A 57,671-nucleotide genomic window follows, 5' to 3' on the forward strand; every position below is an offset into this window, starting at 1 on the left:
GTCGGGCTGCTGCAGGAGGCAGTGCCCGCCCTCGCCGGCAGGAGTCCAGAGCACGGGCCCGACGTCCGGCTTGTCACGCTGGTGGTGGACCTGCCTGAACTGGACCGCAGGCCGCGGGGTACCGGAATCCTGGTGGCACCCCAGACACCGGGCATCCAGGCAAAAGCACTCACGCATGCGACCGCGAAATGGGACTGGCTGGCAGCCGCGGCCGGGCCCGGAACCCACGTGTTGCGTCTGTCGTACGGCCGGCTGGAGGGTACTGCCGCTGACGGCTCGGCCGCCCCGGGCTCCAGGGCAGACGGCTCTACAACTGCAGCGGGCTCCGACCTCCTGGCTGCAGCCCTGCGGGACGCTTCCAGTCTGCTGGAGGTCCCGGTGCAGTCGAAGGACCTAGTGGGCTGGGACGTGGTGAGGTGGCAGGGCGCCCTGCCGTTCGCTGCGGTGGGCCACAAGGCCCGGGTGGCCGGGATCCGCAGCATCTGCGCCGCGGAGAGCGGGCTGGGCATAATAGGCGGCTGGGTGGCCGGCAACGGACTCGCCGCTGTTGTGTTCGACACACGCAAAGAAATTCACGGCCTGCTCAGCTGATCATTGCCCCTGTTCAGCGCAATATAGCCCCGGCGGCCGTCCGCGACGGGGCCAATTTCCCGGTTTCCAATCCGTCCGATCCTGTGGCTAGGGTCGATAGCTATGGTTATTTACAGGTCCGAACCTTCCCGTTCCAGGACCAGTATCCATGGGGGATTCCGGCGTGGCGCGGCTGCCGCGGCCCTCGGAACGATACTGGTACTTTCTGCAGGCGTCCCCGCCTCCCAGGCGGGGACGGGCCAAAGTGAATCCGGCAAGCCCGTCCAGGCGAAAGACCATCAGGATGACTCCCTGATCGGTGGCCTGTTGAGGGGCCTGCGGGATGAGCCAGAAGACCGCACCGAGTCGCCTGAACCTTCACCGGCCGCGTCAACCCCGGCCACCCCCGGCGCCGCCACGCAGGGTCCCACCAGGCCGGGTCCCACCAGACCGGGTGCCACCAGGCCAACCGAGCCGGCAAACCCGCCTCCCACTTCCCCTGCGACCGGCAGTCCAACGTCGCCGGCCCCGGTTCCTACGGATACAGCGGCCCCGGTTCCTACGGATACGTCGGCCCGGGGAGCCTCACCACGGTCGTCCCGCCCCGGACCTTCGGCGCCGTCGCCCGCGCCGTCATCGACGGCCCAGGACTCCGGCACCGCCGCACCGGCAACGGGAGCAACCCCGGAGAACCAGGGCCAGTCCGCCGCACCCGGAACAGGTCAGCAGGCATCCGAACCGCAGAAGTCCCAGCATCCCGGGGGCGACCAGTCCACCGGCCACGCCACGGATGAAGCCACGGCCGGCGCCACCAGCAGCGGGTCCACGGAAACTGCCGGGCTCTCCACTGCACCGTCCTCGCGGCACAAGATGTCTGCGGCAGCTGAACCCGCCGCCGAAACAGCCAAGGTGTGGCTCGGCGTCGGCCTGATAGGTTCTGCCGGAGCTGCAGGGCTCCTGTTTGCCCGGATCCGCAGGATCTGACTACTGCCGGACGAGGCTGGCAGGCCATACGGAGGTGTGAAATTGGGCACTTCTACGTCATGTAGAAGTCGCTGGTTTCGACTTGGGGGGAGGGAACGGGCAAACTGGTAACTATGAGCCACACTTCTGCCGAATCTGTCACTAAAACCGAAGAATCAGCCAAGCAGTTCTTCACCCTCTGGACCGTTTTCAAGCGCACCGAGTCCCTGGTTCGCAGCGCTGATGCTGCCGCCGATTTTGACGCCCTGCTGTCCCGGCTGTCCGACGCCGGCGTCACCCACCGCGGGAGCTACGACGTGTCCGCCATGCGTGCCGACGCCGACGTCATGGTGTGGCTCCACGGATCTAAGCCCGAAGCGCTCCAGCAGGCCATCCGCGAGATCCGCCGCAGCAAGCTCCTTGCCGGCACCGACATTGTCTGGTCAGCCATGGGTGTGCACCGCGATGCTGAATTCGCCAAGGATCACACTCCCGCCTATTCCCGCGGAGTGGAACCGGCTGAATGGCTCTGCGTCTACCCCTTCGTCCGCTCCTACGAGTGGTACCTCCTCCCCGACGCCGAGCGTGGCAAAATGCTGCGCGACCACGGCATGCTGGGCCGCGAGTTCCCCCAGGTTATTTCCAACACTGTGTCCGCCTTCGCCCTGGGCGACTGGGAATGGATCCTTGGCCTCGAGGCTCCCGAGCTCGTAGACCTCGTTGACCTCATGCGGCACCTGCGTTCCACTGAGGCCCGCAACCACGTCCGGGAGGAAATCCCGTTCTACACCGGCCGCCGCATCACCGCGGCAGAGGTCGCAGAGGTCCTCGCATGACCCCGAACGATCCTCTGGCCAGCTCCACCGTCACTGCTGTCAACCCCGTCACCGAGGCCGGCCGGATGGCTCCCGAGGACTATGACGCGGTGCTGCTCGCCTCCTTCGGCGGCCCCGAGGGACAGGACGACGTCATCCCGTTCCTGCGCAACGTCACCCGCGGCCGCGGTATCCCGGACGAGCGGCTCGAAGAGGTTTCCCACCACTACCGGGCCAACGGCGGCATCAGCCCCATCAACCAGCAGAACCGTCAGCTCAAAGCCGCCCTCGAGGCCGAGCTCGCCGCCCGTGGCATCAGCCTTCCGGTGCTGTGGGGCAACCGCAACTGGGCCCCCTACCTTCCGCAGACCCTGCAGGACGCTTACGACGCCGGCCACCGCAAACTGCTGATGGTCACCACCAGTGCCTACTCCTGTTACTCCAGCTGCCGCCAATACCGCGAGGACATCGGCATCGCCCTGACGGAGACCGGGCTGGACGGCCGGCTCGAGGTGGACAAGGTCCGCCAGTACTTCGACCACCCCGGCTTTGTGGAGCCGTTCATTGAGGGCACCACAGCCGGGCTCGCGGACGTCCGCGCCCAGCTCGCCGCCGCGGGCACCCCGGATGCCCCCGTCCAGATTCTGTTCGCGACGCATTCGATCCCCACACGGGATGCAGAAGCCGCCGGACGGTCCGACGCTGAGCCGCGCGAGTTTGAGGAAGGTTCCGCCTACGTGGCCCAGCACCTCGCCACCGCCTCGGCGGTCATCGAGAGGGTCAAAGCGGAATCCGGACTGACCGCTCCATGGTCGCTGGTGTACCAGTCCCGCTCCGGCGCCCCGCACGTGCCGTGGCTGGAACCGGACATCAACCATGCCATCGAAGAGTTGGCCGGCCAGGGGGTCAAAGGCATCGTCATCGTGCCGCTCGGGTTCGTCAGCGACCACATGGAAGTTGTCTGGGACCTGGACACCGAAGCGCTTGAGACCTGCCGCAACCTGGGGCTGGCCGCCACGCGCGTTCCGACCCCCGGTACCCACCGGAAGTTCGTCAATGGACTCGTGGACCTCATCTCGGAACGCACGCGTGCCAACAACATCGCCGACCGGTCCGCAATGACCGGCCTGGGCCCGTGGTATGACGTCTGCCGGCCCGGCTGCTGTGCCAATTTCCGCGGCGAAAAGCCAACCATCGCCGGAGCCGACACCACCGTCGGCACCGGGCACGACGAGTACCCGGCAGGCGGCGCAGACGCTGCCAGGGGAGAAGGCGCACTGTGACGGTCCGGATTGGAACGAGGGCCAGCAAACTCGCGCTGACCCAGACCCAGCAGACGGCTGACCAGCTGGCCGCCGTCGGCGGCTTCCCGGTGGAGCTGGTGCACATCACCACCGAGGGCGACGTTAAGACAGGATCGCTGTCCCAGATGGGCGGCACCGGCGTATTTGTCGCCGCCCTGCGCGATGCCCTGCTGCATGACACATGCGACGTCGCGGTGCACTCGCTCAAGGACCTGCCCACCGGCGCAGCACTTGGCCTGACCATCGCCGCGACGCCCAAGCGTGTGGACGTGCGCGATGCGCTCTGCGCCCGCGACGGCCTCAAGCTGGCCGACCTTCCGCAGGGCGCCAGGGTGGGCACCGGCTCGCCGCGCCGCGCTGCCCAGCTGCGCGCCGCCCGCCCCGACCTGGATGTCCAGGATATCCGCGGCAACGTGGACACCCGCCTGGGCCGTGTGCCCGGCCTGCCCGGCAACGCAGAAGCCGCACCAGGTGACCTCGACGCCGTCGTCCTGGCCGCCGCCGGCCTGGAGCGCATCGGCCGCCTGGACGCCGTCAGCGAATTCTTGGAGACGGACGTGATGCTGCCCGCACCGGGACAGGGCTCGCTGGCCATTGAATGCAGGACGGCCGACGCCCCGCGCAAGGCCGGTTCCACCGAAGGTTCGCAAGGTGTCCTGGCGCAGGCCCTGGCCGCGCTCAACGATGAGGACACCCGCCTCGCCGTGACTGCCGAACGTGCTGTGCTGGCCCGCCTCGAGGCCGGCTGCGCCGCCCCCGTGGGCGCTTTCGCCTACCGGAAGGGCAGCATGCTGTACCTCGAGGCTGCAGTCTGCGCCGTGGACGGTACCAAGATTGTGCGTGAAAAGAAGGCGACGGACGGCCTGACGGAGGTTGGCGCCACCCTGCTCGGCATCGAGGTGGCCGAACTCCTCCTCGCCGCCGGCGCCGCGGAGATCGCGGATCTTGCCGCATCCTGATGACCTGGCGGGGTCGCTGGGTGGCAGGCGCGTCCTGATCACCCGGAGCGCCGACCGAGCCCGTCCACTGTCCTCGCTGCTGCGCAGCCTCGGGGCCGAGCCGCTGGTCCTGCCCCTCATCGACTTCGAGCGGGCCGCGGACCAGCCAGCGCTGGATGCCGCCCTGGATGCAATGGCGGCCGGGGATTTCGACTGGCTTGTGGTCAGCAGCATCACCACGGTCCGCATGCTCGCGGAAAAGGCCGCCGGGCGCGGAACTACGCTGGCAGCGCTCGTGCCTGCCGGGACCCGCGTGGCCACCATTGGACCGTCGTCCCGGCAGATTTTGGAGTCCGTGGGCATCCCCGTGGCGCTGGCCCCAGTGGACATCCAGTCCGCCGAAGGCTTGGTTGACCTCTGGACGGCGGCCCCCGAGCGCGTGCTGCTCCCGCAGGCGGATATCGCTGCGCCCGGTTTGCGCGAGGGCCTTGCGGCCAAGGGCGCCAACGTCACCCCGGTCGTGGCCTACCGCACCGTGGATTTCCCGGCCCGGCCGGAAGTCCGCCTGCAGGCGGAACTGCCGGCCGCCGTCGTGGATTCCAACCATGGGGCACCGCCGGAGCTGAGCCCGGTAGAGGCCCGCGAAGAGCTCGCCGCGGGAACCCTCGACGCCGTTGTGGCCGCTTCGCCGAGCGCCGCGCGCCGGATCGCTGCGACCCTGCTGCCGCTGGGCAGCTGCCGTTTCATCGCAATCGGGCGCCCGACGGCGGCACAAGCTGCCGCGCTTGGCATCCCGGTGGCAGCCACCGCCAAAGTACCAACCCCGGCCGGCATCGTGGCCGCCTTGGGCACCGTATTCGCCAACGAAGGGAACACCCGATGAGCTTTCCGAACCACCGCCCGCGCCGGCTCCGCACCACGCCCGCCATGCGCCGCCTCACCGCCGAGTACCGTCTGGCCCCTGCGGACCTGATCCTGCCGGCATTCATCCGGGAAGGCATCAGCGAACCCGCACCCATCACCTCCATGCCCGGCGTGGTGCAGCACACCACCGAGTCCCTCAAGCGTGCCGCCGCAGAAGCCGTGGAACTGGGCGTAGGCGGCATCATGCTCTTTGGCGTTCCCGAGGTGCGGGATGCCCGCGGCACCGCCTCCCTGGACCCGGACGGCGTCCTCAACAAGGCCATTCGCGATGTCCGCGCCGAGGTGGGCGATGACCTGGTCATCATGGGCGACGTCTGCCTGGACGAATTCACCGACCACGGCCACTGCGGCGTCCTGGACGCCGACGGCTATGTGGACAACGACGCCACCCTGGAAATCTACGGCCAAATGGCCGTGGCACAGGCCGATGCCGGCGCCCACGTGCTGGGGCCCTCAGGCATGATGGATGGCCAGATCGCCGTGATCCGCCAGGCCCTCGAGGAATCCGGACACAGGAACACCGTTATCCTGGCCTACGCGGCCAAGTACGCCTCCGCGTTCTACGGCCCCTTCCGTGAAGCCGTGGACTCCCAGCTTAAGGGCGACCGGCGAACGTACCAGATGGACGCCGCCAACCGCCGCGAAGCCATCCTCGAGGTGGAACTGGACCTTGAGGAAGGCGCCGATATGGTCATGGTTAAACCGGCCATGAGCTACCTCGACATCCTGGCCGACGTCGCCGCGATGAGCCCCGTACCTGTCTCGGCCTACCAGATCTCGGGCGAATACGCGATGATTGAAGCCGCCGCTGCGAATGGCTGGATCGACCGGCGGGGCGCCATCACCGAATCCGTCCTCGGCATCAAGCGGGCCGGCGCCAATACCGTGCTGACGTACTGGGCCGCCGAGCTCGCAGGCTGGCTCAAGGAATCCTGACGGGCCGAATTTTGATGCCGCGGGAATGTTTCCGGCGGCCCGGAAGTTTGTATGCGTATGCATGAAAACAGCGAGCTTTCCGGAACCACTCCCTCAACCCCGGGCCACGCCACCGCTCCCGTCGCCTATGCCGACCTGTACCGGCGCACCCTTGCCGAGGCTGGCAAGGAACCTCAGGCGCTGTCGGTGCAGCCTCCCGGCTATGTGGGGTGGCAGCGAAGGTAGTCAGCCTCAAGAAGACCCTGGGCGCGGACCGCTTCGAGATGAAGTACAGCAGCGGCACGCTGCCCCACGCTCAGATGATGCGCTCCATCTAACTGTTCGGCACCAAAGTCAAAGTGGCGCCTCTCGTCGCAGACCAGCTTGCGGACGTGCTCGCTGACCGCTGACAGCTGTCCGCTGACACTCACAGCCTGGATTGCGGCATCCAGCGCTCGCTGTGGCGTGCGCCGGATGCCGCGGCATGGGATGGGAGAATAGGGGTATGACTCGTTCCGATGCCCTCTTCGCCCGTGCCCAGACTCTGATGCCCGGTGGCGTCAACTCGCCCGTCCGTGCCTTCGGCTCGGTGGGCGGGACTCCGAGGTTCATGGTTTCGGCCAAGGGCCCCTACCTGACGGACGCCGACGGCAACGAGTACGTGGACCTGGTCTGCTCTTGGGGGCCGGCCCTCCTGGGCCACGCCCACCCGGCTGTGCTCGAGGCAGTCCACGCAGCTGTAGACCGCGGCCTGTCTTTCGGAGCCTCCACGCCGGACGAGGCAAACCTGGCCGCTCTCGTGCAGGAGCGTGTGCCCGCCGCCGAGCGTGTCCGGATGGTGTCCACCGGCACCGAGGCCACCATGACGGCCGTGCGGCTGGCCCGCGGTTTCACCGGCCGGAATCTCATCATCAAGTTTGCCGGCTGCTACCACGGCCACCTCGACGGGCTGCTTGCCGCCGCCGGATCGGGTGTTGCCACCCTGGCGCTGCCCGGCTCGGCCGGTGTCACCGAAGCCACGGCCGCCGAAACCCTCGTTCTGCCCTACAACGACCTTGCCGCCGTTGAGGCCGCCTTCGCTGAGCACGGACCCAACATCGCGGCCATTATCACCGAAGCCGCGCCGGCGAACATGGGCGTGGTCACCCCGGCGGAGGGCTTCAACCTGGGGCTGTCCCGCATCACCCGCGAGCACGGCGCCCTGCTGATCGTCGATGAGGTGCTGACCGGTTTCCGCACCGGTTACTCGGGCTACTGGGGCCTGACCGGCGGCGCGCCCGACGCCGCGGACCCGTGGACCCCGGACCTGCTCACCTTCGGCAAGGTCATCGGGGGTGGAATGCCGGCCGCGGCCCTCGCCGGACGTGCCGACGTGATGGACTTCCTGGCGCCCCTGGGGCCGGTCTACCAGGCCGGGACGCTGTCCGGCAACCCGGTGGCCATGGCGGCCGGCGTCGCCACCCTGACGCACGCCACGCGCGACGTCTATTCGTTTGTTGACGTCCGGTCGCTGGAACTTTCCTCGGCGTTGTCCGCCGCGCTGGACGGTGCCGGTGTGGACCACTCCATCCAGTTCGCCGGCAACCTCTTCTCTGTGGCGTTCGGAACCTCGGCCCACGGCGTCCATAACTACGCGGATGCCCAGGCCCAGGAAACCTTCCGGTACGCGCCGTTCTTCCACTCCATGCTGGACTCCGGCGTTTACCTGCCGCCGTCCGTCTTCGAAGCCTGGTTCCTCTCGGCAGCCCACGACGACGCCGCCATGAACCGGATCTTTGACGCTCTCCCGGCCGCCGCCCAAGCTGCAGCCGCCGCTAAAGGCTAGTCCCGGCGTCGGCACCCTCTTAACCCAGAAATCCCCGCTCCCGGACAAATCCCCGCAACATGATTGGGGGAAAAGTCCGGGAGGCGGGGATTTCTGGGTTGTGCGCCCTAAAGCACGTCCGAAAGGAAGCCCCTCAGTCGATCCGTTGCGGGCGCCGTGAAGATTTGCTCGGGTGGACCCGATTCGACCACCACACCAGCGTCCATGAACGTCACTGTGTCCGAGACATTGCGGGAGAAGCCCATTTCGTGGGTCACCACCACCATGGTCATGCCGCCCTTGGCGAGGTCGGCCATGAGCGCCAGGACGCCCTTGACCAGCTCAGGGTCCAGGGCCGACGTGGCCTCATCAAAGAACATCACCTCAGGTTTCATGGCCAGAGCACGGGCAATGGCCACACGCTGCTGCTGGCCACCGGACAGGGTGGAGGGTCGTACCTCCGCCTTGTGCGTCAGGCCGACCAGATCCAGCTGCTCCAAGGCCTCGGCCCAAGCCTGTTCCTTGGATAGCCCGCGCAGCTTACGCAACGCGAAGGCGATGTTCTCACCTACGGTCTTGTGCGGAAACAGGTTGAACTGCTGGAACACCATGCCGATACGGCGGCGCAGCTCGTCCGGGTTGTCCTTGAGTACCGAACGGCCATCGAGCAGAATGTCGCCCTGGTCCGGTTCAATGAGCCGATTCATGACCCGCAACAGCGTTGACTTGCCCGAACCGGAAGGGCCGATCACCGACGCGGTGGTGCCCTTTTCGACGTGGATGTCGATGCCGCGCAGGACCTTGTTGGATCCGAAGGCCAGGTGGATGTTCTTGGCGGTCAGAGTCCCTGAAGTAAATTCCGTCATGCTTGAGCTCCCTTGCCGACGACGGCGGCTGCCTCGTCCGGTTCCAGCTTCTGCGGGCGGCCGCTGCGCAGTCGGTTGTCGATGTAGTTGACCAGGTGCGTAAGCGGAATGGTCATGGCCAGATAGAAAATGGCGGCGGCGACATAGGGGGACAGGTTGCCGCTGCGTGCGGCAGCGTCCTGGCCGATCTGGAACAGCTCGCGTTCCGTGGCCAGCAAGCCCAAGGTGAAGACCAGCGAAGAGTCCTTGATCAGGGCAATGAACTGGTTCATGAGGGCCGGAAGCACCCGGCGGATACCTTGGGGCACCACGATCGAGCGCATGGAAGGCCCGTAACCAAAGCCCAGGGCCCGCGCTGCTTCCAACTGCCCCTTGTCCACGCTCTGAATGCCGGAGCGGAAGATTTCCCCCGTGTAGGCGGCGGCCATGAGGGACAACGCCGCAATACCCATCGGATAGGGGCTGTTGCTGCCTGTGATTTCGCGGAAGATTGGCCCGAATCCAAGGCCGATGACCAGGATGGTGAGGACCGCTGGGAGTCCACGGAAAACGTCCGTGTACACCCGGGCGGCCCACCGTGCCAAAGGATTCCGGGAGATTCCCATGAGAGCCAGGACCAGGCCGAGGAAAGCCCCAATCAGTCCCGAGGTGATCGCCAGGACCAGCGTATTGGGCAGGCCCACCGCGAGCATGCTCGGCAGAACCTCGGCGATCTGCTTCCAGTCAAGGAAGGTCTCTGCGAGTCGTGTCAGGAAATCCATATGGCGTCGCTATCTTCTCTGGGTGGTCGGCTTCTAGTTCGCAGGGAGCTTGACGGCCTTGCTGCCGGGCTTCCAACCCTCGGGGGTCTGCTCGGCAGCGGTCTTGCGGTCCGTGTACCACTGGCTAGTCTGCTTGGCCCAGGTGCCATCGGCAACTACGGCGTCCAGGGCAGAGTTCAGCGCTTCGAGGAGGGCCGGGTTGTCCTTGGCAACGGCGTAGGCCGTGAAGTTCTGTGTATTGAGCTTCTTCTCGGCGATCTTGGTGCCGTCACCGGGCTTGACCTGGCCGGTTGCCTGCTGCGACGGTGACACCCAGGCGTCCACCTGGCCACTCTTCAGGCTGGCGAAGACAGTGTTGTAGTCAGGGAAGGAAACCGGCTCAAGGTTCAATGTGTTCTTGACGTAGTCTTCCTGCACACTGCCGCTGACGACGCCAACGCGCAGGCCGCTCTTCAGATCCGCGAACGCCTGGGCCTTGGCATCTTCCTTGGTCACCAGGGCCATGTAGCCGAAGTCATAGCCGTTGGTGAATGCAACCGTTTCGCGTCGGGCGTCCGTGGTGGAAATCGAGGAGGACCCGACGTCGAACTGCTTGTTCTTGACCTGGCTGAGAAGTGCCTGGAACTTGGTGGAGGCGAACTCGACCTTGAGTCCCAGCTTGTCGCCAATGGCCCGCAGGAGCTCGTTGTCGTATCCAGTGAACTTGCCCGACGGATCAATGAAGATGTTCGGCGGGGCGTCGGACAATGTGCCGACACGCAGGGTCCCGTCGGTGATAAGGCCCAGCTTGGACTTGTCAATCTTGTCCAGCGCAGTAACGTCCTTGGTGGTGTACTTGTCCAGCGTCTGCTGGTCGCTGCCAGCGAGGGCGTCCGTGGGAGTACCGCTCGGCTGGGCAGTCCCCGTGCCGCAGGCGGCCAGCGAGACAGCCAGGGCAACCGCGACGGGAACGCTGGTCAGCCACTTCATGGCTTTGGTCTTCATGGGAAAGTCACTTTCATCAGAGTCATAGGTTCAAACGGGCCGCACGGCTACATGGCAGGAGCCTGGAACGTGCCCGGGGGTAGGCCCGCGCGGGCCGGGGCAGAGGGTGACCGCAAAACTTAATCATCTCACTTCAGGCCGAAGCCGAGGAGTGTCGAAGAAATAGCACCCCTCTGCCGCAAAAGCTGCAGATTCTTTGATTAACGCCGCAGGGTGGGTCGCATCACTGAGCGGCTCCAGTGATTGGCCGAATCCACGCTTCCAAAGGGGTTGCGCCCCCCGATGCCCCCAGACTGTGAGATAGCTCGCAGCCGGGAATTTTTGCTTGCCCGGATAAAGCTAGAAGTCGCCGCGGCTGGCGTCTTCTGGCGGCAGGACGGGCCACTCTCCTTCGATCACAGCCGCGGGTTTGGTCTTGCGCAGGTAGTTCTGGAAGTCTGCCGCCTGGCTGACGGCCCAGTCCTTTTGCAGTTCGTGAAGCTGGCTGGCCGGCATTTTGAGCTTGGGGAATTTGACGGTCATGGCGTCCAGCATCCGGAGTGTGGCCAGGGCGTCCGCCGCTGAGGTGTGGGCATTGTCCAGAGTGATGCCGTACTCCTCGCAGAGTGCGGTCAGCGTGCGCTTGCCCTTGCGGTACCTGTCCACCTGCTTGTTCATGATGTACGGGTCCAGGACAGGGAAGCGGGTGAGCTGCCGGACGCCATAGCGGGCTGATTCGGCGGCCAGGACCGTGAAGTCGTAGCTGGCGTTGAAGGCAATCACCGGGATGCCGGCGTCGAACAGTTCCTGCAGGACGGTGGCGAGCTCACCGGTGACTTCCTGGGCCGGACGCCCCTCACGCCGGGCCTGCTCGGTGGTTACGCCGTGGATATCGCTGGCCTCGGCAGGGATTTCAACACCCGGATCGGCAAGCCATTCGTGTTCCTTGATCACATCCCCGTTGTGGCCCACCACCGTCACCGAAGCCGTGACAATGCGCGCGGCACGCGAGTTCCGTCCGGTGGTTTCGAGGTCGAAGGCTGCGCGGGGGAGGGTGTTCCAGGTGCTCATGCTTCAACGCTACCGGCCAGCACCGACAGGATCCGGGACCGCCACTGCGGCTAGTCTGGATCCATGCGGATTGAGTACGTCGAGGCGGTCCTGGCGGTGGTTGAACTCGTTCCGCCCGGGACCGCTCTGGCCTACGGCGATGTGTCCGAACTGCTGGGCTCCGGCGGTCCCCGGCAGGTTGGCCGCGTGCTGAGCCACTACGGCAGTTCCGTACCCTGGTGGCGGATCCTGAAGTCCAGCGGGCACGGTCCCTACGGGCATGAAGCTGACGCCCTCCGCCACTACCTCCAGGAGCGGACGCCGCTCCTGGGACGTCCAGAGGAGTACCTGCCCACGGGCGAGGGCCGGTGGCGGGTGGACCTGATGGCAGCGCGGTGGTCTCCGGACGAGGACGATTTTGACCGAATCGACCTGATTGCGGAGCATCTGCAGCTGCGGCTGCACCGATTGTCAGTGGCTGATGATGGAATGTCTGTGTGACCGTAAGACTTCCAGATGTTGATCCCCTTGCCTTCTCCCGTGCAGCCACGCCGGCCGCCCCGGCGGGGGGCTCCGGCGGCACGGGCCTACGCCTTCTTCCGCCGCGGCAGGTCCACGCCGAGGTTCCTGTGCTGTCAGCGGACCAGCGCGGTGCCGTTGAGGTGCCGCATGGTTCAGGACCAGTGCTGGTCCCGGGCGCGCCCGGAACCGGCAAGTCCACGGTCCTGATCGAAGCTGCCGTCCGCCGTGCCGTGCAGGACGGTGTGGACCCGGAACGGATCCTCATCCTCGCGCCGGGGCGGCTGGCCGCGGACTCGCTCCGGGACCGGTTTACAGCACGGCTGGACAGAAGCCTAAGCACTACTCCGGCCCGGACGTGGGCCTCCTACGCTTTTGACCTGATCCGTCGGGCCAAGGCGGAGGGTATCCTTCCGCTGCCCCGGGCACCACGCCTCCTGTCGGGCCCGGAACAGGACCTCATCATCAAGGAACTCCTGGAAGGCCATCGGATGCCCGGTCTCGAACTTCCCTGGCCCGCGGATCTGGAAGCGGCCTTGGAGACGCGCGGTTTCCGGCACGAAGTGCGCCTGCTTTTTGACCGGATCATCGAATCCGGCCGGACAGCAACTGACCTTGCGGAGATGGGGCGCCATTGCGGCAGGCCGGACTGGATCGCCGCCGCGGCCCTGTATTCGGAGTATCGGGATGTCCTGGACCTGCGGATGCCAGAGGCATTCGACCCCGCGGGCATCATCACCACCGCCCGGCAAATCTTCCAGGACGAGCCGGATTTCCTGGCTGCGGAACGTGAACGCCTCCAGCTGGTGCTGGTGGATGATGTCCAGGAAGCCAACCCCGCCGTTTTTGAACTGCTCGCTGACATCGCCGCCGGCAAGGACTGCTACGTTGCATTCTCCCCGGACACCGTGGTGCAGGGCTTCCGCGGGGCCAGGCCGGATCTCGTCGCTGATCTTCCGCGGCTGCTGTCTGCCGAGTCCCGCGTCGTTGAGCGGCCACTTTGGTACACGCACCGGCACGCCCCCGCCATTGCGGAGGCCTGGCTCGGCGTAGCCGGCCGGATCTCACAGCGGGCCGGCGGGCAGTTGGCCCGGCGGCTTGAGCAGCCCGGTTCCGTGGCAGGATCCGCGCATTCCGGGACTGCCGCCGTCGTCGAACCCCACGCAATAGCGGCCGGAAATGTGGAGGCGCACTTGGTCCCGTCCCCGGTCCACGAGCTGCGGTACGTCACCCAGCGCATCCTTGACCAGCATGTAAACCGTGGCCGGGACCTCGGCGAGATCGCGGTGATTGTGCGCAACGGTGGACAGCTCACCGAGCTGCAGCGGTACCTTTCCGGGCAGGGGATCGCGGTACGCGTTCCGGTCGCGGAGTCCGCGGTCCGCGACGAAGTGGCAGTGCGTCCGTTGCTGGATGCCTATGCCATCGCGCTTGACCCTGAGCTGCTGACGCCGGAGGCCGCCGTCGCCCTGTTGACTTCCCGGATCGGCGGGGCGACGTCGATTGAACTGCGCCGCCTCCGGCAATCCCTCAGACGCGAGGAACTGCAGGGCGGCGGCGGCCGGACCAGTGACGCCCTGCTGGTCGAGGCGCTCCTGGAGCCGGGGGCCCTCGTCACCCTTGGGGTGGAGGGCAGGTCCGCGCGTCGGACCGCCCGCATGATCCAGGCCGGGCGGAAGGCCGCCGCCCAGCCCGGGGCCAACGCCGAAACTGTACTTTGGAGTCTCTGGCATTCCACTGGCCTGGCCAATGCGTGGACCGAAGCAGCCCTGTCCGGCGGCTCCCACGGGGCGCGGGCGGACCGGGACCTTGATGCCATGATGGCGCTCTTCCATACCGCCGAGCGTTATGTCGACCAGATGCCCGGCGCCAGTCCCGAGCAGTTCCTCGAATATCTCCTGAACCAGGAATTGCCCATGGACACGCTCGCAGCGCGGGCGCAGGTGGACGACGCCGTGGAACTCATGACCCCGGCCAGCGCCGCAGGACGGCAGTGGCCTGTAGTCATCGTGGCCGGGCTGCAGGAAGGCGTTTGGCCCAACACCCGGCTCCGGGGCGAGCTGCTGGGCAGCAGCCTGTTTGCGGACGCCGTGGAGCATGGCGTGAGCTACGCCCTGCAGCTGGACCCGCTGAGCAGGCTGCGGGAAATCCGTTACGACGAACTCCGGAGTTTCTCCACCGCCATTTCCAGGGCCGAGGATCTCCTCATCTGCACGGCTGTTTCCTCGGAGGATGACCAGCCGTCGTCGTTCCTCGACTACGTGGCGCCGCTCGAACCGGGACAGGAGGACAGGGGATTCACGCCCGTGGAGCGGCCCATGACGCTCCGGGCGCTGGTGGCCGAGCTGCGCCAGTACGCGCAGTTGGACGGCAAGTATGGGCCCGAGGCCGCCGAAGCCGCCCGGGTCCTGGCCGCGCTGGCAACGGCGGAACCGCCCGTCCCCGGGGCCCACCCGGACAGCTGGTGGGGGCTGTTGCCATTGAGCAGCTCGGAGCCGGTAGTCCCGGCCGGCGGGACGGTTTATGTCTCCCCCTCCAAGGTGGAGTCGGTGCAGAAATCTCCGCTTGACTGGTTTGTGCAGGCCGCCGGGGGTGAAGCTGCCACCGATTTCGCCCGCAGCCTCGGCACCTTGGTCCACGCCATCGCGCAGGACATGCCGGAAGCCTCCGGGGGCCAGTACGTCGAGGAACTTGTCCGCCGCTGGCCCACACTGGGCATGAAGGACAACTGGGAAGGCAAACTCGACTTCCAGCGGGCAGAAACGATGGTGCGCAAGCTCGCCCAGTACGTCCTGGTGATGCGGAGTGAGGGCCGGAACCTGCTGGGCGTCGAGCAGGACTTCGAGGTGCGCCTGCCAGACCTGCCGCCAATGCGGGCCGTCGACGACGGCGGCCCGGGGGGCGGCGTCCCGGACCCCGACGCCGGCGTCCCGGACCCCGACGACGGCGAAACCGGGTCCCGCAGCGCCGTCCTCCGCGGCCAGGTTGACCGGCTTGAGCTCGACAGCGAGGGAAGGCTGGTCATTGTCGACCTCAAAACCGGGAAACGGCAGCCCGGCAAGACAGAGTTATCTCGCCATCCCCAGCTGGGGGCCTATCAGGCAGCTGTCCTCGCCGGCGGATTCCCGGACGCACCCGGGACGACCGGCGCCGCCGAACTGGACGCAGCCGTGCCCGGTGGCGCAGTCCTGGCGCAGCTGGGCACCGCCACCAAAAGTCCTGGAGTCCAGCAACAGGAACCGTTGGACCCGGAGGAAAACTGGGCGCTGGCCATGGTTAACGATGCCGCAGCGCTGATGGCCGGCAACAGCTTCGAGGCGAGGCACGATCCTGCGAAGGGCAGCCACGGCGGCCATGGCTGCCGGCTCCCGGAGGTCTGTCCGCTGTGTATCCGGGGAAAGCAGGTCACGGAATGAGCCGCCAGCAGCCTCCCGAGCCCCTTTTTAGCCCAGTGCAGCTATCTGAGTTGCTGGGTGAAAAGAACAAGCCCACGCCTGAACAGTCGGCCATCATCTCCTCACCGCTGGCACCCCGGCTGGTGATCGCAGGAGCCGGCTCCGGCAAGACCGCCACAATGGCAGAGCGCGTGGTCTGGCTTGTCGCCAACGGCTGGGTCAGGCCGGAGGAGGTCCTGGGCGTCACGTTCACCCGGAAGGCAGCCGGCGAGCTGGCCACCCGGATCCGGGCGAAACTGGCCGCGCTGCAGCGCATCGCGGCCCAGGACACCCGGCATGAAGTCTTCCCGGAGGGCCTGCTCAGCAGCGACGCGCTTGAACCGAAAGTGTCCACGTACCATTCCTTCGCCAGCGGCATCGTCTCGGACTACGGGCTGCGGCTCGGCGTGGAACGGGACGTGGTGCTGCTGGGGGGTGCCCAGGCCTGGCAGTTGGCCAGCGAAGTGGTGGAAGCGTTCGACGGCGATTATCGCCACTTCAAGGCAGCAAAGTCCACATTGGTCAAGGCAGTCATCCAGCTGGCAGGTGAGTGTGCCGAGCACCTGCAGGAACCGGCCGACGTCGAAGCCTGGCTGATGGCGCGGCTGGCAGAATTCGACGGGGTTCCGTACGTCGCCGGTGCCGCGAAAAACGCGCCGCAGGCGGCCGGGGAACTGGCCGCGATGCTGCGCACGCGGGCCAGCGTAGCGGACATGGTGGGCCGTTACACGGCGGCCAAGAGAGCCCGGGGAGCGCTGGACTTCGGCGACCTCGTGGCGCTCGCTGCCCGAGTGGCGAGGGAGGTTCCGCTGGCTGCGGAGATGGAACGCCAGCGGTACAAAGTGGTGCTTCTGGACGAATTCCAGGACACTTCATACGCCCAACTGGTGCTGTTTTCCCGGCTCTTTAGTGAGGGGCACGCCGTCACGGCAGTGGGTGATCCGAACCAGTCCATCTACGGTTTCCGGGGCGCTTCCGCCGGGCAGCTTTTCCACTTTGTCCGCGAATTTCCCGTCCGCTCGGGCGGCGGCGACGGGCAGGCAACGTACCAGCCGGCGCCGACATCGTATCTCACGACGGCATGGCGCAACGGCCGTTCCATTCTCTCCGCAGCCAACATCATGTCGGAGGCGCTGGGCCGGGCGGAGGCACACAGGGCCCCGGCCGGCACCACCCCGATGGCCGCCGCCGTGCCGCCGCTGCAGCCCAGCCCGTTCGCGGTGGAAGGACAGGTGGTGCTGGGCCGCTTTGGCACCGACGCGGACGAAGCCACGGCCCTGGCCGGGGACGTCCTGAAGTACCGGATCACGGACTTCGAACGTGAGGCAGACGGCACTCCCGTGCCACCCGCCCTGGCCGTGCTCTGCAGGCGTCGCGCCCAGATGGAGACCATCCGGCGGGAGTTCGAGTCGCACGGGATCGCCTACGAAATCGTGGGGCTGGGCGGACTGCTGGACACCCCCGAAATCGTTGACCTCGTGGCAACGCTGCGCGTCCTGGCCGATCCGGGCCGTTCGGACTCTTTAATGCGCCTACTTGCGGGCGCGCGGTGGCGGATCGGGCCAGCGGATCTGATGGCATTCCGGGACTGGTCCAGCCAGCTCGCCCGCCGCCGCAGCCACCTGGCCGAAGCAAGGGCTCCGGATCCCGATGCCGTGGACGGGTCCGATGACGCTGTCATTGAAAGTGACCTGACTGACGGTGCCAGCCTGGTTGAGGCGCTGGACTGGCTGCCACGTGAAGACTGGGTCTCCGCCCAAGGGAGGGCGCTTACGGACGAAGCACGCGAAAGGCTCGGCAGGCTCTCGGCTGAACTGCGACAGCTGCGCGGCTATCTGGGGGACGATCTGACCACCCTTCTCGGCGAGGTGGAGCGCTCCATGATGCTGGACATCGAAGTAGCGGCACGCCCGGGGATCAGCATCCATCAGGCCCGCCGCAACCTGGACGCCTTCCAGGATGCGGCTGCCGGATTCCTGCGGACCTCCCACCGGGTGGACATCCTCGCGTTCCTCGCGTGGCTCGAGGCTGCTGCAGCCGAGGAGAACGGCCTCGAAGCACCGCCGCCGGATATCAACCGCGAAGCAGTGCAGTTACTGACCGTCCACGCATCCAAGGGCCTGGAATGGGATGTTGTTTTCGTCCCGGGCCTGAATGCGGGGGCGTTCCCGAGCAACAAGGACTCCCGGTGGAGCAGCGGCTCGGCCGCACTGCCCTGGCCGCTGCGGGGGGACCGTTCGGACTTGCCGCAGTGGGATACCGACCAGCCTGACCAGAAGGGGTGGCTGGACGCCGAAAAGGATTTCAAATCCGCTGTCCAGGTCCACGGTGAAGGCGAAGAACGCCGCCTGGCGTACGTGGCGTACACCAGGGCCAAACACGTCCTCTGGGTGTCCAGCGCCGCATGGGTGGGGTCGCGGGCAGGCCGCGCCGAAATGTCGCCATTCCTGGCCGAGCTGGAGCGGCTTGTTACCGCCCCCGTTGAGGGTACGGACACGCCCGGTGCCATGGTGCACCAAGCCTCGGTGGAGGAAGCCGCCCTGCCGGAAAAAAGCCCCTTGACTACCGAAACTGAGCTTGCCGGCTGGCCTTACGACCCTTTGGAGGGTCCGGCGGATCCGCGCACCGGTGAACGCCTGCGCACAGTCCCCGGCAGGCGGCTGGCCATGGAGGGTGCCGCGGCCCGGGTCCGGGCTGCCCTGGCTTCACCAGGCGCGGAGGGGGCGTCAGGTGGCGGGTCCACGCGTGCCGACGAGGCCGGGCCTGCCGGGGCGGCAGGAAAGACGCTCCGGGGCAATGCCGGGGCGTGGGCCAGCGAGGCCGACTTGCTGCTGGAACGCCGGTCCAGGCGGGCGGGCGGGCAGGATGTGCACCTGCCAGGCCACATCTCGGCGTCCACATTGGTGGATCTCGGCGAGGATCCCGCGGGAGTGGTGGGCCGGCTGCGGCGGCCAGTACCACGTGAGCCGGGCATGTCCGCGCGGAAGGGGACGGCTTTCCACGCCTGGGTGGAGGAGTACTTCGGCACCGCCGGAATGCTGGATCTTGGTGAGGCGCCGGGGTCCGACGATCACATCGACGAGGCCTACGACCTCGACGCCATGGTGGCCACGTTCAAAGCCTCGGAGTGGGCTGACCGGTCACCTGCGTTTGTTGAAGTGCCGGTCGAAACCCGGGTGGGGGACGTTGTAGTCCGCGGGCGGATCGACGCCGTGTTCCTCGATGCCGACGGCAGCTGGGACCTGGTGGACTGGAAAACAGGCCGCCGGCCCTCCGCGTCGCAGCTCCGCGCCAAATCCGTCCAGCTCGCCGCATACCGGCTCGCATGGGCCCGGCTCAAAGGCGTCCCCGTCCACGAGGTCCGCGCTGCATTCTTTTATGTGGCGGACAACCAGGTGGTGCGGCCGCACGACCTGGGTTCCGCCGAGGAACTTGAAGGAATCGTGGCAGCAGCGCTCGAATCTAGTGCTTCCTGACATCCACTATGTTGATTGCCGCGGTGGACGTGTCCTCGGCGGCTCGGGCTGTACTTTCCGGAGTTGGGTCCGCCGGGATGCGGCCCACTTCGACGGCGGGCGGCACCGGAGCCGGCCGAGCCGGCCGCGCTGGCGCCGGCGCCTGATGCAACCGTGCATCAGGTACCGCCACCTCGGGTACCTGTACGTGACGTACATCCACCTCGGGTACCGGGACGATACTGACCGCCGGAACCGGAGCGACCGTAACGGCGGGGGCGGGCGCCGCAGACACCGCCGGTGACGGCGTCACTGCCGGTGACGACCCGGCGTCGGCCGTTACGCCAGCGCCGGAAGGTGCCTGGCCAGGCAGCGGCTCCACGCTGATGGCCTGGCCGCCGTGTTCCTCGACGTCGGCCGCCAGGGATTCCAGCATGCTCTCGGCTTCGGCGACCATTTCAGCATCGCCGGCAGCAATGCCCTTGACGAGGTATTGGGCCAGGGCGAATTCGGCGGACAGCGCGGCCCGCCGCAGCAGATGCTGATCCGGAGCGTCCCGGCGGTTGTGGGTGTAGCTGGCCAGCACGGCGTCCACAAAATCCTGTTCGTTGGACGCAACCAGCCAGGCGAAGTCATCGGCGGGGTCGCCGATCCGGAGGTCAGTCCATCCCGTCACGGCCGTCACGCGGCTGCCGTCCACCAGGAGGTTGTCCTCATGCAGGTCGCCGTGGACAACACTCGGGTTGAACCGCCACAGCGAGACGTCCTCCATGGCATGTTCCCAGCGGAGCAGGAGCGAAGCCGGTATTTTGCCTGTGGTTGCCGCCTGGTCCAGTTCGTTTAGCCTGCGCTGGCGGAATTCGTTGGGGGTGTAGCTGGGCAGGTCGGCGTTGCTGACCAGGGAGTGCGGAAGGTCGTGGATTGCCGCCAGCGCGGTTCCAACCTCGCGGGCCAGGGCGGCCGGACCGGCGGTCAGTTCCTCCACGCTGCGGGTGCTGCCCGCAAGGTGCGAGTAGACAAACGTGCTCAGGCTGCCGAGGCGGACGCTGCCGGCCACGGTAGGCATCAGGAAGGGCAGTTCGGCCCGGATGGCCGGTGCGAACGCCCGGAGAACCAGGAACTCCGTCTCCAGCCTCGCGCTGGCCTCTGCATGCCGTGGCGATCTGACCCGCCAGCGTTTGCCTTCTGAATCAAGGAGCAGGGCGGAGTCGAAATCCGCGGGATCGTCCGCGTCGGAGCTGACGGCGGTGGGGGTCAGCCCGGGGACTGCCGCGGTTGCCACGGCTGCCAGTTCGATCGGTTTTCTTCTCACCGTTCCACGGTAGATTGGCTGGCGTCCAACACAACGATGTGCGGCGGCGAGTCTTCAGATACCCTGCAAAAGTCGGCCACGCTGCCAATGCCTGCGGCCCCCGCCACATGTTCCACCGATTCTCCCCGGTAAATGTAAATTGTCGGTCTGAGTCAGTACGGTGGAGACATGAGTCATGCGGAGTCTGCTACACCGGCCTACCAGGCGCAGGCAGTCCACCTGCCGGCCAACCACCTTTTCGATACCGTCCTCCCCGTGCGGCCGGCCGCCGTGGACCGGGGCTCCGCAGACCGCGTCCGGCCAGGCATGGTTGCGGAACTGCTGGCCGGCGGGGACACCCTGGCAGTGGTCCTCGCCGGGCGGCAGGCGCTGGTTCAGGGGAACCGGCTGTTGCTGGCGGCCGCTTCTCAATTGCTGGCCGGGCTCCGGGACCTGGGTGCGGCACCGGAACAGGTCATCTACCTCGGGGCCGCGTTGGCTGGCTCGGACCTGCCTGCGGGTACGGAGATTGTCCTCATAGTCCTGGGCGAAGCTGTTGCCCCCGGTGCGGCGGGAATCCCGTCGGACGCGGAGTGGGCCGGCTTCCGCGATATCGCCTCAGTCCTGAACGTCACTGATACGGCGTTGTTTGTTGAGGCCAGCGCCGTGGCCAACTGGCACGCCAGCCACACGCATTGCCCCCGCTGCGGTGTCCCCACCGTGGTGGAAGCCGGCGGCTGGGTGCGCCGGTGCCCCCAGGACAACTCCGAACACTATCCCCGGACCGACCCGGCCATCATTGTCACCGTCGTGGGACCGGACGGCCGGCTCCTGCTGGGCGGCGGCGGGCCGGTGGACGCGAAGAATTACTCCACGCTGGCCGGATTCGTGGAGCCGGGCGAATCCTTGGAACAGGCCGTCATCCGGGAAATCCACGAGGAAGTGGGCGTACGAATCACCCGCTGCCAGTACCTGGGCTCCCAGTCGTGGCCATTCCCGGCCTCCCTGATGCTGGGGTTCTCCGCGATCACCGAAGATTCCGTGGCAACGCCCGACGGCGTGGAGGTCACCCGGGCGCGCTGGTTCAGCCGGGAAGAACTCCAGGATGCCGTGCTCGCCGGGGAGATCACCATCTCCGGCCGGTTGTCCATTGCACGTTCCCTGATCGAGCATTGGTATGGCGGCCGGATCATGGACCGCACCGACACCTGACCCCCGGCCAGGCAGCATTATTGGCCCGACGCTGGCACGTGGCAGTTCCACCCAGCAGTCCCAACAACAGAGCAGCAGACGTGACCACAGAGAATTTAGACAGTTCACAGTCCCTGGAGGAACGCATCCTCGGGGGACTCGATGCCGAACAGCGGGAGGTCGCCAGCACGCTGAAGGGCCCAATGTGCGTCCTGGCCGGGGCCGGCACCGGAAAGACGCGCGCCATCACGCACCGGATTGCCTATGGGGTGCATTCCGGTGTCTACAGCCCGCAGCGGCTACTTGCTGTGACGTTCACGGCCCGCGCTGCGGCGGAAATGCGCAGCAGGCTGCGGGACCTGGGCGTGGGCAATGTGCAGGCCCGCACGTTCCACGCCGCCGCTTTGCGGCAGCTGCAGTTTTTCTGGCCGCAGGCTGTGGGGGGCACACTGCCCAACCTGCTGGACCACAAGGCGCAGATGATCGCGGAAGCGTCCCGCCGCCTGCGGCTCAGCACGGACCGGGCATCCATCCGGGACCTCGCCTCGGAGATCGAGTGGGCCAAGGTGTCCATGCTGACACCGGCCAACTATCTGGAGAACGCGCAGGGGAGGGGAACCCCCGGCGGGTTCGACCTCACTGCCGTCGCCCGGGTTTTCCAGTCGTATGAGGACGTCAAGACTGACCGCAACGTCATCGACTTCGAAGACGTGCTCCTGATCACGGTCGGGATCCTGCAGGAAGACCAGAAGGTAGCTGCCACCGTCCGCGAACAGTACCGGCACTTTGTGGTCGATGAGTACCAGGACGTTTCCCCGCTGCAGCAGCGCCTCCTGGAATTGTGGCTCGGCGGAAGGGATGAACTGTGCGTCGTCGGCGATGCCAGCCAGACCATCTACTCGTTCACCGGCGCGTCCCCCAAACACCTGCTGGGTTTCAAGGCGCAGTACCCTGAGGCCAGCGTGGTGAAGCTGATCCGCGACTACCGTTCCACGCCGCAGGTGGTGAAACTGGCCAACGATCTCCTTGCCGCGCGCCGCAGCGGCGGCCCGGTTGCCGATTCGGCCTGGGCAACTCCGCTGCAACTCGTGGCCCAGCGCCCGGCCGGGCCCGTGCCGCAGTTCACCGAATGCTCCGATGATGAGGCAGAGGCCGCCACGGCGGCCCTTAAAATCCGGGAACTGCTCGACGCCGGCACTCCCGCCAGCCAGGTGGCTGTCCTTTTCCGCACCAACGGGCAGTCCGAAGCCTACGAGCAAGCCCTCGCGGCGGCCGGGATCGGCTACCAGCTTCGCGGCGGGGAACGGTTCTTTGCCCGCAAGGAAGTGCGCGACGCCATTCTCCAGCTGCGGGCGGCCACCAGGGCAGTGGCCGAAACAGACACGCCCGAACCGCTGGGCCAGCTGGTCCGCGACATCGTGGCGTCCCTCGGCTACACCGAGGCACCGCCCCACAACGGCGGCGCCCTGCGCGAACGCTGGGAATCACTGGCGGCACTCGTAGCGCTCGCAGACGAACTGGTCAAGGTCCGTGGCGAGCACTTCGGCCTGGCCGACTTTGTCGATGAACTCCAGGAACGGTCCCTGGCTCAACATGCCCCCACAGTCCAGGGCGTGACCCTTGCTTCGCTGCATGCCGCGAAGGGCCTCGAATGGGATGCCGTTTTCCTTGTGGGCCTCAGCGAAGGCCTGATGCCCATTTCCTTCGCGGACACTCCCGAAGCCGTGGATGAGGAACGCCGCCTGCTGTATGTGGGAATCACCCGTGCCCGCGAACACTTGGCACTGTCATGGTCCACAGCCCGGACGCCTGGCGGCCGGGCCAACCGTAAGCCCTCACGGTTCCTCGACGGGCTCCGGCCCAACTCCGTGGCCACCTCCAATGCGCGCGGCAAGGGGCCGTCGCCGCGCCGCAAAGCTGCGGCCCCGGCCACGTGCAGGGTCTGCGGGAGCATGCTGGCCAGCGGCGCCGAACGTAAGGTGGGGCGCTGCAACGACTGTCCGCCCAGCTACGAGGAACAGACGTTTGAGGCACTCCGACAGTGGCGGAAGGAGATTGCCCTGGCGGCCGAGGTGCCGGCGTTTGTGGTGTTTACCGATGCCACGCTGACCGCCATCGCCGAGGCCAAACCATCCTCACTGGAGGAACTCGCCACCCTGGCCGGTGTTGGTCCCACCAAACTGGAACGCTACGGCGAAGATGTGCTGCGGGTCCTTGTCGAAAGCAGCATCCTGTGACACCTGGCCATGGCGGTCCGCGGCCGCCTCGGCTGACTACCCCTGACGGTGCACCGGTCGAAGTGCGGAGGTCTTCCCGCCGGACCCGGACAGTGGCCGCTTTCTGGGAAAACGGGACGGCGGTGGTGGCCATCCCGGCCCGCTTCACCGCCGCCCAGGAGTCCGAATGGGTCCACCGGATGCTGGAGAAGCTGCACCGGCAAGGACAGCGGCGTGCAGACAAAGGACGGAAGCAGCCAGCAACGGATGCTGCGCTGGCGGCCCACGCCGCCCACCTTTCCGCCCAGTACTTTGCTGGCAGGGCAGTCCCGACGTCGGTCCGCTGGGTGAGCAACCAGAACTCGCGCTGGGGCTCGGCGACGCCGTCGGAAGGAACCATCCGGCTCTCCGACAAGCTTCGGCCCATGCCGCAGTGGGTCATCGACTACGTGCTGCTGCATGAGCTGGCCCACCTGCTGGTGGCAGGGCACAACGCGGCCTTCTGGAAGCTGTTGGAGGCCTACCCTGACACCATGCGCGCCAAGGCCTTCCTGGAGGGCGTTTCGTTCGCTACGTCCCGGGGCCTGGGCGCCGACGGGAGCGGGCCGGCCGAGCCCACCGGACTGGCCGGCGGCGCCGGGCACAGCCACGACGACGCCGACTAGGCTCCCCGGCTAGCCTTTGGGCTGGTCCGCATCACCGGCGTCGGGATCTCCCGCGCCGGAGTCGCCGGTGCTCGAATCATGATCCCCGGACGTGCCCGCGGCGGAATCTCCGCCACCCGAACCTGCGTCGGGATGACCGGACTGGGAATCGCCGTCGCCCGCCGCATCCTGCGGCGCGTCGAAGCCGCCACTCAGCAGTTTCTGCAGGGCATCATCCACTTCACTGTCGCTGGCCTCCGCGAGCTGACGGCGGCCGCCGAAGCCCTGGGGGTCATCGAGGTCGGCGGCGGTGGGCAGCAGGTCCGGGTGCTGCCAGATGGCATCGCGCCCCGCGATACCGCGCTCCTCCTTGAGGACTGCCCACAAGGTGGCGGCCTCCCGCAGGCGGCGCGGACGCAACTCCAGTCCCACGAGCGAGGAAAAGGCGTGTTCAGCCGGGCCGCCAGTGGCGCGGCGCCGCCGGACGGTTTCCCGGAGGGCGGCCGCGGACGGCAGCATCTTCTCCGTGGCGGAAGCCGTAAGCTCGTCCACCCAGCCTTCAACGAGGGCCAGGGCCGTTTCCAGTTTTTCGAGGGCCTGCTCCTGGGCGGGCGTCCGCTGCGGCATAAAGACGCCCTTGGACAGTGCCTCCTGGATGCCTTCGGGGTTGCTCGGGTCAAGGTCCCGGGCCAGTTCCTCGATGCGGGATGTATCAATGTGGATACCGCGGGCGTACGCCTCGATGGCACCGAGCAGATGGCCACGGAGCCATGGGACCTGGACGAACAGGCGCGCATGAGCTGCTTCGCGGACGGCAAGGAACAGGCGGATGTCGTTCTCGGGCAGGCTCAGGCCCTCGCCGAAGGAGGCAACGTTCGCAGGCAGCAGGGCCATTTCAAGGTCGGCGAGGGGAACCCCGATGTCAGTGGAACTGACCACCTCGCCGGAGAGTGCGCCGATGGCCTGCCCCAACTGCATCCCGAAGATGGCGCCGCCCATGTTCTGGAGCATGGACGATGCCCCGCCCATCATGGACTTCATCTCTTCAGGCATCTGCTCGGTCATGGCGCTGGAGAGCGCGTTGGCGATGCTGTTGGCGACCGGTTCAGTCAGGCGCTTCCACGTTCCCAGGGTGGCTTCCACCCACTCCGCCCGGGACCAGGCCCGGCCAATCAGGCCGGTGGCAGGCAGATCCGTTACGGGATCGAGCCACAGCTCGGCCAGCCGGAGGGCTTCGTCCACGGCCCGGGTCTGCCCGGACGTGACGGAGGGGTCGGCGGTGCTGGCGGCAACCCTGCGGGCGTTCTCATGCGCGAGCTGCCAGTTCACGGGCCCCTCCGAGGGGGCGCTCATCATCGCCTGGACCTGCGAGAACATTTGCGCCAGGAGGTTGGGGTCGTCCGGCAGGCCGGCTGCTTTTGCCAGTTCGGCGGGGTCGAAGTTTTCCATACCCTTGCCGCCCATCAGGTTCTGCAGCATCTCGGTCAACGGATCCTTCGGCGTGTCATCGCCGTTGGACGGATTAAGTGGGTTGGAGGTCATGGTCCCGCCGATCATCAGTTTGTGCGTTCAACTTCACGGTACCCCGGGCCGCGGCGGCTGTCTGCCGGACAGGCGCGACGTTCGCTGTAGGCAAAGAGCCTGCCGTGGGTGCCACCGCGTAGTGTTGGTTCAGTGACTACAACCCGTGGCGACCATCCAAACGAGGACCACGCTCCCGAGCTCGACGCCGTTGCAATCCTGAGTGCCGGAGGCCCTGAAGAAAGACCGGTGGGCCCGGCGCCTGCCAAACGGTTTGCCCCGCGCCGTTACCGGCCGGGCGACAGGCGGGTCTCCGTGATGATGCTTGCCGGAATGCTGGCGCTGGGGCTGGGGATTGCAGTGGGCACTATCCCGGTGCCTTACGTTGTGGAATCAGCCGGGCCCACCTTCAACACACTCGGCCAGACGCAGGGCAGCCCGGTGATCAGCGTCACGGGCCACGAAAGCTATCCGGCGAACGGCAATCTGGATCTGACCACCGTGTACGTCGACGGCGGCCCTAACGGCCCGGTCAGCATCCTGGGGGCGTTTGGGGCCTGGCTGGACGGGTCCAAGTCCGTCTACCCGCAGGAGCTCATCTACCCCACAGGTACTACCAAGGAGCAGGCAGAGGAACAAAGCTCGGTGGCCATGACCACATCGCAGGAGAACGCCGTTGCGTCGGCACTGAGGGGACTCGACATTCCCTTCGGCCAGCAACTGCAGGCAGCGGGGCTTTCCGATGGTTCGCCGTCGAAGGGCAAGATCGAAGACGGCGACATCTTCGAAACAATTAACGGCAAGCCGATCACGTCCCTCGCCGTGGTGCAGGAGGAACTGGCCGCCGGCCAGGGTGCCCCGGCCGCGCTGGTGGTGCAGCGGGCAGGGGAGTCCATCAGCCAGAGCATCACCCCCATGGCGAACGGAGCAGGCCGCTACATTCTTGGGGTCAAGCTGAAGTACCTGTTCACGTTTCCGTTCGACGTGAAGATTTCCCTGGACAAGGTGGGCGGCCCCAGCGCCGGACTGATGTTCTCGCTGGGCATTATTGACACGGTCACACCGGGCGACCTGACCGGAGGCAAGCACGTTGCCGGCACCGGTACCATCACCCCCGACGGCGCAGTGGGTCCCATCGGCGGGATCCAGCAGAAGATGCTGGGCGCGCGTGCCGGGGGAGCCACGTTGTTCCTGGCCCCGGCAGATAACTGTGACGACGTTGTGGGCCACGTCCCGGAAGGAATGCAGGTAGTTAAAGTGGAGAATCTCGCCCAGGCACGCGCCGCCGTCGAGCTGGCCGGATCAGGGCAGGACACGTCCGCTTTGCCGCTCTGCACAACCAACTAGACTGAGCCCAGGAACTAAGCTTTACCGCCACTCGTGGCAGATATGACGGACGTTGCCACACGCTTGACCGGTGCCGGACGTCAGCCGCACGCACGCTCCTAATGTAAATCTGACGATCAGCTATGAGGTACTGCGCTTGTCCCGTCCCACCAGCCCCATCCCGCCCGGAAGACCCCCCTCACGACGCGGGGCACTGACACCCACCCTGATAGTTGTCGCCCTTATAGTCGTGGGCTTTATCTTCTTCGCCAATGTGTGGACTGACGTCCTGTGGTACCAGCAGCTCGGTTACTTCGAAGTGTTCCTTACCGAAAACCTCTCCCGGATCCTGATCTTCCTCGCCGGTTTCGCGCTGATGTTCCTGGCTGTCTTTTTTGCCATCCGGATCGCCTACCGTGCCCGGCCCGTATACGCGCCGGACTCTGAAATGCGTGACAACCTCAACCGGTACCAGGCACAGCTCGAACCGGTCCGCCGCGTCGTGATGGTGGGGCTGCCCATCCTGTTCGGTCTGTTCGCCGGCAGCGCGGCCGCCAGCCAGTGGCAGAAGGTGCTGCTGTTCTTCAACCAGCAGCCGTTCGGCCAGCAAGACCCTCTCTTCAACCTGGACCTCAGCTTCTACGTGATGACCTTGCCGTTCCTGGGCTTCATCACAGGCTTCCTCATTAGCGTGGTGGTGGTGGCCGGCATCGCCGGAATCCTCACGCACTACCTCTACGGCAGCATCCGTCTGCTGGAACGCGGCGTGTTCACCAGCAGGGCCGCGCAGATCCACCTCGCTGTAACCGGCGCAAGTTTCCTGATCCTGCTTGGCGTCAACTTCTGGCTGGACCGCTATTCTGCGCTGCAGAGCAACGGCGGTCGCTGGGCGGGCGCGTTGTACACTGACGTCAACGCGGTGATCCCCACCAAGGCGATCCTCGCCGTCGCTGCCGTCCTGGTGGCCATCCTCTTCATCGTTGCGGCCATCATCGGCCGCTGGCGCCTGCCGGTCATCGGTACGGCCATGCTAATCATCACCTCGATCCTCGCGGGCGGCGTATACCCGTGGGTCATCCAGCAATTCCAGGTCCGGCCTTCCGAGCAGACGCTCGAGAGGGACTTTATTGACCGGAACATTAGGATGACCCGTGCCGCTTATGGCCTGGACCAGATCCAGGTGGACCGCTACAACGCCACTAATACGGCCACCACGGGCGCGTTGGCTCCGGACGCCCAGACCACTGCCAACATCCGGCTGCTGGACCCCAACCTGATCTCCGACGCGTTTTCGCAACTGGAGCAGTACCGGCCGTATTACCAGTTCCCGAAGGCCCTGAATGTGGACCGCTACGAGGTGGACGGCAAGATTCAGGACACAGTCATCGCCGTGCGCGAGCTGAACCCGGTCAACGTCGCGACGAACCAGCAGGGCTGGCTGAACCAGCACGTTGTCTATACCCACGGTTACGGCGTGGTCGCGGCCAAGGGAAACAAGTTCACCGTTGACGGTAAGCCGGAGTTCCTCCAGTCCGGAATTCCTTCCACCGGTGTCCTGGGCGACGATTCAACGTACCAGCCAAGGATCTACTTCGGCGAAAACTCTCCGGAGTACTCCATTGTTGGCGCGCCCGACGGCACCGCCCCCCGTGAGCAGGACAGGCCCTCCGGCAAGCAGGGTGAGGGGGACAACCAATACACCTTCGCAGGCAACGGCGGCCCGAATGTGGGCAGCTTCTTCAATAAGATTCTTTACTCCATCAAGTTCCAGTCCTCGGACATGCTGTTGTCCGATGGTGTCAACCCGGAATCCCAGATCCTCTACGACCGCAGTCCGCGGGACCGTGTGGAGAAGGTCGCGCCGTACCTCACCGTTGACGGCAATGCCTACCCGGCGCTTGTGGACGGCCGCGTCAAGTGGATCGTCGACGGATACACCACCAGCCAGTACTACCCGTACTCGCAGCAGGAACAACTTTCGGCCGCCACCACCGACTCGCAGACCTCTGCCGGGCGGTCGGTTGCGCTGCCGAACAGCTCGGTGAATTACATCAGGAACTCCGTCAAGGCCACCGTCGACGCCTACGACGGCAGTGTAACCCTGTACGCCTGGGACGACCAGGACCCCATCCTGAAGGCGTGGCAGAAGGTTTTCCCCACGTCCCTGAAGCCGTACTCGGAGATGTCAGGGGACGTCATGAGCCACGTCCGTTACCCCGAGGACCTCTTCAAGGTCCAGCGTGAACTCCTGGGCAAGTACCACGTCACTGATCCGGGCAGCTTCTACCAGGCGAAGGATGTCTGGAGCGTTCCCAATGATCCCACTGTGAAAACCGACGTCAAGCAGCCGCCCTTCTACATGTCGCTGCAGATGCCCGACCAGGACAGGCCGGCCTTCCAGCTGACTTCCTCCTACATTCCACAGATCGTCAACGGTACTGCCCGGAACGTCCTCTACGGCTTCCTCGCCGCTGACTCGGACGCCGGTAATCAGAAGGGCGTGAAGGCTGACACCTACGGCAAGCTCAGGCTGCTCCAGATTCCGCCAGAGATCCAGGTTCCCGGTCCGGGCCAGGCCCAGAACAAGTTCAACTCGGACCCCACTGTGTCCCAGGCCCTGAACCTTCTGCGCCAGGGCGCTTCGGAGGTGCTTAACGGCAACCTGCTGACACTGCCCGTTGGTGGCGGCATCCTCTACGTCCAGCCTGTTTACCTCAAGTCCACCGGCGAGACCTCGTACCCGACGCTGCAGCGCGTGCTGGTTGCCTTCGGTGACAAGGTGGGCTTCGCACCGACGCTCGACGGCGCGCTGAAGCAACTCTTCGGCGGTGACTCCGGTGCGGCTGCCGGCGACTCTGCCAACACCGGCCAGACGCCTGCCACACCGGGCGAGACGCCCCCGGCCAGTGCCGGCGCCCAGGCGGACCTCAAGGCGGCCCTGGAGGCCGCGAACGCCGCCATCAAGGCGGGCCAGACGGCCCTGGCCGCCGGCGACTTTGCCGCCTATGGGGAAGAGCAGAAGAAACTGGCTGCCGCCCTGCAGAAGGCTCTTGACGCCGACGGGAAGATCCCGGCGCCCGCCCCTGAAGCCAAGCCTTCGCCGGAAGCTACACCGTCAGCCACACCCTCGCCTTCAGCTGCCAACTGACGGCGGACCAGCGAGACACACATCACGCCACCAGGATTTGGCCTCCCGTGCACCGGACGGTAGAGTTGATCTTGCGACGCGGGGTGGAGCAGTTCGGTAGCTCGCTGGGCTCATAACCCAGAGGTCACAGGTTCAAATCCTGTCCCCGCAACTGGCGGAAAGTCCGGATTCTGGAAACAGGATCCGGACTTTCTGGTTTAAACCGCCAACCCCTGCATCCAGAGTTTTTGTCCAGTTAATGGGTGGTGTTGCCGCCGTGCGGGGCATTAAGTGGACAAAAACTCTGGATGGGTGGGTGTGAGATGGCGGTCAGGCGCGATTGGTAATTGTCTCCGTGAAACTAGGGTAGTGTTGATCAAGCGACGCGGGGTGGAGCAGTTCGGTAGCTCGCTGGGCTCATAACCCAGAGGTCACAGGTTCAAATCCTGTCCCCGCAACCATGTGAAAGGCCCCGACCGGCATTACGCCGGCCGGGGTCTTCTTTTGCCCGATTACTGCTGGTTCCTTGTATTCTCGTTCGCATAGCCTCACCTTTGAGTACTGGTCAGTCATTCTCGAGAGGAATGTTGTTCGATGTCCACACCCACGAAGAAGCCCGGCTCCGCCACGGGCAAGCGGTCCAGCCTCTACTGGGGTGTTCCGGCCGTTCTTGTGGCATTGGTGTTGGTGGTGCTGCTGGCCAAATGGCTGACCGGCCTTCCGGCGGTGGCCTCGTTCCTGGCTGATTATCCGGGCCATTCGGAACTTCCCGAAGGTGCGCCCTTGGGCTTCCCGGCCTGGCTGGGCTGGCAGCACTTCCTGAATGGGTTCTTCCTGCTGCTCATCATCAGGACCGGCTGGCAGGTGCGGACCACCACACGCCCCAGCGGGCACTGGACCCGCAACAACAAAGGCCTGATCAAGACCAAGAACCCACCGACCAAGATCACCCTGGAGCTTTGGCTGCACCTGACGCTGGACGCGCTCTGGATACTGAACGGCCTGGTGTTTGTTGCCCTGCTGTTCGCCACCGGTCAGTGGATGCGGATTGTGCCCACCAGCTGGGATGTTATCCCCAACGCGCTCTCGGCGGCCCTGCAGTACGCCTCGCTCAACTGGCCCACCGACAACGGCTGGGTCAACTACAACGCGCTGCAGCTGCTGACGTACTTCGCTACGGTCTTCATTGCCGCGCCGCTGGCCTTCATCTCCGGAATCCGGACTTCTTCCGCCTGGCCCAAGAAGGCAGTGGCCCTAAACAGGGCCTACCCCATGGAGCTGGCACGCGCCATCCACTTCCCGGTCATGATCTATTTCGTCGCTTTCATCGTGGTGCACGTGTTCTTTGTTCTCGCCACTGGCGCCTTGCGGAACCTGAACCACATGTACGGCGGCAGCGACGACGACGCCGGCTGGTTTGGGTTCTGGGTGTTCGTCGTGTCGGTTGCCGTTATGGTGGCAGCATGGGTCCTGGCGCGCCCGATTTTCCTCCGACCTATCGCCTCCCTGACGGGCAAAGTCAGCCGCTGACAGCCGGCTCCGCCGCTTGGCGGAATTTCAGCCTTGCTGCTGCTCCTTGAGCTTCTGGTAAGTGGCCAGCGCACGTTGCCTTGACTCATGGAGTCCCACCACCGGTGAAGGATAGCCCTCGAAATCCGGCTGCGTCCACGGTTCATGGATGGCCTTACGGTCCAGCGGGGCCAGCTCCGGAATGAACTCGCGCAGGTACCGGCCCTCGGCATCGAATTTTTTGCTCTGCGTCACCGGGTTGAAGATCCGGAAGTAAGGGGACGCATCGGCGCCGGAGCCTGCCACCCACTGCCAGTTCGCAGGGTTGCTGGCGGCGTCGGCGTCCACCAGGGTGTCCCAAAACCAGGCTTCGCCCAGCCGCCAGTCGGCGAGGAGGTTTTTGACCAGGAACGATGCGGCGGCCATTCTGACCCGGTTATGCATCCAGCCTGTCTGCCACAGCTGCCGCATTCCCGCGTCCACCAGCGGATATCCAGTCCGGCCCTGTTGCCACGCTTCGAGTTCGGCGGGGGTGGGTTCCTGCCATTCGAAGCGGTCGAACTCTTGACGGTAGTTGCGGGTGGCCAGTTGCGGATTTGCATAGAGAAGCTGCCAGCAGAACTCCCGCCAGCCGAGCTCGGAACGGAAGATCCCGACGTCGGGCGTCGCCCCGCGGGGGAAACGGAGGCGGATCTCGTGCCAGACCCGGAACGGACTGATCTCGCCGAATCGGAGGTGGGGGGAGAGCCTGCTGGTCCCTTCAACCCCGGGCACGTCCCGCCCGGTACCGTATTCCTCGGCCGGTCCGGCCAGGAAGTCATCCAGCCGGTGGTGCGCCCCTGCCTCACCGGGTTCCCAGGTCCGCGCCAGGCCGCCGCTCCAGTCGGGGGACACGGGCAGCAGGTGCCAATCCGCCAGGGTGTCGCTGCTGGCCGTCATGGAGCCGGTGCCGGGGAAGCGGAGCCGCGCCGGCGCCTCCAGGGGCGTGCGGGGTTCGCCTGAGGCCGTGCAGGCCCGCCAGAAGGGCGTGAACACCTTGTAGGGGCCACCGCTGCCGGTAGTGATGGTCCATGGCTCGAAGAGGAGGTTGGCCTGGAAGCTTTCGGCTTCGATTCCGTTCTCTGCCGACCACGCCTTGGTCTCCGCATCCAGGGCACGCTCGGGACCCCCATAGCGGCGGTTCCAGAGCAGGTGCCGGGCACCCATTTCCTCCACCAGTTCGCGGATTACCCGGGTGGCCGGTCCGCGCCGGAGCGTAAGGGCGGAGCCCGTTCCCGCCAGACCTGCGGCGAGGGACGTCAGCGAGTGGTGCAGCCACCACCGGGCGGCACCGCCGAGGGGGCGGATCCCGGGCGATTCCTCGTCAAGGATGTAGACCACTGTGAGCGGCAGGCCGAGCTCGACGGCGCGGGAGAGCGCAGGATTATCGTCCAGGCGGAGGTCATCACGGAGCCAGACGATGGACGTTGCAGCGGGGGAGGCCATGGACTCCACGCTACACACCCGGACGGCGCGTCTGTCCCTGCCGTCCCCGCAGTAAATTTCGCGCGGCAGCCGCGCCTGGCTTGTCCTGTCACGGCAAAGGCCGGAGTTCACCATGAACTCCGGCCTCGGCCGGGGCCCGCCCAAACGGCGGACACCAGCGGCTACAGTTTGTCGAAGTCGGCCTCATCCACCGTTGACCCGGACCGGGCGGACGCGCCGGAGGCGCCGAGGGCGGGCTTCGTGCCGCCTGACTTCAGGGCGGCCAGGCGTGCCTCGATTTCCACCTGCTCGCCAAGATCCTCGAGCTGGTTGAACTGGGCGTCCAGGCTCGACGCGGCGAGTTCCTGCTGGCCGCGGACCTTGGCCTCTTCACGGCGGATCTTCTCTTCGAAGCGGCCAACCTCGCTGGTGGGATCCATGAAGTCAATGCTCTTGATGGCGTCGTGGACCTGGGCCTGTGCTGCGGCGGTCTTGGAGCGGGCCACCAGTTCGTTGCGCTTGCTGGTCAGCTCGTTGAGTTTGCCCTTCATCTGGTCCAGGCCGCTCTTGAGCTTGTCCACCACCTCGGTCTGTGAGGCGATGCTCGGCTCAGCACCCTTGGCTTCGCTCTCCGCAGACATCTGGCGCTGCAGGGCTACCTTGGCGAGGTTGTCGAACTTCTCGGCATCAACCACATCCCCGGCGCCGCGGTATTCATCGGCTTTACGCGATGCGGCGAGTGCCTTGTTGCCCCAGTCCTGGGCATTCTTGACGTCCTCGCGGTAGTCATCCTGGAGCATACGCAGATTGCCGATGGTCTGGGCCACAGCAGATTCAGCTTCCGCGATGTTGTTCGTGTAGTCCCGGACCATCTGGTCCAGCATCTTCTGCGGATCCTCAGCGTTGTCCAGCAACGTGTTGATGTTTGCCTTTGCAAGCTGTGCGATTCGACCGAAAATGGACTGCTTAACCATGGTGTTACCTTTCGTCCTGCTCAGTGGTGGCCACTGAAAATCAGTGAACAGTTGTTGTACCGCTTGGTATCCGCCAGCAGGTTCATTCCCGCCGGCGCCCGAGCTCGTCGGATCAGAAACTTCCAGAGTCCCCGCCGCCGAAGTCTCCTCCGCCGAAGCCGCCACCGGAATCCCCGCCGCCCCAGCCGCCGCCGTCGCTGTGTCCGCCACCCCAGCCCCCGCCGCCGCCACCGTTGAGGATGGAGTTGATGAGGATGCCGCCAAGGATGGCGCCGCCGAGGCCGCCACCACGGCCGCCCCGTCCCCCGAACATACCCCCGCCGCCGAAGCCCTGGTTGGCGTAGCCACCAAAGTTATCGACGTCGGCCTGGGCAAGCTGTGCTGCCTGTGCGGCGAGGGCGTGTGCCTGCTGGGCGTAGGTCAGGGCAGTGACAGGATCGTTGCGCGAGATGGACAGCGCGTAGTCAAGATTGCGCTGGGACTCTGCGAGCCGTGTACGGGCTTCGGTGCCGACGCCGCCACGGCGGGCGGTGATGTAGTCCGAGGTGGCACTGATCTGTGCCTGTGCGGACATGATGGTCTGCTGCAGTGATGCTTGGGCGCGACGTGCCTGGTCCTGCTGGTTCCGGATGCCGGTCAGGGACTGGTCCAGAGCCTGGTGCGCCGTCTCAACGCGCTGGAGGGTGGCGATGGGATCGATCTTCCCGCCTTGAATTTCGGCCTTGACCTGGCCGAGGGCAGCTTCAACTCCCGCCACCGGACCGGCGAGCTCGGGGTGTTCGCCGGATTGAATCATGGCCTTCGCCTGGGCGAGGTCCTGGGCGGTTTCGACGACGGCAGCCTCGAGGCCTGTGCGGGCCTCGTCCAGGCTGGCGGACACCCTGGCGATGGCGTCGAGCAGGACGTTGGTCTGGTGCAGGCCCTCTTCCGACGCGCGCACTGCCACAGCTGCAAGGCTTCCTTCACCCCCTGTGAGCTTTTCCTGGGCAGTGGCGGTGGCGTTCTGGACAAAGGCCAAGCGCTCCTTGGCCTGCGTGATGTTGTCAGCGACCTGTACCAGGGCGCTGTCGGCGTACTTGGCCCGCAGCGCGGTCAGCGACTCTTCGGCGGTGGCGATTTTCGCATCGGCCTCGCGTGCTCCGGCGCTGACAGCGGCCAGGGCCTGCGGGGCGTTTTTCTCCAGTTCGCGCAGGGAATCGAAGTCTGCTTTCTGCTCCTGAAGCGACCCGAGTGCTGCTTCGGACCGGCGGATGATTTCGCCAAGCCAGCTGCGCTGCTGTTCTTCGGTGTCCGGGATATGGTCGTCCAGCTGCTGCTGGAGCTTGAAGGATTCGGTCATGTGGGCTTTTGCCTCGGCCAGCGCCTTGGTGAAGTTGCCTACCGCGGCGTCGCCGTACTGTGCCTCCGCGAATCCGAGTTCCTGTTCGCTGGACTTAATGGCGTCGTCGGCTTCGATAATGAGGGAGCCACTCTTGCGCCGGAGTTCCTCGATGCTGAGGGCAGCCAGCGGATCGAGCTCAGCACCTTGTGGACCGTAGCTGGCACTCGATGCCAGCGCTGCCTTCTTGCGCCTGGTGCGGAAGTAGAGGTAAGCGCCGGCTCCGCCCGCAACGGCAATGCCCGTCCCTACCAGGACGCCTGCCCCGGCGCTGTCACCCGACGGAACGCTGCCGCTGCCGCCACCTGCCGCGTCGCCGATCGCTTTGGCGGTGTCGATTGCTGCTTGTGCGAAGTCTTTCTTGCCGCCAGCCAGGTTCGCTGTGACAGCATTCTGGCTGATGTTGGACTGCTTTGACTTGATCGTGCTTGCCGAGTTCAGAACAAAGCTGAATTTACCCTCTTCCGCAATGGCCAGGATCGCGTCGGCCCGGCCCATGCCTTTGTTCGCTGCCACTTGCTGGGCCCAGGCCGCGGGGTCGGCGGGATTCGTGAACGAGTCCACAGTTACCACGTAGAGGTTGTACTTGTGGTCCTTCAGAAGCGTTTGGATGGCATCTTTGACCTCGCCTTGGCGGCTGCCCAGGATGTCTGCCTTATCCACGATGTTGGTGCCGGACGGGATGGCCACCGGGTCCTCAGCCCAGGCCGTACCGGCGGGAACCGCGAGCAGCCCGGTCAGGCCGATCACGGCGAGAATATGTTTGAACTTTGACCGCATGTGCAACCCTTCAGCACGCCTGACACCGATTCGGGACGAATGAGCGTCTCAGAATTCAGCAACGCCCCCACGCGTGGTGTAAAGCCGCAGGTCGCTGTGGCAATTCCTTTTGATTCTATGGTGCACCTATCGGGGCGTCCAGCGCGGTCAAATATGCCACCAGCGAAACCCCCTCAACAGGGCCGGTACCGGACCAAACCGCGCTCTCAGGAACCTCACAGCAAACGTACGCCCCAGTTCCAGTCAGACGGTCCATAGTTAATGCAGACGAGGATGAAAGGAAGTCCAATGACTGAGAACCCAACCCCGGGTGCAGCGCCTGGCAACCGGGAACCGGACGAGAACCGGAATCCGGCCGTGACCCCTGCTGAGACCCGCAGCAGCGCTGGCGCCCAGTCCAATCCCACGGAGCGGCTGGACCGCTCCGGGGCGCCTGAAAACCCCACTCAGCAACTGTCAGGTGCGCCCCGTCCGGTTTATCCTCCCCGCGAGCCGGGCTACGGCCAGCAGACGCAGAGCCGGCAGGCTCAGAACCAACAGACGCAAGGCCAGAATTCCTACGGCCAGACGAACGCGGGCAACCAGTATGCCCAGCACGGAGCGCATTCAGCGCTCCCGGGCGGCTACACCGGACCCTACAACTCTGCCCAGTACAACTCCGTCCCCAACCCCGCTGACGCGCCGCGCCGGAAAGCCTCGTTCGGCGTCGGAACCCTGGTGGCCAGCATCCTCGCCGCTGGCCTCGTGGGCGGCGCGGTGGGGACGGTCGGTTCCGGAAATCTTTTTGACAACGGCTCACCGGCGGCCGTTAGCAGCAGCCAGCCGGGAACAGTGATCGTTAACAACAAGGACGACGTCAACGCCATTACGGCTGCAGCGCTCAAGGCGTCGCCGAGCGTGGTGACCATCAGTGCCACGAGCGGCAGTTCGGGCGGCACCGGGTCAGGCATTGTCCTGGACGGCCAGGGCCACATCCTGACCAACACCCACGTGGTGACCCTCGATGGCCAGAGCGCCAACGCAACCCTGGAGGTCCGCACCAGCACCGGCAAAGTGCTGAAGGCCACGCTCGTGGGCACCGACCCGCTGTCTGACCTCGCAGTCATCAAGGTGGACGACACCGCCGGCCTCACCCCGGCAACCCTCGGAGATTCCGGCAAGCTCAATGTGGGCGACACCGCTATCGCCATCGGCTCCCCGCTTGGCCTCACCGGTACGGTCACGGACGGCATTGTCTCAACCCTGAACCGGACCATCAGCGTCGCCTCCTCGGCAGCACCGAAAGAGGGCGACACTTCCCAGGGCGGCGACCAGGGCTTCCAGTTCGCGCCGCCAGGCGGCGGGCAGGGGCACAGCACCGCCAACCAGGGATCCATCTCCATCAACGTGATCCAGACTGATGCCGCCATCAACCCCGGCAACTCCGGCGGTGCCCTGGTGAACTCGAAGGGTGAAATCACCGGCGTCAACGTGGCCATCGCCTCCGCCGGGTCCAATTCCACCTCCTCCAGCGGCAACATCGGCGTAGGCTTCAGCATCCCGATCAACCAGGCAAAGCGTGTTGCCCAGGAGATCATCAACACCGGCAAAGCGTCCCATGGCCAGTTGGGCGTCAGTGTCAAAGACAAGACTTCGAGCGGCTCTTCGTCCGGATTCTCCGTCGGAGCGGATGTGGCCACGGTTGAAGCGAATTCAGCAGCGGCCAAGGCAGGCATCAAAGTGGGCGATGTGGTGACTAAGTTCAACGACCTGGCCATCAGCGAGCCCAACCAGCTGACAGCGGCGGTCCGCGAGCAGGCCGGCGGTTCCACCGTCAAGATCACCGTCCTGCGGAACGGCCCGGAGCAGACGTTCGACGTCACGCTCGGCACGGCAGCGGATCAGTAGGAAGTTCGGCAGAAAGCTCATCACGACGGCGGCGCTCACCACGGTGATCGCCGCCGTCGGGCGTTGTCCCGGTGGTCATAACCTGCGGGCAGGCCGTGACACAGGCGTTAACGGGACGGCAACGGAACACGGCTATATGGTTAGCTAGAGCTACCCGTACCCCGGGCGTTCCGAGGCCATGACCCCACCCGGCTGGCTGTCCACAAGCATGGAAGGCTGCTGTCAATACAGTGGAAGAGACATTGAAAATAATCGTCCTGGTCAAGCATGTACCGGACGCCCAGTTCGACCGCCACCTCAACGGAGAGGGCCACACCACAGACCGCGACGAGAGCATCCTTTCGGAGCTTGACGAGTATGCGCTGGAGGCGGCCCTGCAGTTGGCCGAGGCCCGCGGCGGCGCCAAGGCCGGCAACCAGGTCATCGCCCTGAGCATGGGGCCGTCCGGTGCCGTGAACGCAGTCAAGAAGTCGCTCCAGATGGGCGCCACAGAAGGCGTGCACCTCACGGACAGCGCATTGGCCGGCTCAGACGCGGCCGCCACGTCGCTTGCCCTCGCGGCCGCCATCCGCCACCTCGGTGCCGGCGGCCCGGTTGACCTTGTCCTCACCGGAATGGCCTCAACCGACGGCGAAACATCCCTCGTGCCGGCACAGCTGGCCGAGCGTCTCGGTCTCCCGCAGGTCACCTTCGCGTCCTCGCTGACGGTCGACGGCGGCCGGCTCACCGCCCGCCGCGACGCCGACACCTACTCGGAGACCGTCGAAGCGTCCCTGCCAGCCGTCGTGTCCGTGACGGACCAGATCAACGAGCCGCGCTACCCCAACTTCAAGGGCATCATCGCGGCCAAGCGCAAGAGCATTACCACCCTGTCGCTCTCAGACATCGGCGTGGATCCCGCGCAGGTGGGCCACGCCGGATCCTGGACCACGGTGACCACTGCCGAGGAACGCCCGCCGCGGACCGCGGGCACCATCATCACCGACGAAGGCGACGCCGGCATCAAGCTCGTCGACTTCCTGGCCGCCCAGAAGCTGCTCTAAGAGGGATCACAGACATGGCAAACGTACTTGTTTTCATTGACCACCCCGGCGAAGCCCTCAAGAAAGGCAGCCTGGAACTCCTGACCGTTGGCCGCTCCCTCGGCGAAACCGCTGTTGCCGTCAACGGCGAGCTGCTCGCGGGTGTATCGGCCACGCTCGCCGAATATGGCGTCAGCGCAGTATTCCAGCCCTCCGCCGCGGACCTGGACGACTACCTCGTCGCAGCCAAGGCGGCCTACCTCGCGGCCGCCGCCAGCGCTGCGGGTGCCGGCACCGTGCTCCTGGATAACTCGCCGGAAGGCAGGGAAATCGCCGCGCGGCTCGGCATCCGGCTCAACGCCGGCGTCATCACCGATGTTGTGGCGGTCGACGCCGACGGTACTGCACACAAGTCGGTCCTAGCGGGGTCCTACACCACAGCTGCCAAAGCCACCACGCCCGTTTCGGTGCTGACGCTGAAGGCCAACAGCGTCACCCCTGAGCCCGCATCCGCAGCCACAGCGCCGGAGACCTCCACCATCGAGGTTCCAGCAGACGGCACCGCAGCGGCGGCGCGCATCACCTCCCGCGAACAGAAGGTGGCCAGCGGCCGCCCGGACCTCGCCGATGCCCGCATCGTGGTGGCCGGCGGACGCGGTGTGGATGGCGACTTCGGCCCCGTGGAACAGCTTGCGGACGCCCTGGGTGCCGCAGTGGGCGCCTCCCGCGCGGCCACCGACGCCGGCTGGATCAGCCACGACGCCCAAGTGGGCCAGACCGGCAAAACCGTTTCCCCGCAGCTCTATATCTCCGCGGGCATCTCCGGCGCCATCCAGCAGAAAGCCGGCATGCAGACCGCCAAGGTCATCGTCGCCGTGAACAAGGACGCCGAATCACCGGTCTTTGAGATCGCAGACTTCGGCATCATCGGGGACCTCCGCGACGTCCTCCCGCAGGCCGCGGAAGAAATCAAGAAGCGCAAAGGCTGACCTTGGCTGACCCCGCTGCCGCAGCACAGAGCCCGTTCAACCCGGACACGCACCGGATTGGGCGGGTGCTCTGTTTCGCCGCCCACCCGGACGACATCGACTTCGGTGCCGCGGGGACCATCGCCGCCTGGACAGCCTCCGGCGTCCAAGTCAGTTACTGCATCATGACCGACGGCGATGCAGGGGGCTTCGACCCCGCCGACCGTGCGGAGATCATCGCCCTCCGGGCAGCCGAACAGCGACGGGCCGCCGAGCTGGTGGGCGTCACCGACATCCACTACCTTCACGAGCGCGACGGCTACCTGGAACCGACGCACGAGGTGATGAAAGGTGTGGTGAAGCTGATCCGGGAAGTCCGTCCCGACGTCGTGCTTGCCATGCATCCGGAGCGGAACTGGAGCCGGCTCCAGAAAAGCCACCCGGACCACCTCGCCGTGGGGGAGGCCGTGACACGGGCCGTCTATCCCGCGGTTGAAAATCCCTTCGCCTACCCCGAACTGGCAGAGGCCGGGCTGGCCGCCTACAAGCTGCCTTGGCTGTGGCTCTATGCCGGGCCGGAGGAGCGGGAGAACCATTTCGTGGACGTCACGGACCACGTGGCAGCCAAACTCGACGCGATCCATGTTCACGTCAGCCAGCATCCCGACCTCGCGGCCATGGAGGCGGCCGTGCGGAACGGAATGCTGGCGAACGCGCGTCGTGGCAGACTGGCGGATGGCCGAAGCGCCGAAGCATTCCATGTGGTCGCCGTCAACGGACCGGGAACCATAGCCGGCTTCTAACGAGTTTTTGTCCAGATAACGTGCTTTAAACGCCGTTTAAAGCCCGTTATCTGGACAAAAACTCGGGGGTGGGGAGGAAAGCCGTGCTGTCAGGCACCCAGCGGTGCGGCTGCCACGGTGGGGAAGGTCGGGGTAGACGAGCCGCCCACCGGCTCCACGGTGATGCCGAGCGCTGCGGCCGACGCGATGCCCTTCACCACGGCCGGCCTGGACAGCGCTGCTTCGTCCATCAGGCCTTCCGAAACAGGTGCCGAGCCGTCCTTGGGAATCAGCCACATCTGGTAGACCTTGCCGGCCGGCGGTGCCGGAACGTCCTTCATCTTGACGACCAAGGCATCCTTCGAGGAGGAGATCAGGACCGTTGCCGTTCCGCCCGCAGCGACGGGGACTGACGCCTCGCGGACGTCCCCGGCCCGGGCCACCTGGTTGAGTGGATCGTTCTGGTCGGCGACGTAGCTGCCGACGGCGACACCACCCAGCGCGATCACTGCAGCTGCTGCTGCCGCGGCCAGCCAGCGGCGTGCCCCGGCGGGTTGGCGTCGTGCTTCCCGCCGGAGCCTGGCCGCGGACAGCTCATCCACGGCTTCTGCCGGCGGCTGCACGGCGGCTGTGCTTACAGCTGGTCCGGCGGCAGGGACCTGCTCAAGGGACGGCAACTGCGACACGATGCGGACGAACAGATCCGCGGGAGGATCCTCCTGTGCCGTAAACGATATGGCGAGTGTCTCCCTTGCTTGGCGAACGCGCTCCAGGAACGAATTGCGCTCAGCTTTGGGGGCCGTGGCGACATACCGGTCAATGGCAGCGCGTTCATCTTCGCTGACCGCATCCAGGGCGTAGAGCTCGGCAAGGTCCACTGCCCGCCCGGAATCCAGGTCGGCAGCGATCTCAACGCCGAAAGACCCGGGGCGGCGGGCGGCTCCCTGACTATTCATTTCTGTCATCTCAACTCACCCCCAGACAGGTCTTCAATCGGATCAGTCCGTCGCGGATGCGGGACTTGATGGTGGGTACGGCGGCATTAAGCTTCTCCGCGACCTCGCGGTACGTGAGACCGCCGTAATAGGCGAGCCGCACGGATTCCTGCTGTGTTTCGGTCAGCGTTTCCAGGCAGCGGACCACCCCCTCAGCCTCAAGCTTGCTGTCCACTTCGGCTGAAACCGAGTCGTGGGCCACGTCCTGGCTGCTGGCGCCGTACTTTGCCTCGCGGTCGGTGGCCGACTGCGACGAGCGCACTCTGTCCACTGCCCTGCGATGCGAGATGGTCATCAGCCACGACAGCGGGCTGCCTGCCTCCGGGTTGAACTTCCCGGCGTTCTGCCAGACCTGGAGGAAAACCTCCTGGGTGGTGTCTTCGCTGAGCTCGGGATCAATGAGGACCCGGCGCGCCATGCCAAAAACTCGGCGCGAGGTTAGCTGGTAGAACTCCGCAAAGGCGGCCTGATCGGCGCCCGCAATCCGGGCGAGGAGCGCGGCCAGGCGCTGGCTGAGATCCGCCGGTGAGACCGTGGCTGCGGCCGGGGCCTCGAAGTTTGGCGCGTTGGGAGTTTCCATCACTCCCAAGCATAGGTTGCCAGACGGTGAATCCGGGGCATTGCCGCCGGGGCTGTACCTTGCAGCGTGCAAGGCGCTCAGCTCGATTGCCGGCTCGGCTTGTAACAGTTTCACCTGCCGCTCCTTCATCGCCTGGAATTGCTGTCAGGAGTTATTCGGTGCCGGCAGCGTGGCGGATGGGCCTGCGGGTGCCTGGATACGGTGCTCAGACCTGGGCGCCGGCGAATCCCTGCTGTCGCCAGGCCTCGTACACCGCAATCGAGGCAGCATTGGCAAGGTTCAGCGAACGCAGGGAAGGCAGCATGGGAAGCCGCACGGTGGCGGTGACGTGCGGGTCGCGCTTGAGCGCTTCGGGCAGGCCCACGGATTCCTGGCCGAACATCAGTACATCGCCGGGCAGGTAGGTGATGTCCGCATAACTGGCGCTGCCGTCGGCGGTGAAGGCGTAGACCCGTTCCGGCTGCAGCTCACGCCACGCGTCCTCGATGGTTTTGTGGACAGTCACGACGGCGAGGTCGTGGTAGTCGAGGCCTGCCCGCCGGAGCTTGGCGTCGGAAAAATCAAAGCCCAGGGGTTCCACCAGGTGCAGTTCAGTGCCGGTGATGGCGGCCAGCCTGATCGCATTGCCGGTGTTGCCGGGGATTTCGGGGGAGTGGAAGAGGATTCGGAACACGGTCCAATCCTAGCCAGTCAGATTCAGTGCATGCCGCGCAGCAGCCTGGCAAGGATGGGCACGTTCACCGTATTGGGTCTCGGACCGGACGACAGGAAGTGTTTGAGGCCGCGGACCAGGCCTGCGGCGTTGACCACCTGAACGGTTTCGCCTGCTCCGGCCGTGCGCCGGTGGCGGTCGATGACGGGCTCGTGGAGGTTCCCGTCAGGGCTGTGGATGACTGTCCAGCCGGTGACGTTCAGCTCGGGGAAGATGTCCTGCATGGCCCGGACCACGTGGGCCAGTTGCGGCGGGGCGATCGAGCGGCCGCCATGGTTGAGGGTCTGTCCGTCCCAGGCATAGGCCCCCTTCGGCAGGAGCATTGAACCGATGAGGGCCACCCGGTAGCCGGACAGGAGCGCATGGTCGATGTGGCTGTTGTCAGCGGGGGATTGCAGCCCGTTGACCAGCCGGGCCGCCGGGATGGCCGGCAGCACTTGCCGGGTGATGAGCTGCACCGTACGCATTTCGCGCTGTATCCGGGCATCGGCGCCAAAAATTCCGCGTTTGCGCGGCATGCCGTGGACCTGCTGGCTGGCCTGGCTGAACGGGATGAGTGGGACCGTCCCGGCCGCTTCGAAGGCGGCGGCGTCGTACGGCGGGAGGTACAGCGCGGGGTCGCCGGCGGTGCTGCGGGGCGTGCTGGGCCGGTGCACGGTGGCTGAGGCATGACTACCCGCGGCCGGAGCATCATAGTGCGCTTCCGAGCTGGCCGCCCCGGCAGGGGTTCCGGCTGCATACGAGCGGTCATAGGCCTTCCGGCGCGAGGGGTCGATCAGGGTTTCGTACGCTGCCGTCACCTGGCGGAAAGCGGCGGCGTCCCCGCCATGGTCCGGGTGTGCCGTCCGCGCAGCCCGGCGGTAGGCCACCTTGATCTCCTTGTCGGTGGCTGTCACCGCGACGCGGAGCACCTCGTAGTGGGAGCTGCTGCTCTCGGTCAAGCACTCATCCTTCTGTTCGTCTGGCCAGTCCACGGCATGGCAGCCCGGTCGGCCCAGTTTAGCGGCTGTCCACACAACGACTGCGCTGGCGGAAGTGGTTCCCTTCGCTGGCATCATGCAGCCATGAGGACCGCCGTCGCCATCAACCCGCAGGCTTCCTTTGGCAAACGCGGCACGGCGGGCGCGGCCGCCGTCGATAATTTCCGTTCACGGGCATGGAGGTGCTCGAGCTGCGCGCATAGACCACAGTGCGGCTCTCCGTTTTCCGGTGTTGTGGCCTATGCCGACGGCAAGAGAATCGGCGCGCTGCCCCTCACCATCGAGGTGGTACCCGGCGCCGTCCGGCTGCTGACGTGGGCGGCCCGCGCCGGCGGGCCATCTAGACTTTGGGATGACGACGGCAGGTTGGCCGTCCGGCAAGCATATTGGGGTGGACGTGAAGTCACAGGCTGCAGCCGTACTCGTGGCGGGGGCGCTGCTCGGCGCCACGGCGCTCGCAGGATGCAGTGTTGGCGTCCCGGACCCGGCTGCCCCGAAAGTGGATCAATCCGCCACCGTCCTGGCCACTCCCACCATCACGCCAGGCCACGACGCCGCCGCAGTGGCCGCCAAAGACATGCCGTTCTCTGCCGGTGCGACGTTGGCCGCGGGGGTCCCGGTGGGGATCTCCGATGGGCTCAAGACTGCGCCCGGGTGGACGCCGGTCAAGCACAATGTGGCCGGCGAGAGCCAGTACCTGAAGGCCGACGGCTGCCTGGTCGCGGCCAAGGTCCGTACCAACCAGTCACCCCTGGTGTTGGCGGACGATAGGGAGTCAACGGTTGGCCTTTTTACATATCTGGACCCCACCATCCTGCCCGCCTACCTGAAGACGGCCACGCTGCGGTGGGGCGGTGAGCCTGCCAAGCCGGGACCAAACGTTGAGGTGCTGGTTCTGGAAAAGTCCGGTCAGTCCGGCGCCAAATCAACTTCTGTCATGGCCAGGGTCTTCGGCGCCGCAGCATCGTCGGTGTTCGTCTCGGTTTCCTGCCCCGACGCTGCCACGCTGGCCGCGGCCCAGGCCGAGGTGGCAGCGCGCCTCGTGGTGGTTCCGCCGTCAAACTAGCTGTGGCGGCGCCAGGACCCGGCGGGTGAGAGCCGGTTCAGGGCAAGTGCGCCGACCAGCAGGCCGAAGTCCCGGAGCGCAACATCGTAAAAATTGCCGAGGACCAGCAGATTGATGATGATACCCAGCAGCCAGAGAGCCACTACAAGGGAACCGAACCGGGGACGGGCGGCCACCAAGATGCCGGCGATGATCTCCACGACGCCCACGACGTACATAAAGGTCTGCGCCGTAACCGGCACTGCGTCGGTGGCCGCGGGGGCGAGGTAAATGGTCCAGTCGGTGAGGATGTTGGTGAACTTGTCCAGCCCGAAGAGGATCGGCGCAACGGTGAACACCGTGCGGAGCAGGACGAACGCCTGGTGGTCCGGCGCCATCGTCTGCAGGCGGCCGGCCGACACGTTTTCTGCTGTGGTTTTCATGGTGGAGTCCTTCTAAAAGTAGGTATCATAATTTTAGAGAGAATCGCTAGATTACGCAATGATTGTTGTTTTTAGAAGGGTGGCCGTCATGCGCAGACTTCCGTGGGGACGTCGGATGGCAGCCATTGCGTCGCTTGGCGACGATAAACGCCGGCAGCTTTTTGAGCTGATTGCCGCCTCGGACGGGGCGGTCGGGCGCGACGACGCTGCGCTGGCCCTGGGGCTGCCGCGGAGTACGGCATCCTTCCACCTCGACAGGTTGGTCCAGGACGGTGTGCTGGCAGTGGAATTCCACAAGGCCGCCGGCAAGACCGGCCCGGGTTCCGGGCGCCCCGCAAAAATGTACCGTCCTGCTGCAAGCGAAGTGGGCGCCTCGGTGCCTGACCGTAATTACGATCTGGCCGGGGAGATGCTTGCTGCGGCCATTAAGCACTCCACGGAAACGGGCGGCGCGGTGGGCGATTCCCTGCGGGCCACGTCATACCGCAAGGGCCGGGAGCTTGCTGCCGGAGCTCCGGGCCTGGCGGAGTTCATGGCAGCGGAGGGCTATCAGCCACGGCCCGACGGGGATGGCGGCCTGGTGTTGGCCAACTGCCCGTTCCGCCGGCTCGCGGATGGGCACCCGGACGTGGTCTGCGCCATGAACGGATCCTTCCTGCAGGGCGCCGCCGCGGCGTGCGGTGAACCAGAGGAACGCATCGCACCGAACAGTGTGCCGGGACAGTGCTGCGCCAGGATCACGCCGCCCTGAGTCCGTGGCCTGACGCGGCTAGAATTGATGCGTGTCCGTCTACCTCGATCATGCAGCCACCACGCCACTCTCCGCAGAGGCGCTGGCAGCCCTGACCCGGGAACTGTCCCGCACCGGCAACCCCTCATCCCTGCACGGTTCCGGACGCCGCGCCCGCCGGTCGGTGGAGGATGCCCGGGAAGCGATTGCGGCGGCCGCCGGCGCCCATCCCTCTGAGGTCATCTTCACGTCCGGCGGCACAGAATCTGACAATCTGGCGGTCAAAGGCCTGTATTGGTCCCGCTCCGGCGAAGACCCGGCCCGGCGGCGCATCCTCTGCTCCGCCGTCGAGCACCATGCCGTACTGGACACAGTGGAATGGCTTGAACGGCACGAAGGTGCCCAGGTGACTTGGCTGCCGGTGGACGGTGACGGGGTGGTGGATCTCGACGTCCTCGCCGCTGAGCTTGCCCGCGACCCCGGCTCCATCGCTCTGGTGACCATTATGTGGGCCAATAACGAAGTGGGCACCATCCAGCCCGTGCATCGGATTGTGGAACTGGCACACGCCGCGGGTGTGCCGGTGCATTCGGATGCGGTGCAGGCGTTCGGCTCACTGCCTGTTGACTTCAAAGCTTCCCGCCTGGACGCCATGTCCGTGTCCGGGCACAAGATCGGCGGACCGGTGGGCGTGGGTGCCCTGCTGTTGGGGCGGGCGGTCAAGCTTACTCCGGTGCAGCACGGTGGCGGCCAGGAGCGCGATGTGCGCTCCGGGACGCTGGATACAGCGTCCATTGCCGCTTTCGCTGCAGCGGCCGAAGCGGCCACTGCAGGGCTCACCGCGGAGGCCTTCCGCATCGCGGCCCTCCGCAACCGGCTGGTCGACGGCGTCGTGGAGCGGGTGCCGGAGGCCGTGCTGCGCGGGGCGGCGGGGAAGGGGCGGCTGCCCGGCAACGCGCACTTCACCTTGCCCGGCTGTGAAGGAGATTCGCTGTTGTTCCTCCTGGACCTTGCCGGCGTGGAGTCGTCCACCGGTTCTGCCTGCACAGCCGGTGTCCCGCGGCCGTCCCATGTGCTGCTGGCCATGGGGCTGGATGAGGAAACGGCCCGCGGCGCCCAGCGCTTCACGCTCGGGCATGCGTCCACGGAGGCGGATGTGGATGCCCTGTTGGCCGCGCTGCCGGGCGCCTACGAGCGGGCCCGCCAGGCGGGAATGGCCGGGCACGAATCGTCCATCCAGACTGCCGGAACGATGGCGCGTCAGGCCGGTTCCGGCAGGAGTTGATCGAGGCCGGCGGAATTGTCGGCCAGGCGCTCAGCCGTGACCGGCGTCCGCGCTGAGATGAGGGCCTTGATAGCCTTCTGTGCGCCGGGCTGTGGCTTCCGCGGCCAGTTGACGCTCATTCCGGCCACCACACGGGAGTTTTGGAGCCAGAACGCAATGAACTCCTTGGCCTCCAACGACCCCCGGATCACAGGTGGGGCAGCCGCCGCCAGCGCCGGGAAGCCGGAGTACTCCATGCTGACGTCGAACTGGTCTGTATAGAAATAGGGAATGGTGCTGAGCGTGGCATCCTGGCCCAGCATCGCCTTCGCGGCCACCTTGCCGCCGTTGAGCGCGTTGGACCAATGTTCGCTGCGCTGGTGTTGGCCGGTAAAGGGGTGCAAGGCGTTGGCGACGTCCCCGGCGGCAAAGACGCCCGGCTCGCTGGTCTTGAGTGACGCATCCGTGAGGATGCCGTTGTCCAGGGCCAGGCCAGCTGACTCGGCAAGAGCGGTCTCGGGGAACACGCCCACGGCGATGATCACGATGTCCGCCGGGAGCAGCTCGCCGGAGTCGGTGATGACCCCGGTGACAGCACCCTCCGTCCCCGTAAGCTCCCGCGCTGAGGCGGGAAGCCGGAAACCCACGCCCTGGGTTTCGTGCAGTTCGCGGAAGAACCGGCCCAGGTCCGGGCCGATGGCACCCGCCAGGGGGATCTCCTCGAGGCCAAGCAGGGTGACGTTGTTGCCATATGTTGCCGCAGCGGCCGCCAGTTCCATGCCGATCCAGCCGGAACCGATCATCACCACGTTCTTCCCGCCCGCTGCCAGGCTTTCGCGGAGCCGCCTGCTGTCATCCAAGGTGCGGAACGTGGAGACGCCTGCCAGGCCGCTGCCTGGCAGGCGCAGCGTACGCGGGGACGCCCCGGTGGCCAGGAGCAGCGAGCCGTACGGCAGGGACGTTCCATCGCCCAGCTGCACCGTCCTGGCGTCCGGCCGGATTTCGGTGACCCGGACGCCCAGGCGGAGGCCGACATCGTTCTCTGCGTACCAGCCGGCCGGCACCACCGGGACAGTATCCTCTGCGGCCTTGCCGAGCAGGTACTCCTTGGAGAGCGGCGGACGCAGATAGGGGTGGTGGCTTTCGGCGGCGACAACGGTGACCTTCCCCGTGAACCCTTCTGCCCGCAGGGTCTTGGCGGCAGTGGCGCCGGCCAGCCCGCCGCCCACAATGACGATGTCCTGAACAGCCATGTCAGCCCGCTTCCCGATAATGCCTTCGGAATCTAAAACCGTCTATCCTGACTTTAGAAGGGCGGAGCGGGCCAGTCAAGGTCTTTTTGGGGAGCATTCGGCGTGCCGATAGAATAGCGCAGCAGGCATTGTGTTATCTGTCCGGCCACCGATTGAACGGCTGCCGCCCCTGGTGCCTGCAGCCCCCCTGAACCCAACAGAAAGCCAGCATGCGAGTCTTAGCAGCCATGAGCGGCGGAGTTGACTCCGCCGTAGCCGCAGCACGTGCCGTTGAAGCCGGACACGACGTGGTGGGCGTACACCTTGCGCTGTCCCGTATGCCTGGCACTTTGCGGACGGGCAGCCGCGGCTGCTGCACCATTGAAGACTCCCGCGACGCCTGGCGCGCCTGCGACGTGCTGGGGATCCCGTACTACGTCTGGGACTTCTCGGAACGTTTCAAGGAAGACGTGGTCCAGGACTTCATCGACGAATACGCTGCTGGCCGCACCCCCAACCCCTGCATGCGCTGCAACGAGCGGATCAAGTTCGCTGCACTGCTGGAAAAGGCTATTGCCCTGGGCTTCGACGCCGTCTGCACCGGGCACTACGCCAAGGTGATCACTGACTCCGAGGGCAACCCGGAACTCCACCGGGCGGCGGACTGGGCCAAGGACCAGAGCTACGTCCTGGGCGTCCTGACCCACGAGCAGCTTAAGCACTCAATGTTCCCGCTCGCCGATACGCCCTCCAAGGCTGAGGTGCGGGCGGAGGCCGAGCGCCGCGGGCTCTCCGTTGCCAACAAGCCGGACAGCCACGACATCTGCTTTATTCCCGACGGCGACACCGCGGGGTGGCTGGCCGAAAAAATCGACATGACCACCGGTGACATTGTGGACGAAACCGGCTCAAAGGTGGGCGAGCATCCCGGCGCCAACGCCTTCACCGTGGGCCAGCGCCGTGGCCTGAAGCTGGGGACACCCGCAGCGGACGGCAAGCCGCGGTTCGTGCTCGAGATCCGGCCGAAGGAAAACAAAGTGGTAGTGGGGCCCCAGGCGCTGCTGGCCATCGACGAGATCCGCGGCATCAAGGTTTCCTGGGCCGGCCTGCCCATCGCCGAGATCGAAACTGGTACCGAGTTTGGGTGCCATGCGCAGGTCCGCGCTCACGGCGACCCCGTGCCGGCAACCGCGCGTATGGTGACGGTTCCCGGCGGGGACGCGCCCCAGCTGCTGGTGACCTTGACCGACCCGCTGCGGGGAGTGGCTCCCGGCCAGACGGTGGTCCTCTACCAGGGCAGCCGGGTGCTCGGCCAGGCCACTATCGACGCCGCCCGGTCGCTGCAGCGCGCCGAACTTTAGGCCGCTCCCCTGAGCCTGAGCGGGCGTGTTTGAAATACTCAGGTAAATTTTGTGTCTCAACTCACAAAATTGCCGGTTGATGAGCCCGGCGTCTGATTGAATCTAGGCATTAGGACAGCGCCCTGCCCGCTCGAGTAAACACCCCTAAGCGGGCGGCGAACGCGTACTCATCGAACAGAAAGTTCACAGATGACAAACAGCACCAGAGCCTTGCGGAGCGCACTCGCGCTCGCGGGCGTTTCCGCCCTCGCCTTGACTGCCTGCACGGGCCCCTCAGGCGGCGGCGGAAACAGCACCACGCCAGGGGACACCGCCACAAGCACCATCTCCTACGGCACCACCGATAAGGTCACGGCGCTGGATCCGGCCGGCTCGTACGACAACGGTTCGTTTATGTTGATGAACCAGGTTTATTCCTTCCTGCTGAACTCCAAGCCCGGCGGAGCGGATCCTGTTCCTGACCTCGCGGAATCGTCCTCGTTCACCAAGCCCACCGAATTTACGGTCAAACTCAAAAGCGGCCTCAAGTGGGCCAACGGACACGTCCTGGATTCCAAGGACGTCAAGTTCTCGTTCGACCGCCAGGTGAAGATCAAGGACCCCAACGGCCCGGCGTCACTGCTGACCAACATCGAGTCCATTGCCACCCCGGATGCCACCACCGTGGTGTTCACGCTCAAGCAGGCCAATGACCAGACGTTTGCGCAGGTCCTGCAGAGTCCGGCCGCTCCCATCGTTGACGATGAAGTGTTCCCGGCCGACAAACTCCTCAGCGACGATGAGATTGTCAAGGCGAACGCGTTCTACGGCCAGTACACTATCGACTCCTATAGCAAGAACACGCTGGTCAGCCTAAAGCCGTGGCCCGACTACAAGGGCGTCCTGGGCAAGCCCGCCAACGACGGTGCCACCATCAAGTACTACACCGACCAGACCAACATGAAGCTGGAAATCAAGGGCGGCCAGATCGATGTTGCCAACCGCAGCCTGAGCGCCACGGACATCGACGACCTCAAGAAGGACTCCAACGTCAAGGTCAACATCGGCCCCGGCGGCGAGATGCGCTACATCGTCTTCAATTTCGACACCATGCCCTTCGGGGCGAAGACCCCCGAAGCTGATCCGAAGAAGGCGCTGGCCGTCCGCCAGGCGGTGGCCAACCTCGTAGACCGCCAGGCCATTTCGGACCAGGTCTACAAGGGCACCTACCTGCCGATGTGGTCCAACGTTCCGTCCGGCTTCCTTGGCGCCAATGAGTCCTTCAAGCAGGCCTACGGCGACGGTGCCGGAAAGCCCAGCCTGGACAAAGCCAAGAAGGCCATTGCCGACGCCGGCATCTCCGGCCCGGTGACCATCAACCTGCAGTACAACCCTGACCACTATGGCAAGTCGTCCGGCGACGAATACGCCATGGTCAAGGACCAGCTGGAGAAGAGCGGGCTGTTTACCGTGAACCTCCAGTCCACGGAGTGGGTCACCTACAACGCGGCTTCGAAGAAAGACAGCTACCCGGTCTACCAGTTGGGCTGGTTCCCTGACTTCAGTGACCCGGACAACTACCTGACACCCTTCTTCCCCAAAGGTGGCTACATCAACAACCACTACTCCAACACGAACGTGGAAACGCTGATCGCCAAACAGCTGGTGACGGCGGACAAGTCGGAGCGCGAAAAGACGATTCAGGAAGTCCAGAATCAGCTGGCGAAGGACATCTCCACCCTGCCGCTACTGCAGGGTGCCCAGGTGGCCATTTCCGGGAAGAACGTGAAGGGCGTGGACTCCACCCTGGACGCATCGTTCAAGTTCCGGCTCGGCACCGTCTCCAAGTAATTCCGAAAGACACCACAACGGGAGGCGGGGCCCACACGGTCCCGCCTCCTAGGTGTTCCCCAAATTTCTTCGTTTCAAACCAGGCAGGGACAGCATGGCCACCTTGATAGATGCCCCGCCGCCAAGGGTCGCGGCCCCCACATCCAAATCCGCGGGAGGTGGCCTCGGGAGATACATCCTGGTCCGCTTCCTGCTGATCTTCCCCACGATCTTTATTCTCGTCACCCTGGTTTTTTTCCTGATGCGGATCACCGGCGATCCCATCACTGCGGCCCAGGGCGGCCGGCTCCCGCAGGAACAGATTAATGCCCTGATCCACCAGGCCGGCTATGATCGGCCACTGTTCATTCAGTACCTTGAATATCTCGGCCAGATCGTCACCGGCAACTTCGGCCGGACTCTTTCAGATGGCAGGCCAGTGATTGAGATGCTCACCAAATTCGGGGCCGCCACCCTGGAGCTTGCCATCAACGCACTGGTCGTGGCGCTGCTGATTGGCATTCCCCTCGGAATGTTTGCGGCGCATAAACGCGACAAGGTCCCGGACGCTTTGCTGCGTTTCTTCGCCATCCTGTGCTACGCCACCCCCGTCTTCTTTGCGGGCCTTCTCCTGAAGCTCACTTTCTCCGTTGGCCTCGGCTGGTTCCCGGTGGCGGGGCGCGCTTCCACAACCACTGAACTTGCGATGGCGCGCCTTTCGGCGCCAACTGGCATTTACTGGCTCGATGCACTGCGGAGCGGCGACCTTGCAGCCTTCGGGGACATCGTCCACCACGCCGCTCTCCCGGCCGTTGCGCTGGGACTACTGACCGCCGGCGTCTTCCTCCGCCTGGTCCGGACCAATGTGATCGGTACCTTGGGCAAGGACTACATTGAGGCAGGACGGTCCCGCGGAGTCAGCGAATACCGTCTGGTGACCAAGCATGCCTACAAGCCCGCACTGATCCCCATCATCACGGTCATGGGCCTCCAGATCGCGCTATTGCTTGGCGGTGCAGTGCTGACCGAAACCACTTTCGAATGGAAGGGCCTCGGCTATCAATTGGCCCAGTACCTCACGGCGCGTGACTTTGTGGCCGTCCAAGGCATCGTCATGCTGCTGGCCGTTATAGTGGCCGTCACGAATTTCGTCGTGGACATTGCCGCGGCCCTGATTGATCCGCGAGTGAGGTACTGATGGGTGCCGAAGCATTCACGCCAAGAAAGAAGTCGTTGCTGGACAGGCTGCCCGTCTTGTCGCACATCCGGCGCAGCGTCGGCCTGCAGCGCACTATGCTGCTGATCGGTGTAGTACTGTGCGCAGTTTTCCTGGTGACGGCCCTTTTGGCGCCGCTGCTGGCGCCCTACCGTTATTCGCAAATCTCCGACGACGCCGGAACGTTCCCAGCGCAGGCCGAGCCAGGTGGCAAGCACCTGTGGGGAACAACGGTGGGCGGCTACGACGTGCTGTCCAGGGTCATCTGGGGATCGCAGACGGCGGTGACGGTGATCGTCGTTGCTGTCCTCATGGCCATCTTCCTCGGAGTATTCCTGGGCCTGATCAGCGGCTACTTTGGTGGCTGGCTGGACCGGATCCTGGTAGTCATTGCTGATGCCATCTATGCTTTTCCCACACTCCTTCTGGCCATCGTGGTGTCCATCGCCATCAATAAGGGCCAGTCTGGCTTCTGGGGTGGCATCCTCGCCTGCGGCTTCGCCATCACGGCCGTGTTCGTACCGCAGTACTTCCGGGTCATTAGGGCAGAGACCATTCGCCTCAAGGCCGAGCCGTTTGTGGAATCCGCCCAAGTGGTTGGTGCCTCCAGCGCACGGATCATCGGCCGGCACATCTTCGCCAATGCGACCCGCACACTGCCGCTGATTTTCACGCTCAACGCCTCTGAAGCGATCCTCACCCTGGCCGCCCTGGGCTTCCTCGGCTTCGGCATCGAACCCAGCTCGGCGGCTGAATGGGGCTTCGACCTCAATAAGGCCATGTCCGATGCCTCCTCCGGCATTTGGTGGACGGGAGTCTTCCCGGGCACGGCGATCGTGCTCACCGTCCTGGGCCTGACTTTGGTGGGCGAGAGCATGAATGATCTCAACGATCCCCGTTTGCGCGGACGCAAACGGGCCGGTGCCAAGAACAAGGGAACAGGCGTTACGAACCGGAAGGAAGTGTCCGCATGAGTGGTCCCCAGATCATCGAAGACAGCCCCAGGCGCGGCACCGGGAATGTCCTGGAAATCGACCACCTCAAGGTCACATTCGCCACCGACGGGGGAGACGTCTACGCCGTCAAGGATGTCAGTCTGGACGTCCGGTCCGGCGAGGTGCTGGCCATCGTGGGCGAATCCGGTTCCGGCAAAACGGTGACCGCGAAGACCATTCTGGGGCTGCTGCCCGAAACCGCAACGAGCGGCGGCGCAGTGCTGATCAACGGGAACAATGTGATCAGCGTCAGTGCCGCCAAGCTGCGGCAGATCCGGGGCCGCGATGTGGCCATGGTGTTCCAGGAACCCTCCACCGCACTGAACCCGGTGTTCACCGTGGGCTGGCAGATCGCCGAAGGCATCCGCGCCCACGCCGGCGCCGGTGGCAACCGGGTCTCGGCCAAGGACGCCAAAGCCCGTGCCATCGAGGCGCTGCGCAAGGTGGGGATCCCGGATCCGGAGCACCGGGTTAACTACTATCCGCACCAGTTTTCCGGGGGCCAGAAGCAGCGCGTCGTCATTGCCGCTGCCCTGGCTCTGAACCCGGGACTCATTGTGGCTGACGAACCCACCACCGCCCTGGACGTAACCGTCCAGGCCGAAATCCTGGAGCTGCTGCGGGACCTGCGGGACAAATACGGTACGTCGATCGTGCTCATCACACACAACATGGGCGTGGTGGCGGACCTCGCTGACCGGGTGGTGGTGATGTACCAGGGCGACGTCGTGGAGGAAGCACCGGCGCGGGTGCTGTTCGCGGAACCTCAAGAGGACTACACTAGGAAGCTGCTGGCCGCTGTGCCGCACCTGGGCAGGAACTCGGCCTCGGAAGGACTAAGGGAACGCGCCCACCAGCAATCGCCGGTGCTGGTGGACGCCACCAACTTGACCATCGAGTATCCAGGCCGGTTCGGCACGCCGGCCTTCAAAGCCGTGGACGGGGTTAGCTTCACCATCTCCGCAGGGGAAGTCTTTGGGCTGGTGGGCGAATCCGGATCAGGAAAAACTACGATCGGACGGGCCATTGCCGGCCTTAACCAGACCACGGGCGGCAGCCTGAAGGTGCTCGGCTACGAAATGCTGAATTTCAAAGAACGGACGTTCAAACCCCGCCGGAAGGACATCGGCTTTGTCTTCCAGGATCCGGCCGCGTCCTTCAACCCGCAGCTGACCATCGGCGACTGTGTGGCGGAGCCCATGATCATCCACACCAGCCCCAGCCCCGCGCAGGCGCGCAAACGGGTCGGTGAGCTGTTCGAATCAGTGCAGCTGCCGGCGTCGTACGCTGACCGGTACCCGCATGAACTCTCCGGTGGCCAGCGCCAGCGGGCGTCGCTGGCGCGCGCACTCATCCTGAACCCGAGGCTGTTGATCGCCGACGAGCCGACGTCGGCGCTGGACGTTTCGGTGCAGGCCAAGGTGCTGGAACTCTTCAAGGAAATCCAGGCCGAGTTCGGGTTTGCCGCGCTGTTCATCAGCCACGACCTCGCGGTGGTGGACATCCTCGCGCAGTGGGTGGGCGTGCTGTACAAGGGCAAACTCGTGGAACAGGGGATCGGCAGCCAGGTGATGGGGGCCCCGCAGCACGACTACACCAAGCGTCTGATCGCGTCCCTTCCCGTCCCTGATCCGGAGGAGCAGGCGCGGCGACGGGCGGCACACCGGGCGCTGCTGGCCACATAGACTTGGACCATGACGCAGCAAAACCATGATGTTCCCGAATCTGAAACCTACGACGCCGCCGCCAGTTCGCTGGCAGGCCAGGTGGACAACTCGGTGATGGCGGAACTGCTGTCCATCCGGTCAAGCATCGACAACATCGATGCCACTCTGGTCTACCTGCTCGCCGAGCGGTTCAAAGCGACGCAGAAGGTGGGCTTCCTCAAGGCTGCACACCGGCTCCCCGCCGGGGATCCCGGCCGCGAAAGCGCCCAGATCGCCCGGCTGCGGCGGCTGGCTGCGGACGCCCACCTGGATCCGGCCTTTGCTGAGAAGTTCCTGAATTTCATCATCGGTGAGGTCATCCGGCATCACGAAGCCATCGCCGAGGACCACCAGGCCGCTGCAGAGTGGAAGTAACAGCCACCGCGCTGGGGCCGTGGCCGGGGGAGGACCCGGTGGAGGCCGCGCGGATCATCCGAGGTGAGCTTGGCAGCCCGCACCTGCCGTTCCTGGCCGAGCTGCCGGACCGCGGAGTCGGATCGGACGCCCTGGGCCGCACGGCCTCGCTCCTGGTTGAGCTAGCCGTGGACGTCCAGCCGCATGGTTGGCGGCTGGTGGACCGGCCCGGCAAGGATTTCCGCCGGGCCGCTTCGGCGCTCTCCACGGACATCAACGTACTTGCTGACGTAGCCGGTGCGGAGGACACCCCTGCCTTCGAGCTCAAGGTCCAGCTGCTGGGCCCGATCAGCTTGGCCGCCGGACTGCACCTGCACAACGGTGAACGCGCCCTGATCGACTACGGCGCGCGCCGGGATATCGCCGCCTCGCTGGCCGCCGGTGTGGGCAGTTACCTGTCCCGTGTCTCCAGCGCAGTTCCAGGCGCTCAGCTGGTGGTCCAGCTCGACGAACCTGACATTGCCGCGGTACTTGCGGGCACCATCCCGACGTCGAGCGGTTACCGTACGCTGCGTGCGGTGGGCGGCCAGGAGGTCACTGAGTCCTGGCAGCTGGTCATAGAAGCGCTGCGGGCGGCCGGCGCCGGCGAGGTCGTTGTCGCGGTGCCCGAGGTGGAGGCCCCGATCGAACGGATTGTGGCGGCCGGCGCTGACGGGGTGGCGGTTCCGTTGAAGGCACTGACGTCACGGCAGTGGGAGCAGCTGGCTGCCGCGGTGGAGGCCGGCAAACGGGTTTGGGCCGGTGCGCTGGATACCAGCGGCGGCACCCTGCCCAAGGTGTCCGACGCCGTCGAATCCGTCTGGCGGCCCTGGCACCAGATGGGGCTGC

Annotated in this window: 47 protein-coding genes and 2 tRNA genes (2 of these 49 running past the window's edge); 34 read left to right on the top strand and 15 right to left on the bottom strand. The window is 65.7% G+C overall.

The genetic code is table 11. The annotated features are described in order from the left end of the window. The 9 genes from ABIB27_RS00280 to hemL form a co-directional block, all read left to right on the top strand. Positions 1-591: the final stretch of a protoporphyrinogen/coproporphyrinogen oxidase gene (locus tag ABIB27_RS00280; RefSeq protein ID WP_354253323.1), read on the top strand. The gene continues 867 nt to the left of window position 1, outside the view; 591 of the gene's 1,458 nt are visible here — the last part of the coding sequence; the start codon falls outside the window, past its left edge; the stop codon is at positions 589-591. Between the two features lie 102 nt (positions 592-693). Then, positions 694-1,554, top strand: coding sequence for a hypothetical protein (locus ABIB27_RS00285; RefSeq protein WP_354253324.1), 861 nt, complete (start codon positions 694-696; stop codon positions 1,552-1,554). Between the two features lie 113 nt (positions 1,555-1,667). After that, a complete protein-coding gene (gene hemQ / locus ABIB27_RS00290) occupies positions 1,668-2,369 on the top strand; it encodes a hydrogen peroxide-dependent heme synthase (protein WP_354253325.1) in 702 nt (233 codons plus the stop codon). Then, the gene (locus ABIB27_RS00295; RefSeq protein ID WP_354253326.1) at positions 2,366-3,631 is read left to right on the top strand and encodes a ferrochelatase; all 1,266 of its coding nucleotides are present in this window, start codon (positions 2,366-2,368) and stop codon (positions 3,629-3,631) included. The genes hemQ and ABIB27_RS00295 overlap by 4 nt, the downstream gene beginning before the upstream one ends. Continuing rightward, positions 3,628-4,611: a hydroxymethylbilane synthase gene (hemC, locus tag ABIB27_RS00300; RefSeq protein WP_354253327.1), complete on the top strand. Its 984-nt coding sequence runs from the start codon at positions 3,628-3,630 to the stop codon at positions 4,609-4,611. The genes ABIB27_RS00295 and hemC overlap by 4 nt, the downstream gene beginning before the upstream one ends. Next, on the top strand, positions 4,598-5,473 hold the full coding sequence (locus ABIB27_RS00305) for a uroporphyrinogen-III synthase (RefSeq protein ID WP_354213887.1): 876 nt from the start codon (positions 4,598-4,600) through the stop codon (positions 5,471-5,473). The genes hemC and ABIB27_RS00305 overlap by 14 nt, the downstream gene beginning before the upstream one ends. Further along, on the top strand, positions 5,470-6,450 hold the full coding sequence (gene hemB, locus ABIB27_RS00310; protein ID WP_354253328.1) for a porphobilinogen synthase: 981 nt from the start codon (positions 5,470-5,472) through the stop codon (positions 6,448-6,450). Before ABIB27_RS00305 ends, hemB begins: the two co-directional genes overlap by 4 nt. A gap of 57 nt (positions 6,451-6,507) precedes the next feature. Continuing rightward, positions 6,508-6,675, top strand: a complete 168-nt coding sequence (locus tag ABIB27_RS00315) for a hypothetical protein (protein WP_354253329.1) — start codon at positions 6,508-6,510, stop codon at positions 6,673-6,675. Between the two features lie 259 nt (positions 6,676-6,934). Further along, positions 6,935-8,254: a glutamate-1-semialdehyde 2,1-aminomutase gene (gene hemL / locus ABIB27_RS00320; RefSeq protein WP_354213890.1), complete on the top strand. Its 1,320-nt coding sequence runs from the start codon at positions 6,935-6,937 to the stop codon at positions 8,252-8,254. A 107-nt stretch (positions 8,255-8,361) separates the two neighbouring features. On the opposite strand, the gene ABIB27_RS00325 is transcribed toward hemL, so the two are convergent. From ABIB27_RS00325 to ABIB27_RS00340, 4 genes are all read right to left on the bottom strand, one after another. Then, complete coding sequence (locus tag ABIB27_RS00325; protein ID WP_354213892.1) at positions 8,362-9,099, bottom strand: amino acid ABC transporter ATP-binding protein; 738 nt, start codon at positions 9,097-9,099, stop codon at positions 8,362-8,364. After that, entirely contained in the window at positions 9,096-9,860 is a 765-nt protein-coding gene (locus ABIB27_RS00330) for an amino acid ABC transporter permease (RefSeq protein WP_354213893.1), read from the bottom strand. Before ABIB27_RS00330 ends, ABIB27_RS00325 begins: the two co-directional genes overlap by 4 nt. Positions 9,861-9,893: 33 nt before the next feature. Further along, entirely contained in the window at positions 9,894-10,844 is a 951-nt protein-coding gene (locus tag ABIB27_RS00335) for an ABC transporter substrate-binding protein (protein WP_354253330.1), read from the bottom strand. A 339-nt stretch (positions 10,845-11,183) separates the two neighbouring features. Continuing rightward, a complete protein-coding gene (locus ABIB27_RS00340; RefSeq protein ID WP_354213895.1) occupies positions 11,184-11,894 on the bottom strand; it encodes a 3'-5' exonuclease in 711 nt (236 codons plus the stop codon). 63 nt (positions 11,895-11,957) lie between these two features. On the opposite strand from ABIB27_RS00340, the gene ABIB27_RS00345 reads away from it, so the two are divergent. From ABIB27_RS00345 to ABIB27_RS00355, 3 genes are read left to right on the top strand one after another with little or no spacing between them, the layout of a single operon-like run. Further along, positions 11,958-12,374 (top strand): MGMT family protein, encoded by a 417-nt coding sequence (locus tag ABIB27_RS00345; RefSeq protein WP_354213896.1) that lies wholly within the window; start codon positions 11,958-11,960, stop codon positions 12,372-12,374. Beyond that, complete coding sequence (locus tag ABIB27_RS00350; protein WP_502909076.1) at positions 12,371-15,808, top strand: ATP-dependent helicase; 3,438 nt, start codon at positions 12,371-12,373, stop codon at positions 15,806-15,808. The genes ABIB27_RS00345 and ABIB27_RS00350 overlap by 4 nt, the downstream gene beginning before the upstream one ends. After that, a complete protein-coding gene (locus ABIB27_RS00355; RefSeq protein ID WP_354213897.1) occupies positions 15,805-19,302 on the top strand; it encodes an ATP-dependent helicase in 3,498 nt (1,165 codons plus the stop codon). Before ABIB27_RS00350 ends, ABIB27_RS00355 begins: the two co-directional genes overlap by 4 nt. On the opposite strand, the gene ABIB27_RS00360 is transcribed toward ABIB27_RS00355, so the two are convergent. Next, on the bottom strand, positions 19,289-20,593 hold the full coding sequence (locus tag ABIB27_RS00360) for a macrolide 2'-phosphotransferase (protein ID WP_354253331.1): 1,305 nt from the start codon (positions 20,591-20,593) through the stop codon (positions 19,289-19,291). The two genes, ABIB27_RS00355 and ABIB27_RS00360, sit on opposite strands and share 14 nt — an antisense overlap. Before the next feature lie 168 nt (positions 20,594-20,761). On the opposite strand from ABIB27_RS00360, the gene nudC reads away from it, so the two are divergent. From nudC to ABIB27_RS00375, 3 genes are all read left to right on the top strand, one after another. Next, positions 20,762-21,784 (top strand): NAD(+) diphosphatase, encoded by a 1,023-nt coding sequence (gene nudC / locus ABIB27_RS00365; protein WP_354253332.1) that lies wholly within the window; start codon positions 20,762-20,764, stop codon positions 21,782-21,784. Positions 21,785-21,864: 80 nt separating this feature from the next. Further along, positions 21,865-24,000 (top strand): ATP-dependent DNA helicase UvrD2, encoded by a 2,136-nt coding sequence (locus ABIB27_RS00370; protein WP_354213900.1) that lies wholly within the window; start codon positions 21,865-21,867, stop codon positions 23,998-24,000. Beyond that, positions 23,997-24,644 carry a M48 metallopeptidase family protein gene (locus ABIB27_RS00375; protein ID WP_354213901.1) on the top strand — a complete coding sequence of 216 codons (648 nt, stop codon included), beginning with the start codon at positions 23,997-23,999 and terminating at the stop codon, positions 24,642-24,644. Before ABIB27_RS00370 ends, ABIB27_RS00375 begins: the two co-directional genes overlap by 4 nt. Positions 24,645-24,653: 9 nt before the next feature. Here the strand turns inward: ABIB27_RS00375 and ABIB27_RS00380 are convergent, their stop codons facing one another. Next, a complete protein-coding gene (locus ABIB27_RS00380) occupies positions 24,654-26,165 on the bottom strand; it encodes a zinc-dependent metalloprotease (protein WP_354213902.1) in 1,512 nt (503 codons plus the stop codon). A 132-nt stretch (positions 26,166-26,297) separates the two neighbouring features. Between ABIB27_RS00380 and ABIB27_RS00385 the strand changes: the two genes are divergently transcribed. From ABIB27_RS00385 to ABIB27_RS00405, 5 genes are all read left to right on the top strand, one after another. Continuing rightward, positions 26,298-27,491, top strand: a complete 1,194-nt coding sequence (locus tag ABIB27_RS00385) for a YlbL family protein (protein WP_354213903.1) — start codon at positions 26,298-26,300, stop codon at positions 27,489-27,491. A 157-nt stretch (positions 27,492-27,648) separates the two neighbouring features. Then, positions 27,649-30,618: a UPF0182 family membrane protein gene (locus ABIB27_RS00390; RefSeq protein ID WP_502909099.1), complete on the top strand. Its 2,970-nt coding sequence runs from the start codon at positions 27,649-27,651 to the stop codon at positions 30,616-30,618. Between the two features lie 77 nt (positions 30,619-30,695). Further along, a tRNA-Met gene (locus tag ABIB27_RS00395) sits at positions 30,696-30,769 on the top strand. Between the two features lie 212 nt (positions 30,770-30,981). Next, positions 30,982-31,058, top strand: a tRNA-Met gene (locus ABIB27_RS00400). A 133-nt stretch (positions 31,059-31,191) separates the two neighbouring features. Then, complete coding sequence (locus ABIB27_RS00405; RefSeq protein ID WP_354213905.1) at positions 31,192-32,127, top strand: cytochrome b/b6 domain-containing protein; 936 nt, start codon at positions 31,192-31,194, stop codon at positions 32,125-32,127. A gap of 27 nt (positions 32,128-32,154) precedes the next feature. Here ABIB27_RS00405 and ABIB27_RS00410 read toward each other — a convergent pair whose 3' ends face one another. From ABIB27_RS00410 to ABIB27_RS00420, 3 genes are all read right to left on the bottom strand, one after another. After that, a complete protein-coding gene (locus ABIB27_RS00410; RefSeq protein WP_354213906.1) occupies positions 32,155-33,591 on the bottom strand; it encodes a cryptochrome/photolyase family protein in 1,437 nt (478 codons plus the stop codon). A gap of 161 nt (positions 33,592-33,752) precedes the next feature. Then, positions 33,753-34,544 (bottom strand): PspA/IM30 family protein, encoded by a 792-nt coding sequence (locus ABIB27_RS00415; RefSeq protein ID WP_354213907.1) that lies wholly within the window; start codon positions 34,542-34,544, stop codon positions 33,753-33,755. A 112-nt stretch (positions 34,545-34,656) separates the two neighbouring features. Next, a complete protein-coding gene (locus ABIB27_RS00420) occupies positions 34,657-36,702 on the bottom strand; it encodes a TPM domain-containing protein (RefSeq protein ID WP_354213908.1) in 2,046 nt (681 codons plus the stop codon). Between the two features lie 288 nt (positions 36,703-36,990). Here ABIB27_RS00420 and ABIB27_RS00425 point away from each other — a divergent pair, with 288 nt between their 5' ends. The 4 genes from ABIB27_RS00425 to ABIB27_RS00440 all read left to right on the top strand — a co-directional run bounded on the left by ABIB27_RS00425 (position 36,991) and on the right by ABIB27_RS00440 (position 41,382). Then, a complete protein-coding gene (locus ABIB27_RS00425; protein ID WP_354213909.1) occupies positions 36,991-38,589 on the top strand; it encodes a S1C family serine protease in 1,599 nt (532 codons plus the stop codon). Positions 38,590-38,831: 242 nt separating this feature from the next. After that, the gene (locus ABIB27_RS00430) at positions 38,832-39,632 is read left to right on the top strand and encodes an electron transfer flavoprotein subunit beta/FixA family protein (RefSeq protein WP_354213910.1); all 801 of its coding nucleotides are present in this window, start codon (positions 38,832-38,834) and stop codon (positions 39,630-39,632) included. Positions 39,633-39,646: 14 nt separating this feature from the next. Further along, the gene (locus tag ABIB27_RS00435; protein WP_354213911.1) at positions 39,647-40,600 is read left to right on the top strand and encodes an electron transfer flavoprotein subunit alpha/FixB family protein; all 954 of its coding nucleotides are present in this window, start codon (positions 39,647-39,649) and stop codon (positions 40,598-40,600) included. A gap of 2 nt (positions 40,601-40,602) precedes the next feature. After that, positions 40,603-41,382, top strand: coding sequence for a PIG-L deacetylase family protein (locus tag ABIB27_RS00440; RefSeq protein WP_354253333.1), 780 nt, complete (start codon positions 40,603-40,605; stop codon positions 41,380-41,382). An 89-nt stretch (positions 41,383-41,471) separates the two neighbouring features. On the opposite strand, the gene ABIB27_RS00445 is transcribed toward ABIB27_RS00440, so the two are convergent. The 4 genes from ABIB27_RS00445 to ABIB27_RS00460 all read right to left on the bottom strand — a co-directional run bounded on the left by ABIB27_RS00445 (position 41,472) and on the right by ABIB27_RS00460 (position 44,589). Further along, positions 41,472-42,326, bottom strand: coding sequence for an anti-sigma factor (locus ABIB27_RS00445; RefSeq protein WP_354213913.1), 855 nt, complete (start codon positions 42,324-42,326; stop codon positions 41,472-41,474). Position 42,327: 1 nt separating this feature from the next. Continuing rightward, positions 42,328-42,936 carry an ECF RNA polymerase sigma factor SigK gene (gene sigK, locus ABIB27_RS00450; protein ID WP_354213914.1) on the bottom strand — a complete coding sequence of 203 codons (609 nt, stop codon included), beginning with the start codon at positions 42,934-42,936 and terminating at the stop codon, positions 42,328-42,330. A gap of 205 nt (positions 42,937-43,141) precedes the next feature. After that, positions 43,142-43,609 (bottom strand): tRNA (cytidine(34)-2'-O)-methyltransferase, encoded by a 468-nt coding sequence (locus tag ABIB27_RS00455; RefSeq protein WP_354213915.1) that lies wholly within the window; start codon positions 43,607-43,609, stop codon positions 43,142-43,144. A gap of 23 nt (positions 43,610-43,632) precedes the next feature. Continuing rightward, positions 43,633-44,589, bottom strand: coding sequence for a J domain-containing protein (locus ABIB27_RS00460; protein ID WP_354213916.1), 957 nt, complete (start codon positions 44,587-44,589; stop codon positions 43,633-43,635). A gap of 430 nt (positions 44,590-45,019) precedes the next feature. Here ABIB27_RS00460 and ABIB27_RS00465 point away from each other — a divergent pair, with 430 nt between their 5' ends. After that, a complete protein-coding gene (locus ABIB27_RS00465; protein WP_354253334.1) occupies positions 45,020-45,694 on the top strand; it encodes a hypothetical protein in 675 nt (224 codons plus the stop codon). On the opposite strand, the gene ABIB27_RS00470 is transcribed toward ABIB27_RS00465, so the two are convergent. Continuing rightward, positions 45,691-46,116: a hypothetical protein gene (locus ABIB27_RS00470; RefSeq protein WP_354213918.1), complete on the bottom strand. Its 426-nt coding sequence runs from the start codon at positions 46,114-46,116 to the stop codon at positions 45,691-45,693. The two genes, ABIB27_RS00465 and ABIB27_RS00470, sit on opposite strands and share 4 nt — an antisense overlap. 88 nt (positions 46,117-46,204) lie before the next feature. Here ABIB27_RS00470 and ABIB27_RS00475 point away from each other — a divergent pair, with 88 nt between their 5' ends. Continuing rightward, positions 46,205-46,867, top strand: coding sequence for a helix-turn-helix transcriptional regulator (locus ABIB27_RS00475; protein ID WP_354213919.1), 663 nt, complete (start codon positions 46,205-46,207; stop codon positions 46,865-46,867). Between the two features lie 31 nt (positions 46,868-46,898). Then, entirely contained in the window at positions 46,899-48,131 is a 1,233-nt protein-coding gene (locus tag ABIB27_RS00480; RefSeq protein ID WP_354213921.1) for a cysteine desulfurase family protein, read from the top strand. Here ABIB27_RS00480 and ABIB27_RS00485 read toward each other — a convergent pair. Next, a complete protein-coding gene (locus ABIB27_RS00485; protein ID WP_354213922.1) occupies positions 48,107-49,363 on the bottom strand; it encodes an NAD(P)/FAD-dependent oxidoreductase in 1,257 nt (418 codons plus the stop codon). The two genes, ABIB27_RS00480 and ABIB27_RS00485, sit on opposite strands and share 25 nt — an antisense overlap. Positions 49,364-49,572: 209 nt before the next feature. On the opposite strand from ABIB27_RS00485, the gene mnmA reads away from it, so the two are divergent. The 7 genes from mnmA to ABIB27_RS00520 form a co-directional block, all read left to right on the top strand. Beyond that, the gene (gene mnmA, locus ABIB27_RS00490; protein WP_354213923.1) at positions 49,573-50,703 is read left to right on the top strand and encodes a tRNA 2-thiouridine(34) synthase MnmA; all 1,131 of its coding nucleotides are present in this window, start codon (positions 49,573-49,575) and stop codon (positions 50,701-50,703) included. Positions 50,704-50,892: 189 nt separating this feature from the next. Beyond that, entirely contained in the window at positions 50,893-52,533 is a 1,641-nt protein-coding gene (locus tag ABIB27_RS00495) for an ABC transporter substrate-binding protein (protein WP_354213924.1), read from the top strand. A 94-nt stretch (positions 52,534-52,627) separates the two neighbouring features. Continuing rightward, positions 52,628-53,710 carry an ABC transporter permease gene (locus ABIB27_RS00500; protein WP_354213925.1) on the top strand — a complete coding sequence of 361 codons (1,083 nt, stop codon included), beginning with the start codon at positions 52,628-52,630 and terminating at the stop codon, positions 53,708-53,710. Then, positions 53,710-54,702, top strand: a complete 993-nt coding sequence (locus ABIB27_RS00505; RefSeq protein WP_354253335.1) for an ABC transporter permease — start codon at positions 53,710-53,712, stop codon at positions 54,700-54,702. Before ABIB27_RS00500 ends, ABIB27_RS00505 begins: the two co-directional genes overlap by 1 nt. After that, a complete protein-coding gene (locus ABIB27_RS00510) occupies positions 54,699-56,408 on the top strand; it encodes an ABC transporter ATP-binding protein (protein ID WP_354253336.1) in 1,710 nt (569 codons plus the stop codon). The genes ABIB27_RS00505 and ABIB27_RS00510 overlap by 4 nt, the downstream gene beginning before the upstream one ends. 9 nt (positions 56,409-56,417) lie before the next feature. Beyond that, positions 56,418-56,804 carry a chorismate mutase gene (locus tag ABIB27_RS00515; protein WP_354213928.1) on the top strand — a complete coding sequence of 129 codons (387 nt, stop codon included), beginning with the start codon at positions 56,418-56,420 and terminating at the stop codon, positions 56,802-56,804. After that, positions 56,795-57,671, top strand: the 5' portion of a protein-coding gene (locus ABIB27_RS00520; protein WP_354213929.1) for a uroporphyrinogen decarboxylase/cobalamine-independent methonine synthase family protein. 134 nt of this gene lie beyond the right edge of the window; 877 of the gene's 1,011 nt are visible here — the first part of the coding sequence; its start codon is at positions 56,795-56,797; the stop codon falls past the right edge of the window. The genes ABIB27_RS00515 and ABIB27_RS00520 overlap by 10 nt, the downstream gene beginning before the upstream one ends.

The organism is Arthrobacter sp. UYEF21, from assembly GCF_040546085.1.
Lineage (GTDB): Bacteria > Actinomycetota > Actinomycetes > Actinomycetales > Micrococcaceae > Arthrobacter.

Bases quoted from the DNA above. Each gene is read 5' to 3' on its own strand.
- ABIB27_RS00325 (WP_354213892.1), bottom strand. From the start codon at position 9,099: ATGACGGAATTTACTTCAGGGACTCTGACCGCCAAGAACATCCACCTG.
- ABIB27_RS00500 (WP_354213925.1), top strand. From the start codon at position 52,628: ATGGCCACCTTGATAGATGCCCCGCCGCCAAGGGTCGCGGCCCCCACA.
- ABIB27_RS00485 (WP_354213922.1), bottom strand. From the start codon at position 49,363: ATGGCTGTTCAGGACATCGTCATTGTGGGCGGCGGGCTGGCCGGCGCC.
- ABIB27_RS00420 (WP_354213908.1), bottom strand. From the start codon at position 36,702: ATGCGGTCAAAGTTCAAACATATTCTCGCCGTGATCGGCCTGACCGGG.
- ABIB27_RS00425 (WP_354213909.1), top strand. From the start codon at position 36,991: ATGACTGAGAACCCAACCCCGGGTGCAGCGCCTGGCAACCGGGAACCG.
- ABIB27_RS00295 (WP_354253326.1), top strand. From the start codon at position 2,366: ATGACCCCGAACGATCCTCTGGCCAGCTCCACCGTCACTGCTGTCAAC.
- ABIB27_RS00445 (WP_354213913.1), bottom strand. From the start codon at position 42,326: ATGACAGAAATGAATAGTCAGGGAGCCGCCCGCCGCCCCGGGTCTTTC.
- ABIB27_RS00405 (WP_354213905.1), top strand. From the start codon at position 31,192: ATGTCCACACCCACGAAGAAGCCCGGCTCCGCCACGGGCAAGCGGTCC.
- mnmA (WP_354213923.1), top strand. From the start codon at position 49,573: ATGCGAGTCTTAGCAGCCATGAGCGGCGGAGTTGACTCCGCCGTAGCC.
- hemL (WP_354213890.1), top strand. From the start codon at position 6,935: ATGACTCGTTCCGATGCCCTCTTCGCCCGTGCCCAGACTCTGATGCCC.
- hemQ (WP_354253325.1), top strand. From the start codon at position 1,668: ATGAGCCACACTTCTGCCGAATCTGTCACTAAAACCGAAGAATCAGCC.
- ABIB27_RS00470 (WP_354213918.1), bottom strand. From the start codon at position 46,116: ATGAAAACCACAGCAGAAAACGTGTCGGCCGGCCGCCTGCAGACGATG.
- ABIB27_RS00495 (WP_354213924.1), top strand. From the start codon at position 50,893: ATGACAAACAGCACCAGAGCCTTGCGGAGCGCACTCGCGCTCGCGGGC.
- ABIB27_RS00515 (WP_354213928.1), top strand. From the start codon at position 56,418: ATGACGCAGCAAAACCATGATGTTCCCGAATCTGAAACCTACGACGCC.
- ABIB27_RS00475 (WP_354213919.1), top strand. From the start codon at position 46,205: ATGCGCAGACTTCCGTGGGGACGTCGGATGGCAGCCATTGCGTCGCTT.
- ABIB27_RS00345 (WP_354213896.1), top strand. From the start codon at position 11,958: ATGCGGATTGAGTACGTCGAGGCGGTCCTGGCGGTGGTTGAACTCGTT.
- ABIB27_RS00330 (WP_354213893.1), bottom strand. From the start codon at position 9,860: ATGGATTTCCTGACACGACTCGCAGAGACCTTCCTTGACTGGAAGCAG.
- nudC (WP_354253332.1), top strand. From the start codon at position 20,762: ATGAGTCATGCGGAGTCTGCTACACCGGCCTACCAGGCGCAGGCAGTC.
- ABIB27_RS00380 (WP_354213902.1), bottom strand. From the start codon at position 26,165: ATGACCTCCAACCCACTTAATCCGTCCAACGGCGATGACACGCCGAAG.
- ABIB27_RS00355 (WP_354213897.1), top strand. From the start codon at position 15,805: ATGAGCCGCCAGCAGCCTCCCGAGCCCCTTTTTAGCCCAGTGCAGCTA.
- hemB (WP_354253328.1), top strand. From the start codon at position 5,470: ATGAGCTTTCCGAACCACCGCCCGCGCCGGCTCCGCACCACGCCCGCC.
- ABIB27_RS00410 (WP_354213906.1), bottom strand. From the start codon at position 33,591: ATGGCCTCCCCCGCTGCAACGTCCATCGTCTGGCTCCGTGATGACCTC.
- ABIB27_RS00285 (WP_354253324.1), top strand. From the start codon at position 694: ATGGTTATTTACAGGTCCGAACCTTCCCGTTCCAGGACCAGTATCCAT.
- ABIB27_RS00435 (WP_354213911.1), top strand. From the start codon at position 39,647: ATGGCAAACGTACTTGTTTTCATTGACCACCCCGGCGAAGCCCTCAAG.
- ABIB27_RS00505 (WP_354253335.1), top strand. From the start codon at position 53,710: ATGGGTGCCGAAGCATTCACGCCAAGAAAGAAGTCGTTGCTGGACAGG.
- sigK (WP_354213914.1), bottom strand. From the start codon at position 42,936: ATGGAAACTCCCAACGCGCCAAACTTCGAGGCCCCGGCCGCAGCCACG.
- ABIB27_RS00315 (WP_354253329.1), top strand. From the start codon at position 6,508: ATGCATGAAAACAGCGAGCTTTCCGGAACCACTCCCTCAACCCCGGGC.
- ABIB27_RS00510 (WP_354253336.1), top strand. From the start codon at position 54,699: ATGAGTGGTCCCCAGATCATCGAAGACAGCCCCAGGCGCGGCACCGGG.
- ABIB27_RS00415 (WP_354213907.1), bottom strand. From the start codon at position 34,544: ATGGTTAAGCAGTCCATTTTCGGTCGAATCGCACAGCTTGCAAAGGCA.
- ABIB27_RS00340 (WP_354213895.1), bottom strand. From the start codon at position 11,894: ATGAGCACCTGGAACACCCTCCCCCGCGCAGCCTTCGACCTCGAAACC.
- ABIB27_RS00335 (WP_354253330.1), bottom strand. From the start codon at position 10,844: ATGAAGACCAAAGCCATGAAGTGGCTGACCAGCGTTCCCGTCGCGGTT.